Below are 56,751 nucleotides of genomic sequence, written 5' to 3' on the forward strand. Positions count from 1 at the left end.
CGAAGTGGTGATTGAGTAAAGATGAGAAAAAAAGTAATGAAACTTGTTGTAACTTTCCATACGACGTCTGATGCGATGGCGATGGAGAAGGTATGCAAGGAAAGAAATGTACCAGGCAGACTGATTCCTGTACCGAGAGCGATTTCGGCAGGATGCGGACTTTCCTGGTGTGCGGATCTGACAGACCGAGAACAGATCCTTGATGTGATGAAAGAGGTAGGGATTGAACAGGAAGATGTTCATGAATGCCTTGTATAAGAGGTCATAACAAGGGTATGGAAAATCTGGACTGAAAGAGAACAGGCGTTGACTGCAGAGAAATCTCTGCGGTCAACGCCTGTTAATTTTTTTATATAAGGGAAACTGGCAGCTTCTTTCGAATACATGGCGATTAAAGTCCATCCACAAATGTCTGTAATACATGTGGAAGTAACTTGTCTGTACGTTCGGTCAGTGAGAATTTGCCTTTGAAAAGGGCCCAGTCATAGAGAAGAGCACGCTCATACATGGCATATATTTCCATTAGTTCGGAAGCGGTGCTGGTGTTTTTGAATTCTCCGTTTTTTAAACCTTCCTCCATAATCTCTGTCAGCCATTTGAAATAAATACGTTTTTTGTCAGACAAAGATTTCTTATCTTTGGTAACCAGCTGCGAAGAGTAGAGGTAGGCCAGCAGATGTATATCGACGCTGGTTTCTATCATATAAAATAATTCATGGTTTAAAAATAAAAGTTTATCATAACAAGAAAGATTCGGATCAATCACCGCAGCAAGGTCTTCGTATTTCTGGTCAAAAAGATAAGAAAGTGAATTTAAAAGTGCTTCTTTTCCCTTGAAATAATGATAAAAAGTACCTTTTGAAGTTTTTGAAGCGTTGATGATGTCTTCTACGGTAGTCTGTTCGTAGCCATTTTTGTAAAAGAGGTTCCAGGCTGCTTTAACAATTCGGCTTTTTGTAGATCTGCGTTTACGTGGCATTCGGATCATTCCCTTCTTTGCTGTATAAAAAATAGAAGCGGATCACACGAATCCGCTTCTATTATCATATATGATAATGCAATCTAATTCAACCCCGAATATGCATTAGCCTACAAGGAAACCATATTTTAATGGATCTGTAGAGTCAATTAAGTAAGTAGCAACACCTGTAAGATATGCACTTCCTGTGATCATTGGGATTACTGCATCGTAATCACCGATCTTAGTTTCTTCTTTGATCACACCTTTGAAGCGTGTTCCCATGAAACTTTCATAAATAAATTCTTCGCCGATTCCGAGTTCGCCCCATCCGTGAAGAGTAGCGAGTTTGGCACTTGTACCTGTTCCGCAAGGTGAACGGTCAGCCTGAGCATCTCCGAATACAACAACGTTTCTCATTGTAGCCTGATCCGGATTCGGTGTTGGTCCGTAGAATTCAACCAGGTCAACTTCTGTGATGTCCAGAGTTGGATGCTGGATCTTAACTTCTGCGTTGACTTTATCACGAATCTTCATTCCGAGTTCTGTATAAGCAGGAACTGTCTTAGCGTTGATTTCGCCAATGTCAAGCTTTGTAGTATCAACCAGTGCGAAGAAACTTCCACCGAAAGAAATAGTATAAGGAATGTCTACTCCGTCGATATTAACTGTTAAGTTGTCTTTGTAAATGAATGCAGGTACGTTTGTAAGAGTTACATCTGTTACCTTTCCGTCTTTTACATGAGCTTTTGTTCTGATGATTCCTGCAGGAGCATCCAGAACAACTTCGTTCTCACCTTCGTGGCATTCAACAAGACCAGCTTCGAGGGCTACTGTAACAGCTCCGATTGTACAGTGTCCACACATGTTCAGGTAGCCGCCTGTATCCATGAAGATTACCCCAAGATCTGCTTCTTCGTGGATTGGCTCGCAAAGGAAAGCACCGAACATATCATGATGTCCTCTAGGCTCCAGCATTAATGCTGTACGAACGTGGTCGTATTTTTCCTCCATCCATTTTTTCTTTTCGATCATTGTGCTGCCTTCTGGCTCAGGAAATCCTCCGATGACCATACGGCAGAACTCACCGGCTGTATGAGCATCTACAACCTGAAGAGCTTCTTCAAACCGGTCGAAGTTAACTTTTGCTTCTAACTTCATAATCCTTACCTCCTTATAATATCCTATAGAATTCATCTATAAGTTTTTATAAAAACACATTGAAAATCTCTATATTTTCGTAGTGCCTTTTTCTATGAGTGAAAAATAAAAATAATAAAATTAACAGATATTGCGATATAAAATTAACAAATAGACTGTATTCTAGTATTTTGTTCAATCTGTTGATTTCATTATGTACGAAATACATTGAAAAGTCAATGCTTTTTTGGTATTATAAAAATAAATAAAAGTGTTGAAAATTAAGGGCAAATATGATATGGTATATAAGCACATGGGGGTAGTTGGGTAACTGGTGTGCCTCCTAGTCTTCAAAACTAGTGTAGGGCGTTAAGAGCGTCCTGGGTGGGTTCGATTCCCACATGCCTCCGCCAAAAAACAGACAGTTTCTGTTAAAAAAATGGCGAAAAATAATTCATAGAAAATTTCTATATTAATCAAATCAGAATAAGTAAACGAGCTTGCATAGTTTCGTTTTGACTTAGATAAAATAAAAATTAAAAAGGAGAAGTGTGTCATGGGAAATGTACAGATGTTATTACGCCAGCATGTTGGCGCTCCTTGTGCACCATGTGTAGAAGTTGGTGCTGAGGTGAAAAAGGGTACTCTCATTGCTACACCAACAGGCCTGGGAGCTAACATCTTTTCAAGCGTGTATGGAAAAGTAACAGAGATTACAGAAGACCGCATCATCATCGAGCCGGCCGCTGAACAGCCGGATGAATTCATTCCGGTTACCGAATCAGTAGAAGGTATCACAGATGAATCATCAAAACTTGATCTGGTGAAAGCAGCCGGAATCGTAGGAATGGGAGGAGCCGGATTCCCGACAGGAGTAAAACTTAATATTAATTTAGAAGAAACTCCGATGGGTGAGCTTGATCCTGAGATCAACCCAGAGCTTCCGAAAGACTTCAAACTGGATTGTGGATACATTCTTGTAAATGCAGCTGAATGCGAACCGGGACTGGAACACAACACAAGACAGATCGAAGAGCAGAGTGATAAATTAATCCGTGGTATTAAATATAGTATGGAAATCACTCACGCAAAGAAAGCAATCATTGCTATTAAGAAGAAACATCATAAAGCAATCAAGGTATTACAGAAAGCTCTTGAGAATGAGCCTGATATCAAGATGCATCTGATGGCTGATATCTACCCGATGGGTGAGGAACGTGCAGTAGTAAGAGAGTGTCTTGGGGTATTACTCACAACTACACAGCTTCCATCAGCAGCTAGATCTGTTGTTATCAATGTAGAAACTGTCTGTAAGATCGCTGAAGCGGTTGATGAAAAGAAACCTTGTATCAGCAAGAATATGACAGTCCGTGGTAAATTAAACGGTGGAAATGAAGCACACGTATTCTTCGACGTACCAGTTGGTGTAAGCGTTGGAGAGATGATCGAAAAAGCCGGCGGAATCGACGGAAAATATGGAGAGATCATCATGGGTGGAGCTTTCACAGGAAAGTCTACTACATTAGATGCACCTACAACAAAAACAACAGGAGCAATCCTCGTTACAATCGAGTTCCCGGATCTCCACGGAGCAACAATGGGAATTCTTGTATGTGCCTGCGGCGGAAGCGAAGAGCGTATGCGTGAGATCGCTTCTAAGATGAATGCCAAAGTAGTATCTATGTGCAAATGTAAACAGGCAATTGAAAACAAACCGGGAGCACCACTGAAGTGCTTAAGACCTGGTAACTGTCCTGGACAGGTTAAGAACAATATACAGTTCAAGAAAGACAAATGTGAATACATTCTGATCGGTAACTGCTCAGACTGTTCAAACACTGTAATGGCATCCGGACCGAAGATGGGACTGAAGGTATTCCATCAGACAGACCATGTTATGAGAACAGTTGGACATCCACTGTACAGAAGCCTGAAGGTTTCTAAAGAAGTAAGTCAGGAAATTGATTTTTAATTATAACCTGAATGAAACATAATATTATCGGTATTACCGTTGCGTGCAATGAGGTAGGAGACCCCCGATTCTTTTGCCTGACAGAAGTAATTGAGAGGTTCTTCTGGAAGTTGGACGCAGCTGTATATATATTTTTTAACTACAATATTCCGCAAGGAAAATGTATGAAACAAAAACAAGGAGGGAAACAATATGTCAATCACAGCTGAAACAGCAAAAGCACATGCTCATGATCCTGCAGTACTGTGCTGTAGAGCAGAAGCTGGTATCACAATTGAGCCGGCTAATCTCGAAGATCCAGCAATTTTTGATGATCTGGTAGATTCAGGATTATTAAACCTGGACGGATGCCTTACAATCGAAGAAGTACTGGGTGCAAAACTTACAAAAACTTGTGATTCTCTTTGCCCGTTAACAAATGATGTTCTGGATGGTGTAAAAGCACCTACAACTCCAGTAGAAGAGGCAGAGGAAGAAGCTCCGGCAGAGGAAGCTGCACCAGCAGCACCAGTTGCAACAGCAGCAACAGTAGCTGGAGGAACACTTAAGATCCACATCGGAGAAGGAAAAGATATCAATCTTGAAATTCCGGTTGGAGCTCTTGGAGCAACAGGAGAAGCAGTAGCGGAAGTACCTGCAGCAGCAGTAGCAGCTACAGCAACAGCAGAAGCACCTGTTGAAGAAGCAAAAGTAGTAGGAACATTAACAAGAAGACACATTAAGATCACAGAGGTTAAGAGAGGACCAGAGACAAAGATCGAAGGAACAACTCTTTACATCCGTGAAGGAATTGAAGCAGAAGTAATTGCTGATCAGGAACTGGTTAAAGATTTCCATCTTGAAATCATCACTCCTGACCAATACCACACATACTCAGAGACAATCATGGATGTTCAGCCAATCGCTACAAAAGAAGGCGATGCAATCCTTGGTGAAGGCGCAACAAGAGTACTTGACGGCGTTGTTATGATGCTGACAGGAACAGATGAAGGCGGAGTTCAGATTGGTGAGTTCGGTTCTTCAGAAGGATACCTTGACGAGAACATCATGTGGGGACGTCCTGGATGCCCGGATAAGGGAGAAATCTTTATCAAAGGTAACATCGTAGTTCAGGAAAAGACTAACATGGAACGTCGTGGACCTATGGCTGCACATACAGCATTTGACATCATTACTCAGGAAATCCGTGAAGTAATGAAAGAATTAGATGACAGCTTCATCGTTGAAGACGAAGAACTGAAATCAATCCGTCGTCCAGGTAAGAAGAAAGTCGTAATCGTAAAAGAGATCATGGGACAGGGAGCTATGCATGATAACTTCATCCTTCCTGTAGAACCAGTTGGTATCCTTGGCGCAAGAGCTAACGTAGACTTAGGAAACGTACCTGTATGCGTATCTCCACTTGAGGTACTTGATGGATGTATCCATGCATTAACATGTATCGGACCTGCATCTAAAGAGATGTCAAGACATTACTGGAGAGAGCCACTTGTACTTGAAGCTTTACATGATGAAGAAGTTGACCTTTGCGGAGTTGTATTCGTAGGATCACCTCAGATCAATGCAGAGAAGTACTATGTATCTCGTCGTGTAGGACATACAGTAGAAATGATGGATGTTGACGGAGCTTTCGTTACAACAGAAGGATTCGGAAATAACCACATCGACTTCGCAAGCCACATCGAGCAGATCGGTATGAGAGGAATTCCTGTAGTAGGACTTTCATTCTGCGCTGTTCAGGGTGCACTTGTTGTTGGTAACAAGTACATGCAGTACATGGTTGACAATAACAAATCAGAGTCTGGTATCGAGAATGAGGTACTTGGATGTAATACACTTTGCCAGGAAGAGGGTATCCGTGCCCTTGCTATGCTGAAAGCAGCTATGGCTGGTGAAGAAGTAAAAGCCGCTGAGAAGAAGTGGAATCCAAACGTTAAAGCTACTAACGTTGAGCTGATCGAAGCAGCTTGCGGTAAGAAGATTGAACTCGTAGACAACGAGCAGTCTCTGCCAATGAGCCAGAAACGTAAAGAAAAATACGACTAAGATCAGGTGTTATCATAATGGATAATGAACGTTTACACTATGGCGATAAGATCATTTATATGGAAGGTGTCATCGTAGCGGTCGACGACTGTAGTATCAGCGTTGACTTAAAAGGACGTCTGGGGTTCTTTAAAGCTCCGAAGAGAATGTTCATCTGCGATACAGAGCCGAAAGTAGGTCAGGAAGTTGGCTGGAACATGAGTTTCCCGGAACAGCTCGGACCGGAAGTAAATGAGAAATACGTCAGCAATATTGAAAAAGAACGTCGCAAACAACAAGAAATGCAAGCACGTTTGGATGCTAATAAGGAGGATTAAAAATGAGTTTAACGGTTGTTAAAGGCTTACAGTCTGAAATATTCGTTCCTATTACTCCACCGTCAGTATGGGCTCCTGTAACAAAAGAGCTGAAAGATATGTCTATCGCTCTTGCAACAGCAGCAGGTGTTCACAAGAAGAGCCAGGAGAGATTTAACCTTGCTGGTGACTGGACATGGAGAAAGATCGAAAACACTACACCATCTAGTGATCTGATGGTATCACACGGTGGATATGATAACAGTGATGTTAACAAGGACATCAACTGTATGTTCCCAATTGACAGAATTCATGAATTAGCAAAAGAAGGATTTATCAGAGCTTGTGCTCCTGTACATGCTGGATTCATGGGTGGTGGTGGAAACCAGGAGAAATTCAAACATGAAACTGGTCCTGCTATCGCTGAAATGTTCAAAAATGAGGATGTTGACGCAGTAATCCTCACCGCTGGCTGAGGTACCTGCCACCGCTCTGCAGTATTGGTGCAGAGAGCGATTGAAGAAGCTGGAATTCCTACAATTATTATTGCAGCTCTTCCACCAGTTGTTCGTCAGACTGGTACTCCTCGTGCGGTAGCTCCGTTGGTACCTATGGGTGCTAATGCGGGTGGTCCTCACAATGTAGAACAGCAGACACAGATCGTAAAGGCAACTCTGGAGCAGTTAGAGAAAATCGAAACTCCAGGAAAGATTGTTCCGTTGCCATTCGAGTATGTTGCTAAGATCTAATTCGATTTTATGAATTTTATTTGATCTTAAGAAGGGCAGATGTATTTTGCATCTGCCCTTTTTTGAAAAAAGAATCAGACAGTATATTGGAATTTCTTACAGTATATTGTATACTAGAGATATGGAAAGGACATAGGAAAAATAAGAAAACAATATAAAAAGGATGAATGGATACGTTGTTTTTGCTATCAAAGTGTACGGGGAAACCGCAAAAAGCGGACTTTGATTGATATATGTCCGTAATTTTTTTAGGAGGTGACATGATGGCTGAGAAAGAGATAGACTTAAGACGCCTTGTGATCAAAGCATTTCATATGACAGATGTGGAATGGGGTGAGTACAATAATATCACAACGGATGGCCATATGACGGTCAGCAAAGAGATGATCGATCAGCTTGTTGCACAGGATGATTGTATTGAGAAGATTGATATTCAGATTATTAAACCGGGAGACCATGACAGATGGACGAACACGATTATGGATATCATTCCAATCTCAACAAAAGTGCTTGGTAAATTGGGAGAAGGAATAACTCACACTATAACGGGTGTATATGTTATGTTGACGGGCGTTGATGTGAACGGAAAGCAGTGTCACGAATTTGGTTCATCAGAAGGCAATCTGAAGGAACAGTTGTGCTTAAACCGTGCAGGTACACCGGGAGATGATGATTATATTATTTCGTTTGATGTAACATTTGCTGCTGGTATGGGGCAGGAGAGACATGGGCCATTTACTGCACACAAACTCTGTGATGAATTCATTCAGACATACAGAGAGAAACTGAAAAAGTTCAAAGGTGATAAGTGCACAGAACGTCATGAATATCATGATAAAGTAAGACCTGGAAAGAAGAAGGTTGTAATTATCCGTCAGGTGGCTGGACAGGGAGCTATGTATGATACATGGATGTTCCCGGATGAACCGTCAGGGGTTGAAGGCGGACGTTCGATTATCGATATGGGCAATATGCCGGTTATGATTACTCCGAATGAGTACAGAGACGGCATGATCCGCTCGATGCAGTAACTACAGGAGGTGCAGAAGTTATGGGAATTGGACCATCGACAAAAGAAACATCATTACATCATTTCAGAGATCCGCTGTTGGAAGTAGTGGCAGAGGATACAGATCTGGATCTTCTCGGACTGATCATAGTCGGAACGCCGGATGATAACAAAGATAAAATGCTGGTAGGAACCAGAGCGGCAGCAATGGCAGAATGTATGCGTGCAGATGGAGTAATCATATCATCGGATGGATGGGGAAACAGCGATGTGGATTATACAAATACATGTGAACAGCTTGGAATCAGAGGAATTCCGGTGACGGGACTTAATTTTAGTGGTACTGTTGCAAAATTTGTTGTAGAAAATGATTATCTGGACGGAATTGTGGATATTAATAAAAGCGCAGATGGTACAGAGACAGATGTTGTCGGAGAGAACAACATGGTGAGGGTTGACTGTCTGAAGGCAAAAGCTCTTCTGAAGCTTAAGATGCGTCATAAGGATGAACAGGAAGGACGATAGAACCGGGAAGATATCTACGACAGAAAGTGTCGGAAATAGAACAAACAATAAGAAAAAGAGAAGATTACCTCATTCTTGCGAATGGAAATCTTCTCTTTTTTTATTTATCGAATGCAGGATCGATAGGTCCGTATTCGATTTCGGGATGTTGTTCTAACATCCATTGTTTGAAACTTTCGGAGTCGCCTTTGGTGAAAGACTCTTTGTCAAGCATAACGCCTTCAATCTGGTCTTTGGAAGTGAGCTTGTAATAAGTTTTCGCCTCTTCGAATTTGGTAAGATCTTCCCAGTTTACATGGTTATTTATCTTATTGTTAATGTAAAGGGCAATGTCCTTTTCGCGGATCATGACTTTACAGGTCCAGTCTTTATCGTTGAAATATTGAGTACGCATTACACGGAAAGTTTTATCAGCGTGCATCCATTTGAAAAATACTCCACGGTAGATGGCTATAAATGAAAGTGTGGCACCAACAGACTGCCATCTGAGTGAAGCTCCTACATGATGAAAATAAATCCAGCCGAAAGTTCCGGATGCAAAGATTACACAATATACGTAGAAGATAGGAAGTCTCCAGAACTTTGGAGCTGCCCATTTGTCGTAGCGTTTACGTGTCATTACATATTCGTTAACAAACATATGATATTCTCCATAATAAAATTGTAATGCAGGGAAACTGCCAGAAGCAGGATCTCTTACATACAATGATATAAAGATGGCAGTCTGTTAAGACTGCCATCCGTGTGTTGTTTTGTTTAAATGAGTATTTTGCTTATATATATGTTTCACAGATATTAAGCAATACCTTTTGCTTTGTCTTTCTTTGCTGCACTAAGTAAAGTGTAAGAAGTCCATACAAGCACGAGGCAGATAAGATTAATGAGCCAGAACATTGGAAGACCTGTAACTAATTTCCATGCGATAAATACACCGATACATCCACCTATCGCATTACCAATTGTATGTGCAACATCGTATCTATGTGACTTGATAAATTCGATAGAGCAAGCTGGCATTAAGCATGCGCAAGATCCCATGAAGACAGGGAAACATGTCTGAGCATCAACACCAAGCAGAAGACATGTTGCCATACAAGGTGCATAAAGTCCAAAACCAATATCCATAAGAGCGCCCCATAAAACATTAAGTGCTGCGGCTACGATCAGTTTCCAACCTGTTAATCCAACTGCAGTACCAACTAAACCGAAAGGTCCGACACCAAGATTTTTGCATAACATTACTACTGCCAACGGAAGCATCGCACATCCAAGAGCAATTCTGATTTTGTTACGTGGCCATTTTGTAACGATAGATGCAAATCCAAATGAACCAACAGCTGCACAAATGAACATTACCCAAAGGAAAAGAGGATCACATTCTACAGAAGTTGTGAAGATAAATGCCTCAAAAATAACTGGGAATGTATCACCGATATTCAGTGTACCAGGAATATCGATGTCATCAATCTGATTGAAAAGTTTGTACATAAATGTAGATGGTGCGTAAGAGCCACATCCTAAAGTGTCAAGAAAGTTAGCAATGATACCAACAGTAAAAGCAGATGCCCATTGTTTCCCGGTAGAACCTTTTAGTTCATCCATTCGGTTCTTGCCTAAATCGACAATAAGACCAATACCTGTTCCAGCAAACAAAACACCTAATAAAATTTGGATTGCTAATAACATAAATTCATCCCTCCAGATTTTCATATTAAATTGTTAACAAGCTATACATGTGAATAAATAAGTACCAGGCAAGGAAATGCCTTTTTAGCACTATGAAAGAAATCATATACACCCCGATTTGTAAAGAATTTCTATAAATTCACGCATTGCTTTACATTAATATTTTATCAACTAATACGTTAAAAGTCAATCGAACTATAGTCTTATAGAGAGAATTAATAAGAAAAAGCACGACATCTGAACATGTCGTGCTCTTTCTTATTGGTATGTCATTGAGAGGTTTTTCCTCGTTGCATTGCAGTTTTGTTTTTATATACAAAGCTGGGGAATGCTCCTCCTTGTGGAGGATGTATATATCAATTGGAGTTCACCTTTGCAAGGTTATTCTTGGGGGAAACAACCGGCTCAGGCATAACTGCAATAACAACCATAATAATGGTGCCTTAAAAACAGACGATTATACTGTCTGATTCTAAAAGAGCAGTTCCTGTATTATATCATCGATGAGGAACCGCCATTGGTGTCTGTGTCTGTCTTTAAGTTACTATTAATATATCACGTTAATTCGATGATGTCAATAAGGATGGAAAAAACTGGCATTGCAACAAGAAAAACGTGATAAAGCGGGAGGTGTTTCGTGCAATTTTAATGAATAAATGAGAAAGAATGTCATTTACTCTGCATGAATATTGACTTAATCATCTAACAGAAAGTCTTTTGCATATTCCAGAAAAGTCTTTGAAGCAGGTGACAGATTTTTGAGAGAAGAATATGCAAGTCCTAACTGTCTTGTAATTGTTGGCTTCAATGGACGTTTTACAAATTTTCCCTGCTGGCCGCGAAGTAAAAGACCCGGGAGGATAGAATATCCTAGTTCGTGTTCGACCATGGAAAGGGAAGAAAATTCATTTCTGGTTACATAGCGGATATCCGGATGGATTTTATGCTTTTTTAAAATACGGTGTACGTCGCTTCCTGGTGTGTATTCTGTGATGATAAAAGGTGCATCTTCAAATGCTTCGATTGGAATTTCTTCTTCTTTTGCAAGAGGATCGTTTTCTGGAACAACTGCGTACATCAAGTCGTTCATGACCGGAAGAAACTGATATTTATGATTTTTCTGCAGACTGATAAATCCGATATCTACACGTCGTTCCTGAATCCAGTCGGCAAGTTCTCCTTCAACCCCTTCGATAACCTGGATGATGATATCCGGATGTTTCTGCTGGAATTCTCGGATGATCTTTGGAATCCAGTGAATTGAACAGCTTAGATAAGTGCCGATGCGGATGGTTCCTCTCTGCGCACCATTTAATGCAGCAATTTCCTGATGAATTACTTCATCGGCATTCAATAATGTGCGGATTGCCGGAATAAGTGACTTTGCTTCATTTGTAAGTGTAATACCGTGGTGGTCTTTGATGTAGAGCGGGAACCCGACTTTCTTTTCCAGATTTTTCATCATTTGCGTAATACCGGATTGTGTGTATCCAAGTTCCGCGCCTACGCGGGTAAAGCTGCCGTAATCATCAACGGCTAACATGATTTTCCAACTTTTGATGTCCATTCTTTTATTCTCCAATGTATGAAAATACAAAAAATTATAAAAATTTTATTTGCTTATTAATAGTAGCTAAAAAATATCAAAATTACAAGCTTATCGGATGACTTTTTTTAAATCATCGTATGAATCCGAATACATTTAAAATGATGATTGTCATAAATATCGGAACAACAATGCAGGTAAGGATTTTGTCGTATAAAGTTACTCTGCCGAACTTATCGTCATTGGTGAGTTCTTTTTCGTATTCTTTAAATCCCAAGGTGTGATATTCCGGAAGCATCCAGCCACGGAAGTTTAATATTACTTAAGAGTCCGAATCTGAGGGAAACGATAATGTTACCGATTCCAACAGAGAATAAAACCTGGGTTGCTGCCTGGGAAAATACAGTGAAATTGAATTTGCTAAAATCAGGCAGGAGATAGTATTTTAAACCATCGATTGCATTGCTGGTTACGAACATTGCTCAGATACCACATATAATAAGGAAGAGAAAGAGTACAGGCATAATGATTTTGGTTACTTTCTCTACAAGGCGAGATATGCGAATTTCCAAATGTTTCCGAGGCTGATCGCAGCTCCTGCGGCAACCATAATGTAACCAAAACGAGAGTTCCATTCACGAGATTGATTTCCATTTTCACTCATATGTAACACACTCCATTCATTATAATATTGTGCAAAAAAGGGAAGCAACACATCCATGATGTCTGACTCCCCTGATTGCTTTGGCTTATAGTAATAGTATAGTCTGGAAAATTTGAAATATCAATAAAATATTAGAAAGTATAATGCTAAAATAAGAGAAAATAATACTATTTGTTGGCAAAAACTTAACATGTTTGAGTGGAAAGTACAAAATAAATTGTATGAATAAAAAAACAAAAAAGTACTTGCAAAATGTATGGGAATCGGATATACTAAGAGAGCTGTGACATGATAGCGTTGAAGCGTGAGGTTGCTGCTAGGAATTAGCAGGTTTTCCGTGGAGCGAATGTCAAGTTAGGAAACTGGCGACAAGTCACTGTACGAAACTACTATAACGGCCACTGCGATGTGGTAACAACGTGTGGGTTCTCACGACACACACGGGAGAGTGTACAGTCACCGCTTGTCGTACTCGATTATAAGTACGAAAAGGAGGCGACTTTTTTTATGGCAAGTCAAGTAATGAGAATCACTTTGAAAGCGTATGATCATCAGTTAGTAGATGCATCCGCTAAGAAAATCATCGAAACTGTAAAGAAAAACGGATCTAAGGTGAGTGGACCTGTACCACTTCCGACAAAGAAGGAAGTAGTTACAATCTTAAGAGCTGTTCACAAATACAAAGATTCCAGAGAACAGTTCGAACAGAGAACTCATAAGAGACTGATCGATATCATTGCACCAACACAGAAGACTGTAGATGCATTATCTAGATTAGAGATGCCAGCTGGTGTAGCTATTGATATCAAAATGAAATAAGAAGCAGTAATTCCTATAATTTAGGATGAGCGTCCAATCGGGCGTTCCGCTGTAAATCACAGGAGGTAAAATAAAATGAAGAAAGCTATTTTAGCAACAAAAGTCGGAATGACTCAGATCTTCAACGAAGACGGAACACTTACTCCGGTAACAGTTCTTCAGGCTGGACCTTGTGCTGTAACACAGATCAAGACTGTTGAGAATGACGGATACGAAGCTGTTCAGGTTGGATTCGTTGACAAGAAAGACAAGATCATCAACAAAGACAAAGGCGGAAAGAAAGAAATTGTTCACCGTCACGGTGTAACAAAGGCAGAGCAGGGACACTTTGCTAAAGCCGGTGTTACAGGTAAGAGATATGTAAGAGAATTTAAGTTTGAAAATGCTAGCGAATATGAGTTAGGCCAGGAAATCAAGGCTGATATCTTCGCTGCTGGAGATAAGATTGACGCAACTGCAATCTCTAAAGGAAAAGGATTCCAGGGCGCAATCAAACGTCACAATCAGTCAAGAGGACCTATGGCTCATGGTTCTAAGTATCATCGCCATGCTGGTTCAAACGGTGCTTGTTCAGATCCAAGTAAAGTATTTAAAGGAAAACACATGCCGGGACACATGGGAAGTAAGAAGATTACAGTCCAGAATCTCGTAGTTGTACGTGTTGACGCTGAGAACAACTTACTTCTGGTTAAAGGTTCAGTACCGGGACCTAAGAAATCTTTAGTAACTATCAAAGAAGCAGTAAAAGCTAACTAAGATTTGGCGAAGGAAGGAGGACACTTAAGATGGCTAACGTATCTGTTTATAATATCGAAGGTAAAGAAGTTGGTAAGATCGACTTAAGCGATGCTGTATTCGGTGTTGAAGTTAATGAACATCTTGTACACATGGCAGTTGTAAGCCAGCTTGCAAATAACCGTCAGGGAACACAGAAAGCAAAAACACGTTCTGAAGTTTCTGGTGGTGGAAGAAAACCATGGAGACAGAAAGGAACCGGTCATGCAAGACAGGGATCTACAAGAGCTCCACAGTGGACAGGCGGCGGAGTTGTATTCGCACCAGTTCCGAGAGATTATTCTTTCAAAATGAATAAGAGAGAGAAGAGAGCAGCTCTGAAATCTGCACTCACATCAAGAGTTGAAGAAAACAAATTCATCGTAATCGATGAGATCAACTTCGAAGAAGCAAAGACAAAGAACTTTGCAAACATTCTTAAGAATTTAGATGTATCTAAAGCATTAGTAGTATTAGAGGATGACAACAAGAACGCAGAGCTTTCAGCAAGAAACATCGCTGATGTTAAGACTGCAAAGACTAATACAATCAATGTGTACGATATCTTAAAATACAACACAGTAATCACAACAAAAGCTGTTGTTGCTAAAATCGAGGAGGTGTACGCATAATGGCAAACGTTCAGTATTATGATGTAATCCTTAAACCTGTAGTAACAGAAAAGAGTATGGAACTTATGGGAGAAAAGAAATACACTTTCTTAGTACACCCAGAAGCAACAAAATCTCAGATTAAAGAAGCTGTTGAAAAGATGTTTACAGGAACTAAAGTAGAGAAAGTAAACACAATGAACAACGATGGAAAGAAGAAAAGAGTTCGTGGAACTTACAACTTCGGAAAAACAGCTAAAACTAAAAAAGCAATCGTAAAACTTACAGAAGATAGCGCAGATATCGAGATCTTCCAGGGATTATAAGATTGCAAAGCATACGGACAGAAACCGTGACAATAAACAATTGAAAGGAGATTAATCATGGGAATTAAAACATACCGCCCATATACGCCTTCCAGAAGACAGATGACTGGTTCTGATTTCTCTGAAATCACAAAGACAACACCAGAAAAATCTCTGTTAGCTCCAAAGAGTAGACAGGCTGGACGTAATAATCAAGGAAAAATCACAGTTAGACACCGCGGAGGCGGAGCTAAGAAAAAATATAGAATTATCGACTTCAAGAGAAGAAAAGACAATATCCACGCTACTGTACTTGGTATCGAATATGATCCAAACAGAACAGCTAACATTGCTCTGATCTGCTATGAAGATGGTGAAAAAGCATATATCATCGCACCTGAAGGACTGACAGACGGAATGACAGTTATGAATGGACCAGAAGCTGAAGTTAAGATCGGTAACTGCCTCCCATTAGCACAGATTCCAGTTGGTACTCAGATCCACAACATCGAGCTTCATCCTGGAAAAGGCGGACAGATGGTTCGTTCCGCAGGTAACAGTGCTCAGTTAATGGCTAAAGAAGGAAAATATGCAACTCTCAGACTTCCATCAGGAGAAATGAGAATGGTACCGCTTGAGTGCAGAGCTTCTATCGGAGTTGTAGGAAATGGTGATCACAACCTGGTCAACATTGGTAAAGCAGGACGTAAACGTCATATGGGAATCAGACCTACAGTTCGTGGTTCTGTTATGAACCCGAATGACCATCCGCATGGTGGTGGTGAAGGTAAGACAGGAATCGGTCGTCCGGGTCCGTGTACACCTTGGGGTAAACCAGCACTTGGTCTTAAGACAAGAAAGAAAAATAAAGCTTCTAACAAGATGATCGTAAGAAGAAGAGATGGTAAAGCAATTAAATAGTTTTCATAAGGAGGTTAGAACCTATGGCACGTTCTATTAAAAAAGGACCATTCGCAGACGCAAGCCTGCTTAAAAAGGTTGATGCTATGAACGAGGCTGGAGACAAGTCTGTAATCAAGACATGGTCCCGTCGTTCTACAATCTTCCCAAGCATGATCGGACACACAATTGCTGTTCATGACGGAAGAAAGCACGTACCTGTATATGTTACTGAAGATATGGTTGGACACAAACTCGGAGAGTTCGTAGCAACCAGAACTTACAGAGGACACGGAAAAGACGAAAAGAAATCCAAAGTTAGATAATTAGATTGTGAAAGGAGGGTTCATCCATGGCTAAAGGACATAGATCCCAAATTAAAAGAGAAAGAAATGCTAACAAAGATACAAGACCTTCTGCTAAGTTATCTTACGCAAGAGTTTCTGTTCAGAAAGCATGCTTCGTATTAGATGCCATCAGAGGTAAGGATGTAACAACAGCACTTGGTATTTTGACATACAATCCAAGATATGCTTCTAGTTTAATAAAGAAATTATTAGAGTCTGCAATTGCAAATGCTGAGAACAACAACGGCATGAATGCTGAGAATCTGTACATTGCAGAGGCTTATGCAAACAAAGGACCAACAATGAAGAGAATCAGACCTAGAGCACAGGGTAGAGCTTACAGAATCGAAAAGAGAATGAGCCACATTACACTCGTGCTTGATGAAAGATAAGGAGGGCAAACATGGGACAGAAAGTTAATCCTCATGGTTTGAGAGTCGGAGTTATCAAAGACTGGGACTCAAGATGGTATGCAGAGAAAGATTTCGCAGACTGCTTAGTGGAAGACCATGAAATCAGAACATATCTTAAGAAGAGATTATACAGTGCTGGTATTTCTAAAATTGAAATCGAGAGAGCATCTGACCGCGTAAAGATTATCGTTTACACAGCAAAACCTGGTGTTGTAATCGGTAAAGGCGGAGCAGAGATCGAGAAAGTAAAAGGTGAATTAGCACAGTTTACAGATAAAAAGTTAATCGTTGACATCAAAGAAATCAAGAGACCGGATAAAGATGCTCAGTTAGTAGCTGAGAACATCGCATTACAGCTTGAGAACCGTATTTCTTTCAGACGTGCAATGAAATCATGCATGTCAAGAACTATGAAATCTGGAGCACTTGGTGTTAAGACTTCTGTATCAGGACGTCTTGGTGGAGCTGATATGGCTCGTACAGAGTTCTACAGCGAGGGAACAATTCCTCTTCAGACACTGAGAGCAGACATTGACTACGGATTCGCTGAAGCAAACACAACTTACGGAAAAGTTGGTGTTAAAGTTTGGATCTACAAAGGCGAAGTTCTTCCGGAGAAAACAGTTAAGGAAGGAGATAGATAATCATGTTAATGCCAAAAAGAGTAAAACGTCGTAAACAATTCCGTGGTACCATGAAGGGTAAAGCTCTTCGCGGTAACCAGATTACAAACGGTGAATATGGTATCGTTGCAACGGAACCTTGCTGGATCCGTTCTAACCAGATCGAAGCAGCCCGTATCGCTATGACACGTTACATCAAACGTGGTGGTAAAGTTTGGATCAAGATATTCCCAGATAAACCTGTAACTACGAAACCAGCTGAGACACGTATGGGTTCTGGTAAAGGAACCTTAGAATACTGGGTAGCTGTTGTTAAACCGGGACGCGTTCTTTTCGAGATCGCAGGTGTACCGGAAGAAGTTGCTAAAGAGGCTCTTCGTCTTGCAACTCACAAGCTGCCATGTAAATGTAAAGTAGTTTCTCGCGCAGACTTAGAAGGCGGTGATAACAGTGAAAATTAATGCATTTGTTGAAGATTTAAAAACAAAATCAGCTGCAGAGCTGAATGAAGAATTAGTAGCTGCTAAAAAGGAACTTTTCAATTTAAGATTCCAGAACGCAACAAACCAGTTGGACAATACAAGCAGAATTAAAGAAGTAAGAAGAAATATTGCCAGAATTCAGACAGTAATCACTGAAAAGGCAGCTCAGTAGAAACTGAAAACTCACAAAATGAAAGGAGTTACAGACTGTGGAAAGAAATCTTAGAAAAACCAGAGTTGGTAAGGTTGTCAGCAACAAGATGGATAAAACTATCGTTGTAGCAATCGAAGATCATGTAAAACATCCACTTTACAAGAAAATTGTAAAGAAGACATATAAATTAAAAGCACATGATGAAAACAATGAGTGCAATATCGGCGACAAAGTAAAAGTTATGGAAACAAGACCTCTGTCAAAAGACAAGAGATGGAGACTTGTTGAAGTTATGGAAAAAGTGAAATAGTATAAGGAGGGAAACCTGCATGATACAGCAAGAAAGCAGACTTAAAGTAGCAGACAACACAGGTGCGAAAGAGTTACTGTGTATCCGTGTACTTGGCGGCTCAACAAGAAGATATGCAAGTATCGGTGATGTAATCGTTGCGACTGTTAAAGATGCAACACCAGGCGGCGTTGTTAAAAAAGGTGACGTAGTTAAAGCTGTAGTTGTTCGTACTGTAAACAGTACTCGTCGTAAAGATGGATCTTACATCCGTTTCGATGAAAATGCTGCTGTAATTATAAAAGATGATAAGACACCAAGAGGAACCCGTATCTTCGGGCCAGTAGCAAGAGAGCTTCGTGACAAACAGTTCATGAGAATTGTTTCTCTGGCTCCGGAAGTACTTTAAGGAGGTGCGCGTAAGATGTCAATGTTAAAGATCAAAAAAGGTGATACAGTTAAAGTAATCGCCGGTAAAGATAAAGACAAAGAAGGCAAAGTTATCGCTGTTAACCAGAAGACTGGAAAGGTTATCGTTGAAGGCGTAAATATGCTGACAAAGCACACAAAACCAAGTGCTCAGAACCAGGAAGGCGGAATCGTTCGTCAGGAAGGACCTATCGATATCTCTAACGTAATGTATGTTCACAAAGGAACAGCTACAAGAGTTGGTATCAAGATGGACGGAGACAAAAAAGTACGTTACGCTAAATCAACAGGCGAAGTGATTGATTAATTTGAGGAAGGAGGTCCAAAGCTTTGAGTAGACTGAAAGAACAGTACCAGAACGAGATCATTGATGCAATGATCAAAAAGTTCGGTTATAAAAATATTATGGAAGTACCAAAACTCGATAAAGTTGTTATCAACATGGGTGTTGGTGAAGCAAAAGATAACGCAAAACTTTTAGATGCTGCAATCGCTGACATGGAGAAAATCACAGGTCAGAAGGCTGTAGTTTGTAAAGCTAAGAAGTCCGTTGCTAACTTTAAGATCAGAGAGGGTATGCCGATTGGATGTAAAGTTACATTAAGAGGAGAAAAGATGTATGAATTCGTTGACCGTCTGGTTAACCTTGCACTCCCACGTGTACGTGACTTCAGAGGTGTAAATCCTAACGCATTCGACGGAAGAGGTAACTACGCTCTCGGAATTAAAGAGCAGCTGATCTTCCCAGAAATCGAATACGATAAAGTAGATAAGGTAAGAGGTATGGATATCATCTTCGTTACTACTGCTAAAACAGATGAAGAGGCACGCGAACTGCTTACTCAGTTCAACATGCCATTTACAAAATAAGGAGGTAAATTATGGCTAAGACAGCAATGAAAGTAAAACAGCAGCGCAAGCAGAAATTCTCCACAAGAGAATACAATCGTTGCAGAATCTGTGGACGTCCACATGCATATTTGAGAAAATATGGTATCTGCCGTGTTTGCTTCCGTGAGTTAGCATACAAAGGACAGATTCCAGGTGTTAAGAAAGCAAGTTGGTAGGAGGAAAGAACAATGACAATGAGTGATCCAATCGCAGATATGCTTACAAGAATCCGTAATGCAAATACTGCTAAACATGATACTGTAGATGTTCCGGCATCCAAGATGAAGCTTGCTATCGCTAATATCTTGTTAGATGAAGGATATATCGAAAAATACGACGTTATCGAGGACGGAGTATTCAAAACAATTCACATCACACTGAAATACGGTGCTGATAAGAACGAAAAAGTTATCACAGGCCTTAAGAGAATTTCTAAACCAGGTCTTCGTGTATACGCTTCAAGCGAGAATGTACCTAAGGTATTTGGTGGACTTGGAACAGCAATCATTTCCACAAACCAGGGTGTAATCACTGATAAAGCTGCCAGAAAGCTTGGTGTCGGTGGAGAAGTTCTCTGCTATATTTGGTAAGAAACCCGCGAGCAACTTAGTGAAGGTGTGCCGTAAGGCACAGCCTGAACTGATTGCCATATAGAAACTGAAAACAGAGAAGCCATAAGAGCTTTTCCGAGAATCTAAGTTAAGGAGGAACAAGGTATGTCACGTATCGGAAGACATCCAATCGCTATCCCGGCAGGCGTAACTGTTGAGATCGCTGAGAACAATGTAGTGACTGTTAAAGGTCCAAAGGGAACACTTGAAAAAGCACTTCCAACAGAGATGGAAATCAAACAGGAAGGCGAAGAAATCGTTGTAACAAGACCAAATGACTTAAAGAAGATGAAATCTTTACATGGTCTTACAAGAACACTGATCAATAACATGGTTATTGGTGTAACAGAAGGATACCAGAAGGTTCTGGAAGTTAATGGTGTTGGATACAGAGCAGCAAAATCAGGTAACAAATTAACACTGAACCTTGGTTATTCTCATCCAGTTGAGATGGAAGATCCTGAAGGCGTTGAGACAGTAGTTGAAGGTCAGAACAAGATCATCGTTAAAGGACTCAGTAAAGAAAAAGTTGGCCAGTACGCAGCTGAAATCAGAGACAAGAGAAGACCGGAGCCTTACAAAGGTAAAGGTATTAAGTATGCTGATGAAGTTATCAGACGTAAAGTTGGTAAGACTGGTAAAAAATAAGTAAGGAGAGTGTGAAAATGGTTAGCAAAAAATCAAGAAGTGAAGTTCGCGTAAACAAGCACAGAAAATTACGTAACCGTTTATCTGGTACAGCTGAGTGCCCACGTTTAGCAGTATTCAGAAGTAATAATCATATGTATGCTCAAATTATTGACGATACAGTTGGAAATACACTGGTTTCCGCTTCCACTCTTCAGAAAGATGTGAAAGCAAACCTGGAGAAAACTAACAACGTTGATGCAGCAGCATATTTAGGAAAAGTAATCGCAGAAAAGGCCCTTGAAAAAGGTATTAAAGACGTTGTCTTCGATAGAGGCGGATTTATTTACCAGGGTAAAGTACAGGCATTAGCAGACGCAGCTAGAGAAGCTGGGTTGAATTTCTAGAAGGAGGAGCACACATGAGACAGGAACGTATTGATGCTAATTCATTAGAATTAAACGAAAAAGTAGTATCAATTAAACGTGTAACCAAAGTTGTTAAGGGTGGCCGTAATATGAGATTCACAGCTTTAGTAGTTGTTGGTGACGGAAATGGCCATGTTGGTGCAGGTTTAGGAAAAGCTACAGAAATTCCGGAAGCAATCCGCAAAGGAAAAGAAGATGCAGCTAAGAATCTCATCTCTGTAGCATTAGATGAAAATGACAGTGTAACACATGATTATATCGGTAAATTCGGAGGCGCTTCTGTATTACTTAAGAAGGCTCCAGAAGGTACTGGAGTTATCGCCGGTGGTCCGGCGCGTGCCGTAATCGAGATGGCAGGAATCAAGAACATTCGTACAAAATCTCTTGGTTCTAACAACAAACAGAATGTAGTACTTGCTACAATCGAAGGATTACGCCAGATTAAAACTCCAGAAGAAGTAGCTAAGCTTCGCGGTAAATCTGTTGAAGAGATCTTTGGCTAAGGAGGTAGAACAAAATGGCAGATTTAAAAATCACATTAGTAAAATCTACAATTGGTGCTGTACCTAAGCATAAGAAAACTGTTGAAGCATTAGGACTTAAGAAGCTGAACAAAACTGTTGTACTTCCAGATAATGCAGCAACAAGAGGTATGGTTAAACAGGTTTCTCACCTGGTAAAAGTAGAAGAAGTATAATTAATTTATTCGGATAAGGAGGTGTCACAATGGATTTATCTAACTTAAGACCTGCTGACGGATCAAAGCAGAGTGATAATTTCAGAAGAGGACGTGGACACGGTTCTGGAAATGGTAAGACAGCTGGTAAGGGACATAAAGGTCAGAAAGCTCGTTCAGGAGGTACAAGACCTGGTTTCGAAGGTGGTCAGATGCCATTATATAGAAGAATACCAAAGAGAGGTTTCACTAACAGAAACACTAAGACAATCGTTGGTATCAACGTAAGTGCTCTTGAAGTATTTGAGAATGATACAGTTGTAACTGTAGATACATTAATCGAGCAGGGTATCGTTACAAATCCAAAGGATGGAGTTAAGATCCTTGGAAATGGCGAACTTACTAAGAAACTTACAGTTCAGGCTGATGCATTCAGCGCAGGTGCTGTAGCTAAGATCGAGGCATTAGGTGGAAAAGCAGAGGTGATCTAATGTTAGAAGCATTTCGAAAGGCATTCAAGATAAAAGATATTCGAAAAAAGATCGGATATACATTTTTGATGTTAATCGTAATACGAATTGGATCGCAGTTGCCAACACCAGGCGTAAATGGTGAATATATTAAGAATTTCTTTGCTCAAAACACTGGAGAGGCGTTCAATTTATTTAACGCCTTCACCGGTGGCTCTTTTGAGCAAATGTCTGTATTTGCCTTAAGCATTACACCTTATATTACTTCATCAATCATAGTTCAGCTGCTTACAATTGCAATTCCGCAGTTGGAAGAAATGCAGCGTGACGGCGAGACCGGAAGAAAGAAAATTGTTGCTATTACAAGATATCTTACCGTTGGTCTTGCTTTAATTGAATCTGGAGCTATGGCGGTCGGATTTGGACGTCAGGGACTTCTGGTGAAGTATAATTTTGTTAATGCAGCAATTGTCGTATTAACACTCACGGCTGGATCAGCTTTTCTGATGTGGATTGGTGAGAGAATTACAGAAAAAGGTGTGGGCAATGGTATTTCTATTGTCCTGGTGATCAACATTATCTCTCGTATTCCGAGTGATATGAAGACGTTATTTGACCAGTTCGTGAAAGGAAAAGCGATTGCTTCCGCTTGTCTTGCAGTATGTGTAATCATTGCAATCATTCTTGCATTGGTCGTATTTACCGTAATCCTGCAGGATGGAGAAAGAAGAATTGCTGTACAGTATTCCCAGAAAATAGTTGGAAGAAGATCTTATGGTGGTCAGTCTACAAACATTCCGTTGAAGGTTAACACTGCAGGTGTTATCCCGATTATCTTTTCATCATCTTTGATGCAATTTCCAATTGTAATTGCATCATTCCTTGGAAAAGATAACGGAAGTGGAATCGGAAGTGAGATACTTCGAGGATTGAATCAGAGTAACTGGTGCAATCCGGAACAGATTAAATACTCTTGGGGACTGGTATTATATATTGTCCTGACTGTATTCTTCGCATATTTTTACACTTCAATTACATTTAATCCATTGGAGATTGCAAATAATATGAAGAAGAGCGGTGGATTCATACCGGGAATTCGTCCGGGAAGACCAACAGTAGAATATTTGACAAAAATCTTGAATTATATTATTTTTGTTGGTGCATGCGGATTGATTCTGGTACAGATTGTTCCGATATTATTTAATGGATGGCTTGGAGCAAAAGTATCCTTTGGCGGTACTTCTCTGATCATTATTGTCAGTGTAATATTGGAAACACTTAAACAAATTGATTCAATGACGCTTGTAAGAACATACAAGGGATTTTTAAATAGCTAATATTTTGACTCGCGGGAAGATTTTTTTCGCGGGTTAAAATGCTATAAGGAGGAACTGCCAATGAAAATTATTATGTTAGGTGCCCCTGGAGCGGGCAAAGGAACCCAGGCAAAAAAGATTGCAGCGAAATATGATATTCCACACATTTCCACAGGAGATATCTTCAGAGCGAATATTAAAAACGGAACAGAACTGGGAAATAAGGCAAAAACATACATGGATCAGGGACTGTTAGTTCCGGATGAACTGGTAGTAGATCTGGTAGTAGATCGTGTACAGCAGGATGATTGTAAGAATGGTTATGTTCTGGATGGTTTCCCGAGAACAATTCCACAGGCAGAGGCTCTGGATAAGGCTCTGGCAGAATTCGGAGACAAGATTGATTATGCAATTGATGTGAATGTTCCGGATGAGAATATTGTAAAGCGCATGGGTGGACGCCGTGCATGCGTAGGATGTGGAGCAACTTATCATCTGGTATATGCACCGACCAAGACAGAAGGAATCTGTGATGTATGCGGAAAAGAGCTTATTTTAAGAGACGATGACAAACCGGAGACAGTACAGAAGAGACTGAATGTATATCATGAGCAGACACAGCCTTTGATCGATTATTATACTAAAGCAGGTATTTTAAAGACAGTAGACGGAACGGTTGACATCAATGATGTATTTGCAGCAATTGTAGAGATACTTGGAGCATAAGACTATGGCAATCACGATTAAATCTGAAAGAGAAATCGAATTGATGGCGGAAGCCGGAAAGATACTCGAACGTGTACATAATGAACTGGAAAAAGCACTTCACCCGGGAATGAGTACCAAGGATATTGATACACTGGGGGAGAAAATCATCAGAAGCTATGGATGTATTCCTTCTTTCCTGAATTACAATGGATACCCTGCATCGATCTGTGTATCGGTGAACCAGGAAGTTGTTCATGGAATTCCGGATAAACACAGAATCATTCATGAAGGTGATATTGTCAGTCTGGATGCCGGGGTAATCTATAAGGGGTATCATTCGGATGCAGCAAGAACACATGCGGTCGGTGAAGTCAGTGAAGAAGCGAAAAAACTGATCCAGGTTACAAAAGAATGCTTTTTTGAGGGTATAAAATATGCCAAAGCAGGGAATCATCTATTTGATATATCCGGTGCGATCGGCAGATATGCCGAAGAAAGAGGTTATGGTGTTGTAAGAGATCTTTGTGGACATGGAATCGGAACAGCGCTTCATGAGGCACCGGAAATCCCGAATTATGAAGTGGGACGCAAGGGTGTAAAATTAAGACCCGGTATGACACTTGCCATCGAGCCGATGATCAATATAGGAACTTACGAAGTTGACTGGCTGGATGATGACTGGACAGTTGTAACAAGAGACGGTTCTTTATCGGCACATTATGAGAACACGATACTGATCACCGAAGGCGAACCTAGAATTCTGTCCTTAACCTGTGACAATGAATAGACGGATATAATAAGAGGAAACAGATATGGTGATGTATGAAGCAGGAATGCTTGCAAGATCAAAAGCCGGACATGATAAAGCACAGATGTATATCATAAAAGAAGTGGATGATACATATGTATATCTGGTGGATGGCCGCATCAGAACACTCGGCCATCCGAAGAAAAAGAAGAAAAAGCATGTACAGATTGTTCACGGAATATATAATATGAAAGAACTTGATGATGCAGGCATAAGAAAGTTAATTAAGGATTGGATGAAAGAAGAGAAGTAGGAGGAAGATAGAATGTCAAAGGCTGACGTTATTGAAATTGAAGGAACTGTAGTAGAAAAACTGCCAAACGCAATGTTTCAGGTAGAACTTGAGAATGGACATCAGGTATTAGCTCACATCAGCGGAAAGCTGAGAATGAACTTTATCAAGATCCTGCCGGGAGATAAAGTAACATTAGAGCTGTCACCATACGATCTTTCAAAAGGAAGAATCATCTGGAGAGATAAATAAGAATTCTAACAAAAATGTGTAAAAATAAGTCAAAAAACTATTGACTTATCTTGCAAATAAATGCTATACTATATAAGCACGTTTTCTAGGTGTATTTATGCGCTGGAATCTCTGAGTTGCGATTTCAACAGAAAGCAGTGTAGCAACAAAGGCATAGCAATGGATGAAAGGAGGATCCCCGTGAAGGTTAGATCATCAGTAAAACCAATTTGCGAAAAATGCAAAGTAATTAAAAGAAAAGGAAGCGTTCGCATTATCTGCGAAAATCCAAAGCACAAACAGCGTCAGGGTTAATTCTGAGCAATGTTTGATGTATTTAGGCGGCTGATAGTGGACACGCCAGGCGGTGTGGATACTATTTCAAATATACAAGGCGCACCCGAAAGACCGGTGACGATCCTCGTATATTGCTTCTAATGCCGGCTCGTCATTACCGCATAGTTTCCATAACATGAGCGGTGGCCGGAAAGGGCATGATACCGAACATGCCTGGGACAAAATCATGTCCCCTATTAAAGACAATTAACAATGAAAGAAAATGGAGGAAATTCACATGGCTCGTATAGCAGGTGTAGACTTACCAAGAGACAAACGTGTTGAGATCGGATTAACTTATATCTACGGAATCGGTAGAACAAGTGCAACTCGTATCTTAACAGAAGCAGGAGTTAATCCTGATATTCGTTGTAGAGATCTTACAGACGACGATGTAAAGAAAATCAGTGCTGTAATCGATGAGACTCAGACAGTAGAAGGTGATCTTCGTAGAGAAATCGCCCTCAACATTAAGAGATTACAGGAAATCGGATGTTATAGAGGAATCCGTCACAGAAAAGGACTTCCAGTTCGTGGTCAGAAGACTAAGACAAATGCTAGAACTAGAAAAGGTCCTAAGAGAACAGTAGCAAACAAGAAGAAATAATTTATTTAAGGAAAGAGTAGGTTAGTTTTATTATGGCAAAGAAAGTTACAAAAAAAGTGACAAAGAAACGTGTCAAGAAAAACGTTGAACACGGACAGGCTCACATCCAGTCATCTTTTAATAACACAATCGTAACATTAACAGATGCACAGGGAAATGCTCTGTCATGGGCAAGTGCAGGCGGTCTCGGATTCAGAGGTTCAAGAAAATCTACCCCTTATGCAGCTCAGATGGCAGCTGAAACAGCAGCTAAAGCAGCATTAGTACATGGTTTAAAATCAGTTGACGTAATGGTTAAAGGACCAGGTTCAGGTAGAGAAGCAGCAATTCGTGCCCTGCAGGCATGCGGAATCGATGTAACAAGCATCAGAGACGTTACACCAGTACCACACAATGGTTGCCGTCCACCAAAACGCAGAAGAGTCTAGTACTATTATTATTCACTACGTTAACGGATTGTATGTGTCCGAATTATATAGGAGGAAAACAAAAACATGGCAGTAAATAGAGTTCCGGTTCTTAAAAGATGTAGATCCCTCGGAATGGATCCAGTTTATTTAGGAATTGATAAAAAGTCTAACAGACAGTTAAAAAGAGCGAATAGAAAAATGAGCGAGTATGGTCTCCAGTTACGTGAGAAACAGAAAGCTAAATTCATCTATGGTGTATTAGAGAAACCTTTCCTGAACTACTTCAAGAAAGCATCTAAGATGAATGGTATGACAGGTGAAAACCTGATGGTACTCTTAGAGTCAAGACTTGACAACGTTGTATTCCGTCTTGGACTTGCTAGAACAAGACGTGAAGCAAGACAGATCGTTGACCACAAGCACGTACTTGTAAACGGAAAACAGATCAACATCCCTTCATACCTTGTAAAGGCTGGAGATGTTGTAGAAATCAAAGAAGCTAAGAAGAGCTCACCAAGATACAAAGAGATCGTTGAGGTTACAGGCGGACGTCTTGTTCCAGAATGGTTAGAAGCTGATCTGGAAAACCTGAAAGGAACAGTAAAAGAACTTCCAAAACGTGAAGCAATCGATGTTCCTGTAGATGAGATGTTAATCGTCGAGTTATATTCTAAATAATAAACCGTAACCCACAGGAGGTGGACTTAGTGTTTGATTTTAATAAACCCAATATTGAAATAACTGATATTTCAGATGATAAGAAATATGGTAGATTCGTTGTAGAACCTCTTGAAAGAGGTTATGGTACAACATTAGGTAATTCTCTTAGAAGAATTATGCTTTCATCTTTACCTGGTTCAGCAATCAGCCAGGTTAAGATTGACGGTGTTCTTCATGAGTTCAGTTCTATTCCGGGTGTTAAGGAAGATGTCACTGAGATTATCATGAACTTGAAATCTCTGGCAATCAAAAACACATCTGAATCTGATGAGCCTAAGACAGCTTATATCGAGTTTGAAGGCGAAGGCGTTGTAACAGCAGCTGATATTCAGGTGGATCAGGATATTGAAATCATGAATCCGGAAACTGTAATCGCTACATTAAACGGTGGTGCAGACAGCAAATTGTATATGGAACTTACCATTACAAATGGAAGAGGCTACGTGAGTGCCGATAAGAATAAAAATGACGAACTGCCAATCGCAGTGATTCCAATTGATTCTATCTACACTCCAGTGGAACGAGTGAACCTTACAGTAGAGAATACCCGTGTCGGACAGATTACAGACTTTGATAAGCTTACATTGGATGTATACACAAACGGCACACTGCTTCCGGACGAAGCTGTAAGTTTGGCTGCAAAGGTACTTAGCGAACATCTGAAACTCTTTATCGACCTGTCAGAAGTGGCTCAGGCTGCAGAAGTTATGATCGAGAAAGAAGACGATGAAAAAGAAAAAGTTCTTGAGATGAGCATTGATGAACTTGAACTTTCTGTTCGTTCATACAACTGTCTGAAGAGAGCTGGCATCAATACAGTTGAAGAACTGACAAACAGAACACCGGAAGACATGATGAAAGTACGTAACCTTGGACGTAAGTCTCTGGAAGAAGTACTTGCAAAATTAGATGAGTTAGGCTTAAGCCTGAGTAAAGGTGAAGAATAATCTGTCAGTAAGCCCGAAAGTGCATGGCAGAGCATTTGGCTAGTAAGCCCGAAGAAGCATAACCAAGTGTTATAATGGAGGATATTTAAAATGGCAAAATATAGAAAACTTGGCAGAACATCAAGCCAGAGAAAAGCATTATTAAGAAACCAGGTAACAGCACTTCTGAATAACGGAAAGATCGTTACAACAGAAGCTAAGGCTAAAGAGATCCGCAAGATCGCTGAAGGTCTTATCGCATTAGCTGTTAAAGAAAAAGATAACTTCGAAGAAGTTACTGTAAAAGCTAAAGTTGCCCGCAAAGACAAAGATGGCAAGAGAGTAAAAGAAGTTGTAGATGGTAAGAAAGTTACTGTATATGACGAAGTTGATAAAACAATCAAAAAGGATATGCCAAGCAGACTGCATGCTCGTCGTCAGATGCTGAAGGTTCTTTATCCTGTAAAGGAAGTTCCAACTGCACAGGCTGGAAAGAAGAAAAATACAAAAGAAGTTGATCTCGTAGCTAAATTATTCGATGAGATTGCTCCTAAGTATGCAGATCGTAACGGTGGATACACAAGAATCGTAAAGATCGGTCAGCGTAAAGGTGATGCAGCTATGGAAGTTCTGATCGAACTTGTATAGTTAGAAGTCAATTTTATAAAGAGGGGGGAACTACCAAAAGGGGTTCCTCTTTTTTTTATAAAATTCGATATTGAAACCAGAAAAAAATATATTATATATGCAAACAGTGGCTTTGAACGAAGTGAACGGAACAGTTTGCATATATAATATATTTTTTTTGTACGGAATAATATTCAAGATTTGTTAAAAATCTGACTATAGCGTTAAATTTACTACTATTAACAAATATGATTACAAATTATCAAATAAATGATATAATATCGTCAACGCAGTTAATATTACATTGTTCAAAAGACTGATAATTACAATTTATTTGGACTATAAATTGATAAATGAAATGGAAGGTAGGGATAAAGAATGAGCAGACTGGAAATTGCCTCTCCAAAAAGAGCAAAGATCGTAATGGAAGGCCTCTATAAAGATCTGGAAAGAAGAATTGAATCGAGTCCACCGGGGTTATGTCCAGTAGATATGGCAAGAGCATTTCTTGAGTTATGTCATGCACAGACATGCGGAAAATGTGTGCCTTGCCGTATAGGATTAGGACAGCTTAATAATTTCATCCGTGAAGTACTGGATGGAAAAGCGACAATGAAGACATTAGATATCATGGAACAGACAGCACTTTCTATTATGGAATCTGCAGACTGCGCGATTGGTTATGAAGCAGCGAACATGGTATATAAAGGATTGATCGGTTATCGTGATGATTATATTGAACATATTCAGAACGGAAGATGTACCTGTACATATAATCAGCCTGTACCATGTGTATCTTTATGCCCGGCACATGTAGATATTCCTGGATATATCGCACTGGTAGGGGAAGGACGATATGCGGATGCAATCCGACTGTTAAGAAAGGATAATCCATTCCCGACCACATGTGGATTCATCTGTGAACATCCATGTGAAGCAAGATGTAGAAGAAACATGGTAGATGATTCTATTAATATCCGTGGATTGAAGCGTGTAGCAGCAGATTTTGCAGGAGAAGTAGATCCTCCGCAGTGCGCACCAAGTACAGGTAAGAAGATCGCAATCCTTGGCGGCGGACCTGGAGGATTAAGTGCAGCATATTATCTGCAGTTAATGGGACATCAGACAACCGTATATGAGATGCTGCCGGAATTGGGCGGAATGCTTCGTTATGGTATCCCGAACTACAGACTTCCAAAAGAAAGACTGGACGATGATATCCGAGCAATCCTGAAGACAGGTGTACAGGTGAAGAATGGTCTGAAGATCGGACAGGATATTACGATCCAGGAATTAAGACAACAGTATGATGTTGTTCTGATTACGATCGGAGCAAGTACAGATAAAAAATTAGGATTAGAGAATGAAGATGCAGACGGAATCATTTCCGCAGTGCAGTTCTTACGTAATGTAGGAAAAAACCAGATTATAGATCTGACAGGAAAAGAAGTGGTTGTTATTGGTGGAGGTAACGTATCAATGGATGCGGTCCGTACAGCAAAACGTCTGGGTGCAAAGAAGGTAAGTATTGTCTATAGACGAAGAGTAGCAGACATGACGGCACTTCCTGGAGAAATCGAAGGAGCAGTTGCGGAAGGCATAGAATTACAGACGCTGAAAGCACCGGCATCTATAGATGTAGACGAGAATCATCATGTAAAAGGTATCTATGTGACACCTCAGATGGTAAGCTCGATCAGAGATGGAAGAGCAAGTATCAAACCTACAGGTGAAGAAGATATTTACATACCATGCGATGTATTAATCGTAGCAATTGGACAGAATATTGAGACACATCACTTCGAACAGGCGGGTATCCCGGTTGAACGTGGTAAGATCATTACTAAAAGTACGGGAGCATTTGAGAATCTTCCTGGAGTATTTGCAGGAGGGGATTGTGCAAGCGGACCGGCTTCGGTTATCAAAGCAATCGCGGCCGCAAAGGTTGTTGCAGCCAACATTGATGAGTATCTTGGATATCATCATGAAATTTCCTGCGATGTTGAAATCCCGGAGGCACATCTGGATGACCGTACACCTTGCGGAAGAGTGAATCTTACAGAAAGAGAAGCATGTGAAAGAGTCTGTGATTTCGAAGCAGTTGAAAACTGCATGACAGAAAAAGAAGCAAAACAGGAGGCAAGCAGATGTCTTCGCTGTGATCATTTCGGATACGGTATATTTAAGGGAGGCAGAGAGACATTATGGTAAATCTTACAATTGACGGAAGAAAGATAACAGTAAAAGAAAATACCACGATCATGGAAGCTGCAGCCCAGAATGGGATTCCTATTCCGAAACTTTGTTATTTAAAAGGAATCAATGAAATTGCGGCCTGTCGTGTCTGTGTAGTAGAACTGGAGGGAAAAGAGAAGCTGATCACCTCCTGCAATAATGTTGCAAAAGAGGGAATGGTCATTCATACGAACAGTCCAAAGGTAAGAAGGCACAGAAGAACGACAGTAGAACTGATCCTTTCACAGCATGACTGTGAATGTGTAACTTGTTCGAGAAGTGGCAACTGCAGTCTTCAGACAGTTGCCAATGATCTGAATATTATAGAGATTCCATTTAAGATGGAAATTGAAAGACAACCGTGGAACAAGGAATTTCCTCTGATCAGGGATTCTTCAAAATGTATTAAATGTATGCGGTGCGTACAGGTTTGTGAAAAAGTACAGAGCCTTGGTGTATGGGATGTAGAAGGAACAGGATCAAGAACAACGATTAATGTAGCCGGACACAGAACGATAGAGGAAGCTTCATGCGCATTATGCGGGCAGTGTATTACGCATTGTCCGGTGGGAGCATTACGGGCAAGAGATGATACAGAAGATGTATGGGATGCAATTGCAGATCCGGATAAGATCGTAGTTGCACAGGTGGCTCCAGCTGTAAGAACAGCATGGGGCGAGGAATTTGGACTTTCTGATAAGGAAGCAACTGTCGGAAAGATCCTTGATGCTTTGAAGAGAATGGGAGTCGATTATGCATTCGACACAACATTTTCAGCTGACTTGACAATCATGGAAGAAGGAACGGAATTTTTGCACAGATTTACTGCAGGGGAATTAAAAGAGCGTCCGATGTTTACTTCATGCTGTCCGGGATGGCTTAGATTTATCAAATCACAGTATCCTCATCTGGTGAGACAGCTTTCAACGGCAAAATCACCACAGCAGATGTTCGGAGCCGTGATGAAAACTTACTTTGCAGAGAAGCTTGGGGTATCACCTGAGAAGATCTACACAGTATCTGTAATGCCATGTGTGGCAAAAAAAGGGGAAAAGGAGATGGAACTGTTCTATCAGGAATATGCGGGACATGATATCGATGCAGTTATTACGACAAGAGAACTGACAAAGATGATCAAATCAGCGCATATCAGTCCGGATACACTTGCAGATATTGACAGTGACCGGCCAATGCAGGATGGAACAGGAGCAGGTGTAATTTTCGGAGCAACAGGAGGTGTAATGGAGGCAGCTCTTCGAACTGCATACTATCTGCTTAAAGGTGAGAATCCACCGGAAGATGCATTTAAAGCTGTAAGAAGTACCGGATTTAATCAAAATCAGGGAATACAGGAAGCAAATTTCCAGATCGATAATGTAACAGTTAGAACTGCAGCAGTCAGCGGACTTGGGAATGCAAGAGCTCTTCTGGATCGCATCAATAAAGGAGAAGTTCATTATGACTTCGTAGAGGTAATGGCTTGTCCGGGAGGATGCGTAGGCGGTGGAGGACAGCCAATTCATGACGGAAGAGAACTTGCTTATGAAAGAGGACAGAAGCTTTACAGTCTGGATAAAAATGCAAAACGTCGGTTCTCACATGAAAATCAGGACGTTCAGAAAATGTATGAGGAATACTTTGTAAAACCTAATTCACCAAAATCACACATGTTACTGCATACAGAGCATAAACTGGAAGGTTTTTAAGGTGAAAAAGCTACATGTTAAAAAAATATCAAATATGTGAAAAAAATATCAAAATGTTATTGACAAAGAATTAACAAACGGTTATACTAAGACCATCGAAACAAACAAAAACTCACAGGAGGATAATCAACATGGCGACAAAGAAAAAAGAAAACGCAGTACCAGAGATTATTGATAATGTAGAAGCTCTCGAAGCTAAGATGAAAGCAATGAGAGAAGCTCAGAAAAAATTTGCTACTTACACACAGGAACAGGTAGACAAAATCTTTTTCGAAGCAGCGATGGCAGCAAATAAGATGCGTATCCCGCTTGCTAAGATGGCAGTAGAAGAGACAGGACGTGGTCTTGTAGAAGATAAAATCATCAAAAACCATTACGCAGCAGAGTACATTTACAATAAGTACAAAAACGATAAGACATGCGGCGTGATCGAAGAAGACAAAGCGTACGGAATTAAAAAGATTGCAGAACCAGTTGGTCTGGTAGCAGCGGTTATCCCAACTACAAACCCGACATCAACAGCAATCTTCAAAACATTAATCTGTTTGAAAACAAGAAATGCAATCATCATCAGCCCACATCCGGCAGCAAAGGCATGTACAATTGCAGCAGCAAAAGTTGTTCTTGATGCAGCAGTAAAAGCCGGAGCACCGGAAGGAATCATCGGATGGATCGATGTTCCGTCATTAGAGCTGACAACAACAGTTATGAGAGATTCAGATGAGATCCTTGCAACAGGTGGTCCTGGAATGGTTAAATCTGCATACTCTTCAGGAAAACCGGCACTTGGTGTTGGACCTGGTAACACACCTGTTATCATCGATGATTCAGCAGATATCAAGATGGCAGTTAACTCCATCATCCATTCTAAGACATTTGATAATGGTATGATCTGTGCTTCTGAACAGTCAGTAACTGTACTGGACAGCATTTATGATGAAGTTAAGAAAGAATTTGCATACCGTGGATGCTACTTCCTCAAGAAGGGAGAAGAACTTGATAAAGTTCGTAAGACAATCATCATCAACGGAGCATTAAATAATAAGATTCCTGGAAAATCAGCATATGAGATCGCTAAGTTAGCAGGTGTTGAAGTACCGAAGGCTACAAAGATCCTGATCGGTGAAGTAGAATCTGTTGATATTTCGGAAGAATTCGCACATGAGAAATTATCTCCTGTACTTGCAATGTACAGAGCTAAGACATTTGATGAGGCTCTTGCAAAAGCTGAGCAGCTTGTTGCAGATGGTGGATACGGACATACATCATCACTTTACATCCACCCATCACAGACAGAAAAGATTGAGAAACATCAGCAGGCTATGAAGACTTGCCGTATCCTGATCAATACACCTTCATCACAGGGTGGTATCGGAGACCTTTACAACTTCGGACTTGCTCCATCTCTTACACTTGGATGTGGTTCTTGGGGAGGAAACTCTGTATCTGAGAACGTAGGTGTGAAACACCTGATCAATATCAAGACAGTTGCAGAGAGGAGAGAAAACATGCTGTGGTTTAGAACACCTGAGAAAGTATACTTTAAGAAAGGCTGCATGCCTGTAGCATTAGATGAACTCGGAACTGTAATGCATAAGAAGAAAGCGTTCATCGTAACAGACAGTTTCCTGTACAAGAATGGTTATGTAAAACCGATCGAAGATAAATTAGATCAGATGGGAATCCAGCATACATGCTTCTTTGAAGTTGCTCCAGACCCAACTCTGCAGTGCGCTAGAAGAGGTGTAGAACAGATCAGAGCATTTGAGCCAGATACGATCATCGCTCTTGGTGGTGGATCCGCAATGGATGCCGGAAAGATTATGTGGTTAATGTATGAGCATCCGGAAGCAAAATTCGAAGATATGGCTATGGACTTCATGGATATCCGTAAGAGAGTATACACATTCCCTAAGATGGGAGAGAAAGCTTACTTTATAGCTATCCCAACATCTTCAGGAACAGGTTCAGAAGTAACTCCATTCGCAATCATCACAGATGCTGATACAGGAGTAAAATGGCCTATCACAGACTACGAATTAATGCCAAACATGGCTATCGTAGATGTTGACAATGCAATGACAGCACCTAAGGGACTGACAAGTGCATCTGGTATCGACGTAATGACACATGCAATCGAAGCATATGTATCTATCATGGCTACAGACTTTACAGATGGTCTTGCTATGAAGGCAGTAAAAGCAGTATTTGATTACTTACCATCTGCATATGAGAATGGTGCTAATGATCCAATCGCAAGAGAGAAGATGGCTAACGCTTCATGCATGGCTGGTATGGCATTCGCAAATGCATTCCTTGGACTGAACCACTCTATGGCTCACAAACTTGGTGCATTCCATCACCTGCCACACGGTATTGCTAACGCTGTAATCCTGACAGATGTAATGCGTTACAATGCTGCAGAAGTACCTACAAGAATGGGAACATTCTCTCAGTATCAGTATCCACATGCACTTGCAAGATACGCAGAATTAGGACGTTTTGCAGGATGCAAAGGTAAGACAGATGAAGAAGTATTTGAGAACTTCATCGCTAAACTGGAAGAACTCAAAGAGAAGATTGGCATTAAGAAGACAATCAAAGATTACGGTGTAGATGAGAAATACTTCCTGGATACATTGGATGATATGACAGAGCAGGCATTCAACGACCAGTGTACAGGAGCTAACCCAAGATATCCACTTATGAGTGAGATGAAAGAAATCTACCTGAAATGCTATTATGGAAAATAAAACAGGCAAAAATATAATATCCAAGAGTTTTTGTTTGCAAATCGGATAATGTATTTAGCATAGAAAAAGTGCAGCGTTCAACGTTGCACTTTTTCTTATGCAAAGAAAGATGGAAAATGTAAAGGGATGTTTCGAGTAGAATGATTTTCAGAATCGGATCTGTTACTTGGGAGAATAGACGGATAATAATGTTAAAAAAATAACAATAAATATATACGATAAAAAATAGTGAAAAAAATATCAAAAAACTATTTAAAAATCTGATAATAAGGTATATAATACAGATAACAAGAAGGAAGGGGCCAAAGATTCAATAAAAAGGAGGAATCTGTATGAAGCTTGAGAAGAAAAATTTAATCGTAGAGAGACCTTATAAATCAGTTTATAAGACAGAGGAAGGTATTGTTAAAATATTTGCAACAGATCATCCGAAGTCAGCGGTATTTAATGAAGCATTGAATACAGTGAAAGTTGAAGAAACAGGATTGGATATTCCAAAATTAAAAGAGGTAACTCAGATTAATGGAGAATGGGCACTGCTCATTGAGAACAGAGAAGGAAAAACTTTGGAAGAGATGATGAAAGTTGACCGTGCCAATCTTGAAAAATACATGTCAGATTTTGTAGATCTTCAGCTTAAAGTACAGAGCAAAACGGCCACAACATTACCGAAATTAAAAGACAAACTGGCAGATGAGATAAGAAGTCTGAAAGATTTGGATGCAACAGAACGTTATGAGCTTTTGACCAGATTGGAAGGAATGCCGAAGCATACGAAATTGTGTCACGGTGATTTTAACCCGAGTAATGTGATTGTTGAAAAGAACGGAAAGATGACAGTGATCGACTGGGCACATGCTTCACAGGGAAATGCAAGTGCAGATGCTGCAATGACATATCTGTTATTTGCATTACATGATCAGGAAAGTGCAGATCTTTATCTTAAGTTATTCTGCAAGAAGAGTGACACAGCAAGACAGTATGTAGAACAATGGCTGCCAATCGTAGCTGCTGCAGAGCTTGGGAAAGATATCCGTCTGGAAAAAGACTTCTTGATGAAATGGATCGATGTTATGGAGTATGAATAGATGATATTAATACAGGAAAGGTGTTGCCGCTAATTTCTACCGTGTACTATGGTATAAAAAATAAGCCTCAAAATGAGGCTTATTTTTTATACCATAGTATGCAGGAGACAATGTCAGCTACTAAATAAAATTAGAAAAATACATTTCCACCAATGTTGATTCCGGATACACCGGTTGACGCGGATCTGAACTGCAGACAATTGATAACTGCAGAATGTCTTGCACCACCAAGTGCAGCCCGAGCTACAGAATAAGCGGTGGATGAAGCACCTTTACTCAGTACTTTATTCAATGAACCGTTCCAGGTTGGAGCGAATTGTCCTGACTGGTATATAACAGCACGCAGAGTATTCGGATAAGCCGGGCTTGCTACGCGGTTCATGATAACAGTTGCAACAGCAAGCATTCCATCATAACTACCTGCCTCACATTGAAGGATTGCCGCTAATAATGCGACATCCGTTGTAGATACATTGGTGTTGTTACCTGTGTTGGTAGTATTGTTGCCGGTATTATTAGTGGTGTTATTTTTATTTTGATTAGTCGAACCGTTTGTTGTTGAATTTGTTTTATTCGCGTTATTCGTAGTATTGGTTGAGTTACTTGGTTTTGAGGCTTCTGATTTTACAGAGCCAGATATTTTATCATTCTGTGCAAGCTTTAATGCTTCCTCGGCAGCTTTGGCACGATCCAACTGTGCCTGATAATTTGCCAGTTCTCCGGAAGTGGATGAAATCTTTGAATTCAGTTCATCACGTTTGCTTGTCAATGTTTCCTGAAGTCCGGAAAGTTTGCTTTGCTGTTCTTCCAGATCTTTCTGTTTCTTTTCTACATTAGCACGAACCTGCTGTAATTCTTCCAGCATAGAGCGGTCATACTTACTGATAGTTGCAACATATTCAGCTTTATTCAGAAAATCTCCCATATTTTCGGAAGTGAGCAGAATCTGAACCAGAGATGCTCCGCCGCCTTCATACATGAATTTGATACGATCTTTCATGGAATCATACTGAGCTTCCTCATCAAGCTGGGCAGAAGCTAGATCCAGTTTTGATTTTTCTACTTTGGCAGCCAGATCCTCTACCTGACTGGAAGCAGTGTCCAGCTCTTTACTTAAAGAAGATAACTGGCCGTTTAAATCGTTTAACTCACCTTTGAGATCAGAGGTGGTATTTTCCAATTCATCTGTCGAAGGTGCTGAATATACCGGAGTACTAACAGAAGCAATTGTTACGGTACAGATGGTAATTGCCAAAGCCGATCGTAATGCTCGTTTCTTTTTCATACTTATCATAAACATATCCTTTCCCTTTTCGCGAATGCTTATTTATTATACAACAAAATTCATTATAAAGCAAATTTTAGGTTTCTTTTGGCAGGTTAAAGATATATTAAACTTTATGTAAACTAATTCGGAAAAGGTTTACAGAGGAAAGAATTATGTATAAAATAAATAGGTAGAATGTCTGAATAAGAGAGGAATATATATAATATGAAAAAATACGAAGAAGAAAATTATAAATTGGAAAATATCAGTGAGCAGATCTATCCGTGGATAAAAGCAGAGCTTACGGATTCCCAGGCTTTGAATGGAAAGCATTTTTCGGAAGAAGATGCACCTGTAATTGGGTTCCTTGGGGATCTGAACGTAGTGTTTGCAATTAAAAGAGGGGAAGATATATATGAGATCTTAAAGGATAACATGCTTCCGCCTGAATGTGATATCATAAAACTGTATCATAAAGCTTGTGAAAATCTGAATAGAGATGTAGAATTTGTAATTGCGAATACCTGGTATGGGGGATATGGGATCGTAGCAGACGGACATCATGAGGCAAGTTCCGTGTGCTTTAAGCATATCTGGCAGGTCTGCGCAGACAAGTTGAAGGATGATCTGATCATCATGATTCCGAGAAAAGATACAGTGTTGTTTGCTCCGGCCGGAAATAAAGATATCGTTGAAAAAATGATCGATCACGGAGAAAAGGCATATGAACAGGGAGAGAATAAGATCAGTAAGAAACTTCTTATGTTTTTAAGAGAAGGAAAGGAATTAATTACATATGAAAATTAAAACCAGAATGATTGGAATGGATCTGGATGGAACACTTTTAAAATCTGACAAAGAGTTGCCACAATATACGAAAGATGTGTTGAAAAGAGCGATTGAACAGGGAATTATTGTGATGCCGGCGACGGGAAGACCTATTACGGGAGTGCCAAAGGAACTGCTGGAATTCCCGGGCATACGTTATGCGGTTACTGCGAACGGCGGAAGAGTTATAGATCTTGAGAAGAATGAAGCAATTGTAGAGGAACTGCTTCCACATGATATTGCAGAAGTAATGATGGACGTATTCGAACATTATGATACATTTCGGGAGATTTATTTTGATGGCGTAGGCTATGCCTCGCGGGAAGCACTGGAACATATTGGTAAATATCTGAGTGTTCCGGCAATGGCGAATTATATTATGTCTACACGTGTGGCAGTGGATGATGTGAGAGTCAAATTTGATGAGACGAAACTTCCTGTAGATAAGATCCAGGCGTTATTTACTTCTGTGGAAGATCGTGATGCGGCCAGAAAAGAGATCGAAGATGTTCCGGGAATTGAGATCACGGGAGCGCTTCCGATGAATCTGGAGATTAATGCAGCAGGAGTGAACAAGGGAAAAGCAATGATCGAACTTGGAAAGCTTCTTGGAATTCCAAGAGAAGAAATCATGGCGTTCGGAGATGGCAACAATGATCTGAAGATGCTGAAAGAAGTAGGAATGGGTGTGGCAATGGAAAATGCCATTCCTTCCGTAAAAGAAGCAGCAGATTATGTGGCATTATCCAATGACGAAGAGGGCGTTGCGAAATTTATAGAAAAATATGTGCTGGATTAAGGAAAGGAGCGCAACATGTTAGATATTATCAAGGTTATAATTTTAGGAATTGTAGAGGGAATCACAGAGTGGCTTCCTGTCAGCAGTACCGGACATCTGATTCTGGTTGGAAATGTGCTGAAACCAAGTATGAGTGATGCATTTATGGAGATGTTTGATGTGGTTATCCAGTTAGGTGCGATCATGGCAGTTGTAGTACTGTATTTTCATAAGTTGAACCCGTTTTCACCAAGAAAGAGCCACAAGCAGAAGATGCTGACCTGGCAGATGTGGATCAAGGTACTGATCGCATCGGTACCTGCAGGAATCGTAGGAGTTCTGTTCAATGATATTCTGGATGAGATCTTCTATAAACCGATTCCGGTAGCAGTGATGCTGATCGTATATGGTATCTTATTTATCGTTGTAGAAAATCATAATGCAGGCAAAAAACCTTCTGTGACAAGGATCTCCCAGTTAAGTGTACAGATGTTATTATGGATCGGTTTCTTCCAGATGCTTGCGCTGATACCGGGAACATCAAGATCAGGAGCTACGATTGTCGGAGCACTGCTGATCGGAGTATCAAGAGAAGTGGCTGCAGAATTTACATTTTTCCTGGCAATTCCGGCAATGTTTGGTGCCAGTCTTTTGAAACTGATCAAATTCGGTTTCCATTTTACAGGCGCAGAATTTGGTCTTCTGATGCTTGGATGTATCGTGTCTTTTGGATTATCGGTTATTGCGATCAAGTTCCTTATGGGATATATCAAACAGCATGATTTTAAAGTATTTGGATATTATCGTATCGTTTTGGGCGGTCTGATCATTGTATGGACTATTATTCAGACTGTAATTGCATAGAAATGTATAAAGAAAATGGGTGGATGTTTTGCGAATATGTGGAATTATCCACTTGTTTTTTGATTAAAACATGATAATATATTAAGTATATATGTATTTTTATACAGTTTGTCAAAAGAATGGAGGAAAAGATTATGAAATTAAAGAAACTTATCAGTGTAATGCTGATTGGTGCGTGTGTATGTTCTATGGCAGCATGCGGATCTAAAAAAGAAGAAAAGAAAATTGAAAGTGCAGATGATCTTAAGGATGCAAAGATTGGTGTTCAGACAGGTACAACAGGCGATATCTACTGTTCTGATGATTTCGGTGATGATCATGTAGAGCGTTTTAATAAAGGTGCAGATGCAGTACAGGCACTGGTAAAAGGAAAGATCGATGCAGTTGTTATTGATAACGAGCCTGCAAAAGCATTTGTAGATGCAAATGACGGACTGAAGATTCTTGAGACACCTTATGTAGAAGAAGATTATGCAATGTGCTTTAAAAAGGGCAATACAGAGCTGGAAGACAAATTCAACGCAGCAATCAAGGAACTGAAAGAAGACGGAACATTTGACAAGATCGTTGGATATTATATCGACGGAACAGAAGAAAAAGGATATGAGTCTCCGGCAGATGTCGATCATTCTAATGGTAAACTTGTGATGGCAACAAATGCAGCATTTGAGCCATATGAATATTATGAAGATAACAAGATTGTTGGTGTTGATGTAGACTTTGCACAGGCAATCGCAGATAAGCTCGGTATGGAACTTACTGTAAATGATATGGAATTTGACTCAATTATTGCAGCAGTTGACAGTGGAAAAGCAGATTTTGGTGCGGCTGGTATGACTGTTACAAAGGGAAGAGAGAAACAGGTAGATTTTTCTGATTCCTATTACACAGGAAAACAGATGATCATCGTTAAGAAATAATCCAGAAGAGTAGGATGAGAATATGCAGGAATTGAAAAGTAGTTTTATTTCGAATTTTATAGATGATAACCGCTGGAGATATATTACAGATGGTCTGAAGATCACTTTGCTGGTTACTGTATTTGCAGTATTGATTGGTGTAGTACTTGGATTCTTGATCGCAATTGTCCGTACAACACATGATAAGACCGGCAAATTGAAGATTCTGAATGCAATCTGTAAAGTTTATCTGACGGTGATCCGTGGAACACCAGTAGTTGTACAGCTGATGATCATTTACTTTATTATATTTGGAAGTGTTGATATCAGTAAGGTTGTCGTTGCGATCGTAGCATTTGGTATTAACTCGGGTGCATATGTTGCTGAGATATTCCGTTCTGGTATTATGTCTATCGATAACGGACAGTTTGAAGCAGGGCGAAGCCTTGGATTTAACTATGCACAGACGATGATGTATATTGTTATGCCACAGGCATTTAAGAATGTACTCCCGACACTTTGTAATGAATTTATCTCTCTGTTAAAGGAAACTTCTGTATCCGGTTATATCGCATTACAGGACCTGACTAAAGGCGGGGATATCATTCGAAGCCGTACATATGATGCATTTATGCCGTTGATCGCCGTTGCACTGATCTATCTGGCAATGGTAATGATATTTACCAAGCTTGTCAGCTTACTGGAGAGGAGGTTGAGAAACAGTGACCACTAAGAAAGATGATGTACTGATCAAAGTAGAAGGTCTGCATAAAATATACGGGGATTTCCATGCGCTGAATGGGATTGACGAGGAGATTCACAGAGGAGAAGTGGTCGTTATTGTAGGACCATCCGGTTCCGGTAAGTCAACATTCCTGCGTTCTCTGAATCTTCTTGAGGTTCCGGATCAGGGACATATCTATTTTGAAGGTGTGGATATTACAGACAAACATGTGGATATTAACAAGCACCGTCAGAAGATGGGAATGGTGTTCCAGCACTTTAATTTATTCCCACATAAGACGATCAAGGAAAATATCACACTTGCTCCGATCAAGCTTCTTGGAAAGAGTAAGGAAGAGGCAGATAAAAGAGCAATGGAACTTCTGGAACGAGTAGGACTTGCCGAAAAGGCAGATTCGTATCCATCGCAGTTATCCGGCGGTCAGAAGCAGAGAATTGCAATTGTCCGTTCGCTGGCAATGGATCCGGATGTGATCCTGTTTGACGAGCCGACATCGGCACTCGATCCGGAGATGGTAGGAGAAGTTCTGGAGCTGATGAAACAGCTTGCAAGAGAAGGCATGACGATGGTTGTGGTAACACACGAGATGGGATTTGCCAAGGAAGTTGGTTCCAGAGTTATCTTTATAGATGCGGGACAGATAAAAGAACAGGCAAAACCGGAGGAATTTTTTGAGAATCCAAAAGATCCTCGTCTTAAGGAATTTTTATCTAAGATTTTATAATGAAAAATGAAAAGGAAATATATAATGTAAATGTTTTCGTTTGCTATGCAGAAAACCTTATAACATTATATATTTCCTTTTTGTGTTTTATGATGTTATAACAAAATCTCTTACAGGTTATATTTTACAACAGCTGTCCCGTTCGATCAGGTGGTGAGGAACAATGATCTTGGTTGCAAGGAGATTTGGATTTTCTATGTGGTTGATGATCTGGGAGGCGGCTTCACTTCCGAGTTGGCCTGCTCCGATGTCGATTGATGTTAACTGTGGTGAGGTCAGTCTTGCGAACAAAGAGTTATTGAAGGAGATGATCGACAAATCTTCCGGGATTGCAAGATGGTTTTCCAGACAGACTCTTTCTAAAGAGACGGCGAGGATATCGTCGCTGACCAGGATTGCTGTCGGGCGGTCTTTCTGCATAAGGAGCCCGCGTATGGCTTCTTCGTTATTCTCTGATACATTCTTTACTTCCACGCAATATTCCGGACGAACCGGGAGCTGGTGGCTTGCAAGCGCAAGCTGGTAACCGGCTTTGCGATCGGCAGAGAACATCAGGGAGCTGTCGGAACCAAGGTAGGCAATCTGGCGGTGTCCAAGCTGATAAAGATATTCAGCCGCTTCTCTTCCGGCAAGCAGGTTATCATTATCAATATAGATAGTCTGGTTGGTATACTGTGTTGCTTTTCCAATCAGAATATATAAAAGACCTTCGTTAAAAAGGTAATCGATGACGGGATCATCTTTCTTGGAATACAGTATGATGAAACCGTCTACTTTGCCACTTCTGGACATAGAGCGAACGGCGTCAAGGATCTCTGCTTCATCCTGCCCGGTTACAATTGTTGTCATATACTGTCTGCCATTACAATAATGGCTGATTCCCTGGATTGCTTCCAGATAGAAGGAGTTCTCATAGACTTCTTTTGCGGAAGCGGGGAGAATGATGCCAATGGTACGCGAATTCTGAGAGGCAAGATTGCTTGCCTGGAAATTCGGCTCATACCCCAGTTCCGCCATAGCCTTTCTGACACGTTCTTTCGTTTCTTCGCTGATGGATGGATTATTTTTACAGGTTCTGGACACGGTGGAAGGAGAGACTCCTGCCAACGCAGCCACGTCCTTGATCGTTACTGCCATAAAGATAACCTCCGTTTGTTTTGTAGTTCTGATATTCTTGTTTTATACGTTCCGATATCATAGATTTTTCATATATTTTTATTTTACAGCAAAGAAAACAACATTGCAATGCATTTGCATGAAATATTGCGCAAACGCACGCATGAGAAAACATAGGGAAAGTGCACAAAAACAATAATGCAAAATTGTAAAAAAAGTAGAAATCAGAGCAAAAAGTAAAATACTAATTGAAAACAATGCAAAAACTGAATATAATTAATGCAAACGGTTGCACAAAACAAATGCAAAAGAAGTGCAGATGAGAAAAACATGAGGAGGTTTCGTTATGAACGAGAATGAGAGTAAAAAGGTTCCAGAAGTAGTTCTTGCGCCGTTAACCGGAAAGGCAGTGCCTTTAAGTGAAGTACCGGATCCGGTGTTTTCAGATAAGGTATTAGGAGACGGAGTGGCAATTATTCCGGCAGATGTCCGCTCATCAAATGTTATCTGTAACGGAAAGAATGCACCGGTTGTATCGGATCATTATGGAGTTATGATAACGGTATAATGGATCATTTTATAATAAGACATCTGCAAAAATATAAAGCAAAAAGGAAATCAAAATAAATAGAAAAAAGAAGAGGGAAAGAAAGATGAGCGAAAGAGCAGCAGGCATACTCATGCCGATCAGCAGCCTTCCATCTGAATATGGAATCGGCTGTTTCTCAAAAAGTGCATATGAATTTGTAGACTGGCTGAAGAAAGCAGGTCAGAGTTACTGGCAGATCCTGCCACTTGGTCCTACAAGTTACGGGGATTCCCCGTATCAGTCATTTTCTACATTCGCGGGAAACCCATATTTCATCAGTCTGGAGGCACTGGTGGAAGAAGGGGTTCTGACAAAGGCGGAATGTGAGGCCGTAGACTGGGGAAAAGTAAAAGGGAGTATTGATTATAAAAAGATTTACGAAGGGCGTTACCCGCTTCTTCGAAAAGCTTACGAAAGAAGTAAGGTACATGAGAATGCAGAATATCAGAAGTTCGTAGAAGAGAACAGCTGGTGGCTGTCAGATTATGCATTATTTATGGCAGTTAAAGACAGATTTGACGGTGTGGAATGGAAGTTGTGGGCAGATGATATCAAGCTGCGCTGGGGACCTGCCATGGATTATTACCGTGAAGAGTTGTATTTTGATATTGAATTCCAGCAGTATATGCAATTCAAGTTCTATGAACAGTGGATGCAGTTGAAAGCATATGCCAATAAAAAAGGAATTCAGATCATCGGCGATATCCCAATCTATGTGGCAATGGACAGCGCAGATACCTGGGCACATCCGGAATTATTCCAGCTGGATGAGGAAAATGTACCGGTTGCCGTAGCCGGATGCCCGCCGGACGGATTCTCTGCAACCGGACAGTTATGGGGAAATCCACTGTACCGCTGGGGATATCATAAGGAAACCGGCTATCAGTGGTGGATATCTCGTCTGGCTTATGTATTCCGCCTGTATGATGTGGTAAGAATCGATCATTTCCGTGGATTCGATGAGTATTTCTCTATTCCATACGGGGCAGAGACGGCAGTAGACGGACACTGGGAAAAGGGGCCTGGCATGGATCTGTTCTGGAAAGTACGAGAAGCACTGGGTGAAAAACCAGTTATCGCAGAAGACCTTGGATATGTTACGGACAGCGTACGTGATCTGGTAAGAGACAGCGGATTCCCAGGCATGAAGGTGCTGGAATTTGCATTTGATTCGAGAGATTCCGGATCTGCGAACGACTATCTACCGCACAATTATCCGGTGAACAGTGTTGCTTACACAGGAACTCACGACAATGAGACACTTGCCGGCTGGTGGGGAAGCATCAGTAAGGATGAGCAGAAGCTGACCCGCGAATATCTCTGTGATACCTATACACCGGAGGCGGAACTGAATAAGCCTCTGATCAGTCTGATCATGAGAAGCGCAGCAAAATGGTGCGTGATCCCGATGCAAGATTATCTGGGCCTTGATAATAAGTGCCGTATGAATACACCGTCAACTGTCGGAACAAACTGGAAGTGGAGAATCCGCAAGAACCAGTTATCTGTGAAATTACAGAAAGAGATCCATGCGGTGACATTGCGTTATGGAAGAATGAACTGGACGGAAGATGTTGAAGAAGCAGCTGAAGCAGAAAAATAGAATATGTAGTATTAAGCAGAAAAATAGAATATGTAGTATTAAGAATAAAAATGGCAGATATCATTTGGGGGATATCTGCCATTTTGTTCTTATAAGAAAATTTTGTATGTTCTCTTCAAACTAGATAGGAAGTTCCAGATAAATATCTTTTCCTTCTTTGATAGAGATGACTACTTTACCATGCTTAATTGTAGTAACAGCACCCTGAACGCTTGCAGTAGGTGCAGCTTCAGCAGGAGCTTCCTCTTTGGCAGGAGCCTCTTCTGCTGCTAATTCATCATCAGTCTTGAATCCGTCTACATTGTCTGCTGTCAGTGGACAGAGAGAATCACTGGTCTTTGTTAATTTTGCTCCCAGAACCTGTCCGATCTTCAGACATCCATCAAGATTTAAAAGACCTGAATCTACTAATTCATCGAAGATTGCCGGATCCTCTAAGTTTGCTGGTTCAATTGTAATTCCGCCTTCTGCTCTACAACATAATACGGCAGGATCGTTAACATGAGCTTTCGCTGTTTCCGCTGTAATTGACATACCGAATACCTCCTAAATATTCATATTTATTTTCTATGAATAGTATAGGCTTTTCTAAATGAATTTTCCAATTGGTTTTTTCTATAATGATAAAATGAAATAGAAAATACCTATAATAATAGAAAAAATGAAAAGATTCAATAGAATATGACATATAGAAAATGCCTATAAGTACATGAGAATAACCAATTGGTAATTTAAAGAAAACGGGGATATAATAAATTCAAACGATAATATTGTTAGTGGCAAGGATCAGCCACATTCCCTTCTAAGAGCCCTTTTCCTGAAAGTGTCTTCCCCAAGACGACATTTCCAGGAAAAGGGCTTTGACGTTGTATAGAGAGATAAGTTATAATAAACCATATGTTCGAAAATAAAATAAGTGAGGAAACAACAGCAAAGGCACTTGTTTCCCAAATGGACAATGGAGAAACAGATGGAACATAAAGTAGTGAAAAAAACAGAAGTGAAAGTCGAAGAAGCAAAATCAAAAAAAGACAGAGAACTGCAGGAACCGAAGATGTCCTCAGAGGCAGAGCTTAGAAATATTGTAAAGCCGTTGGTGAACTGGTATCGGGAGAATAAACGGGATCTGCCGTGGCGCCATAATCCGGATGCATACAGGGTATGGGTATCCGAGATCATGCTGCAGCAGACACGGGTAGAAGCAGTAAAAGGATATTATGACCGGTTCTTAAAAGCACTTCCGACAGTGAAAGATCTTGCAGAAGCAGAAGAAGACAAACTGCTGAAACTGTGGGAAGGATTAGGATATTATAATCGTGTACGAAATATGCAGAAAGCGGCACAGCAGATCATGGTTGATCATGCGGGAAGGTTTCCGGATACTTATGAAGAAATATTGCAATTGAAGGGAATTGGCAATTACACGGCGGGGGCGATCAGTGCATTTGCCTATGGAATCCCGAAACCGGCAGTGGATGGCAATGTGCTCAGGGTGATTTCCAGAATTACGGGTAGCTATGAAGATATCATGAAACAAAGCGTCCGCAAAAAGATAGAAAGTGCACTGGAACAGGTGATACCTACAGATGCCGCCAGCGATTTTAACCAAGGACTGATTGAACTGGGGGCAATTGTGTGTGTTCCGAACGGGGGACCGAAATGTGAACAATGTCCGGTAAAAGAGTATTGTATTGCACATGCAGAGAATCTGACAGCGGAGATACCGGTAAAGAAGAAAGCAAAGGCCAGAAAGATCGAAGAAAGAACTGTACTGATCTTCAAAGACGGTAAACAGATTGCAATCCGAAAACGTCCGGCAAAAGGATTGCTGGCCGGATTATATGAATTCCCGAATCTGGAAGGAAAATTTTCAATGGCTGAAGTTACGGAATACAGCAAGAAGATTGGTCTGATGCCGGTCCGCATACAGGAACTTCCGGAGGCGAAACATATCTTCAGTCATATTGAATGGCATATGACAGGTTATGAAGTGACCGTAGATGAACTGGAGAAGACGAATGAGGAAGGTTTTCTGTTCATTCATCCGGAGCAGATAAAAAAAGAATATTCGATACCGTCGGCATTTGAGAAGTATACGGAGTATGCAGGAATTCGGAGTAAATAGATAAGGAGGTGTATGTTTTGGATGTACACCTCCTTAATTTATATCGTCATGTGTTCGAAAGAAATTGCCAGTGCTAGGTTTTGTAGATCAGAGAGAAAATAAAAAAACCACAAGAAGAAATAAAAAAATTCTAGGGAGTAATACCAAATGTCAGTTGTTTCAATTGCCGGATGTATTTCTGAATAAGTGTGCGTGTCTGGTTCTCTGGAGTTATGTATTCCGAATCGGCCAATAATTGGAAAAATTCAGAAAATGCATTGCAGATACTACTTTCCTGAATGATGATAAAAGAAATATTCGCTTTATCTGCAAGGTTGATAAGGAACAATGAATGATTATTGCGTAATTCAATATATAAAGAATCCGGATAACTGAAAGTAGAATTCAGCATGTGATGATTCTCGTTTGAAAAGTGTTCCAGAAAATATTTAAGAGAGGTGATTCTCTCTTCAGGTGAAAATTTGGGAATGACAATACTACTGGTACCTGACGAGATCCCGTATTCACAATACTTCTGAAAACCATTGATGGTAAAAAAGTCATTCCGATTGGCTTGATTTATAACATTTAAAAAAGATTTGTATGCGTTCATAAATGGAGCATATTCCGGAGAATGTTCTTTTACCCGATCAAAAAAATATTCATTATCCATGAAATCACTGTCACAAGGAGTGGCGTCCAGACTGGTTATGTCTTGAATTGTATCAAATGAAGTCATATAAAGTTGGAGCGCTTCATCAAGATTTTTACTTTGCTGTAATAGTGGGGACGAATGCTCCAGACAATTCTGAAATTCTTTTGTATATTCCTGTAAAATCGCGGGATCCGAATGAAGGATTCCTTTTGAAAGATCGGATGCCAATTGCAGTACATATTTTTCCGTAATAATATAGAACGGATATAGAAGATTTGGCCGATCGTTTCGGGAAAGCTTACTATAATAATAAAAAGGTATGTAATTAATGCCGGCTGAAAAACATAGCGGAATAATCTGGTGCAGTGTCTCCAGATTCTCATAAGCATAGGATGCATTCGTCTGGAAATGGATCAGATGCTTTATCAGAATAGCTTTACCGTATTGCGGAATCATAAGATTCAGATAATGTGGAAGCAATGTATCTGTACCTGGAAGATTAGTGTAAAGTTCAGGAGACTCTTGTTCCTGTATAGTCTTCCTGAGAACATATTGCAATAATAGTTCGGTCTCGTATTTATCATTTGAGATAGGTGAAATCAGTTTCATTTCACCATAATCAACGATTGATCTTTTGTTAAATCCTTCATTTTTTTCCAAAGCAGATAGTTTTTCAAAAAGGTGAAGGATTGTGGTTTGGTTTCGGTAAGCAGTTTCACCGATGGCTTCCATTTTATATAATTCCATTATTTCTTTCTTTTCAGGCAGTGAAATCCGAAGCGCCTGACAGAAATGTTCGACAAATTCAGGTCCGGGCAATCTTTTACCAGTAACCATTCTCTGAAGTGTGGTACGTTCCAGAGATGCTGCCTGAGAAAGGCGGTATACGTTGTAACCGTTTTCTATAAGCAACTCTTTACATTTCTCACTGAATTTTGACATGATTTATCCCCTCTTGTATTAGTAAAAGTAAATAATGTGCGCACATATGTGCAGGTCACTTGTTCAGTTTAGTACATTTATCAATCGAAGGTCAAGAAAACGGAACAAAAGGCAGTGAAAGTGCACGAGCACAATCAAGAGCACATATTGAAAGGGGAAGATAGAGTATGACATTATATTACATAAAAGGTATATTGTCGATATTATTGTGTAGAAATATATTATTTATATAAAAAATATTGTTACATATGAAATTTTATTATGCAGTAGAGAGGAGAAATATATGAGCGAGTTTATAAAAGACATTGATAAAGATTTAGGTACTATAATCAGCAAAAAAATGCATATGCAACCCGTTCTAGCTGAAAAATGGAGCTGGAAAATTTTAAATGAATATCCGGAAGATTTAAAAAATGTGATTCGTAAGTGGGCAAAAGATGAACAAATACCAGAAATTGAATATAGCAGAATTTCTTTAGAGATGGCTATGCAAGGAATAGGATTGGATATTTTAGAAGCAGTGGATTTACTGTATATAACTTCTAAAGATCCGCTACATGGGTATGAAATATTTACAAGATTTGCGCGTCGATAAAGAAGGAAGTGATATGAATGTTGGGATTTACCAAATTTAAGATAAATCGATTGGTAAACCGGCGCGAACTGTATAGTAATTTTTCATATAATAAGAGGAATCAGTTAGATACAGGTAGTAAATGGAAATGTTTACAACAACTAGAAAATCATTTTGCAGCCGAACAGGGGCGTCCAGCAGTTAAGGTTTTACCGATTTCTTCGAAAGAAGTGAGAGGAGACTATGGTGGATATGACCCAGACAAGAATGTTATATATATTAATCGTGATTTGGTAGAGTATGGAACACTCGTAGGACCGGTAGATATAAATCATCCTACACAGCTTGACGCTAATATGCAGCTATTTGATACCATTGCACATGAAGGATATCATGCATATCAGGGTTATGCAATAAAGCATCCGGGATTTCATAAAGATATGAAACAAGTAAAAGAGTGGGCCATAAATGATAGAAATGTGAAATATTTTAGAAGAGGTGATGAGTATCTGGTGCAACCTCGAGAGCGTGATGCATGGAAATATGGGAGTGAAAAGACCAGAGAAGCTTTTGATGAAATTGAAAAATATTATGGGACAGAGCCTGGACGTGCAATGTATGAAAAGTCAGTTGAGGATAATTCGTATGAGAATGCGTTGGAGCGACTATGGAATAATAATCCAGATGCTTTGAACCAGATGTATAAAGAAATGATGGATGCATATGAAGAACGGTATTGGGAGAATAATTCTACAGTTAATCTGGATCCGATAACTGTAGATGAGTATGATGCAATATCAAGAGAAGCAGTAAATCGATATTATGAGCATCTAAAAAATAATCCATCTTTATCTAATGAAGATGTTATGCGAATGACCGGAGATATGAGTGAAAAATATTTTTCTGCGGTAGAAGAATACAAAAATGCTGTTCAACAGAAAGAAAAGAGCGAAGACAGGGGAGAAAAAGAAAATAGAACAGAAAAATATGAAGCACAAAATCCGGAGAATCGTTCAATATTTAATCCAGATCGAGTAAGTGTGGAAGAGTACGATAAAACATTACGGGATCAGGTGAATAAATATTATGAGCATTTAAAAAATGATCCATCTTTATCCAATGAAGACGTTATGCGAATGACCGAAGAAATGAGTGAGAAATATCTTACGGCAGTAGAGGAGTACAGGAATGCTCAGAAACAGGAAGATGAAGGATTCCAGGAAAAGTCAGGGGACAAGGAGAGTACGGAAAAGCGGTATAAAAAAGAAGAAATAGAGAAAGAAAATCCAGAGCATAAAAGAGACGTAGAAAATCAAAGGAAAGAAGAAGTTGAAGAAGAAAATAAATCAGAGAAAAAGGATAAATTAGAGAATCGGGAAGATGAAAAAGACTACGAAGAAGAAGGGGCAGAAAACAAAGATAAAACAGAAACTCTGAGTGAGGATGAGTTAGAAGAGGAGAGGTGGAACGAGTCAGAAAGTGAAGATGAAGCAGAGTTGTTGAGTGATAAAGCGGAAGCGGGAGAAGAACAGAATGCAGAAGATAAAGCAGTAATAGAAACCGAATCAGAATTGCAGGATAATGCGGCAGATTTATCAAGTGAAGAAAGTTCTGGAGAAACCGAAGACAACTCAGAGACAGAGGACAATGTAGAAGATTTATCAAGTGAAGAAAGTTCTGAAGAAACCGAGGATGAATCAGAGAAAGAAGATAAAGATGAAGATCTGTCAAGTGAAGAAGGCACTGAAGAAACCGAGGATGAATCAGAGAAAGAAGATAAAGCCGAAAATCTGTCAGGTGAAGAAAGTTCTGAAGAAACCGAGGATGAATCAGAGGAAGAAGATGAAGCCGAAGATTTGTCAAGTGGAGAAGGCACTGAAGAAACCGAGGATGAATCAGAGAAAGAGGATAAAGCTGAAGATCTGTCGGGTGAAGAAAGTTCTGAAGAAACCGAGGATGAATCAGAGGAAGAAGATAAAGCTGAAGATTTGTCAAGTGAAAAAAGTTCTGGAGGAATCGAAGACAATTCAGAGGAAGAAGATAAAGCCGAAGATTTGTCAGGTGAAGAAAGTTCTGGAAAAATCGAGGATGAATCAGAGGAAGAAGATGAAGCCAAAGATTTGTCAAGTGAAGAAAATTCTGGAGAAACCGAAGACAACTCAGAGGAAGAAGATAAAGCTGAAGATTTGTCAAGTGGGGAAGATGATAGTACATCCTATGAAAGTGGGGGTAATGAAGAAGACGAAAATTATTCATATTAACAGAATAGGAGAAAATACAGATGGCAATAAATACAAATGCACAAAATGTAATTATAGGTGACAGCTTAGTGGATTATTGTACATATCAGGAAAGTGCATCCCGGTATGCAATACCGGGAAAAAATCATATGGGACAACCTATGATGATTCCGATTGGAGAACATATTTTGTCACGACATATGTTGTTATTAGGAGGAATCGGTACAGGAAAATCAAATGCATTTAATCACATTATTCGGAATACCAGGTCGAATCTGACGAATGAGGATGTCATGATTATTTTTGATACAAAAGGTGACTTTTATAAAGAATTTTACAGACCAGGTGATGTAGTAATAAGTAACGATGCGAGAGCAACCGGAGGCAGTGAAGCGGATTACTGGAATATTTTTGAAGAAGTAACAATTGATGATCGTGTAGAGGAAAATATACTGGAGATTGCCAAAGGATTTTTTGCTGAGAAACTGGAACATACAACACAACCATTTTTCCCGAATGCAGCCAAAGATTTGTTCGCAGCATTGATGCTACATCTGGTGCGGAATGATAAATTTGCAGATAAAAGAAATAATAAATCATTACGTTCGTATCTGAATAGTATTACACCACATATTATGGTTGATATATTAAATCAACATTCAGATTTAAAGGCTATGCAGTCGTATATTTATGATGAAAAATCAGGACAAACACTGGGAGTTATGGCTGAGTTACAGCAGATGATGCGCGAGATTTTTATCGGTAATTTCCAGAAAAAAGGCGGATTGTCGATGAGAAAACTGGTGAGAAGAAAAGGTGGACGAGTTATATTTGTTGAATATGACCTTGGAATCGGTGGAATGTTGATGCCTATTTATCGGCTGTTAATTGATCTGGCGATTAAAGAGGCGTTGTGTCGAACCTCAAATGAGGGAAATGTTTACTTTTTTATTGATGAGTTTAGACTGGTGCCGCATCTGGAGCATATAGATGATGGTGTAAATTTTGGACGTAGTCTAGGAGCAAAATTTTTTGTGGGTATTCAGAATATTGATCAGGTAATGGCAGCTTATGGTGAATATACAGGACGAAGTATTCTGTCAGGATTTGGAACAACTTTTGCATTTCGGGTAAATGATGTTGGTTCAAGGGAATATATAAAAAATTTATTTGGACGGAATATCAAGCAACAGTCTTATATGTCAAAAGTTCAAAACCGAGGAATTGCTGAGCAGTTGAGAGAAGGGTACGTCGTAGAAGATGATGATATTAATAATCTTCCGGTCGGAGAAGCAATTGTAAGTGCACCAAGCGGAGAACCTTTCCGCTTTAAATTTAATTTATATCAATAATACGAAGGAGGAATAAAAGTTATGTATTGTAATGAGTGTGGTAATTCATTACCGGATGGTGTGGAAAGATGTCCGGTCTGTGGAAGTAAGGTAAAAGTACAGTATGCCAATAATGGAATGAATGATTTTAATAATGGTCAGAAGAATGATCCGGTACAGAATCAATATCAAAATGACAGAATGGGATACGTAAACAATAATTATGGAGAGGATTCTTCATTGTCAGGGATTGTTTTATCAGAAAATGAGCAGTTGGTAAGGCAGTATCATTGTAGTAGTGTAAAACAGCCAAGATGTGAGGGATATTTAAGCGTGACAACGAGGCGTATGATTTTTCAGGCAGAAGGAGGTACCTTTTTCAGAAGCCGTATTTCAAAAGAAATTTCGTTGGATAAAGTCACCGGTGTTGACTGTTATTATGGAGTAAATATGAAAATTACACAGATTATTGTGGGTGTAATTCTGACTATTTTAGGCTTTTATGCATGGGGAATTAGCTCGTCCTATATTGGCAGTGGAAGATTTTATTCTTTTTTGATAATGATACTAGGAATTGTTCTTATTGTTAGTGGAATTAGAAAAAGTTTTAAATTAACTATTTATGCGTCTGAATGTAGTCCATCTCCGATTAACATTGGTGAGGGTGCTCTTTCATTGCAAGGAAACGCAGTTTTTTACGCTATTGTCAGCGAGCCGACAAGTGATACTGACCGTATGATGAATGAAGTGGGCGCACTGGTACATGATTTGCAGACAATGGGAGATATGGCAGTATCCAAGTGGAAAAATTAAACGAAAGAAAAATCAATATTTATTTTTAAAGAAAGTTGGTTACAGAGGAATGGACTATGAGATGTAGAGTGTGTGGATCTAATAATGAAGATGGTTCAAAATTTTGCTGGAATTGTGGAAATAAATTAACGGAGCAATCAGAAACGAGAAGCAGTAGTGTTAACCAGCCTGGAATACAGCAGAATTCAGGAGACGTACAGCATAATCAAGTAGGAACACCACCAAAACAGGTAAGGATGCCACAGAGACAAGTCCCGCCAGGTGGATTTGACTGGGAAAACGGGAAGAAAATGGCAGAAGAGCGGTTGCAAAAAGGCAAAAATATAGCTGATGGCTGTGTAGGACAATTAAAAAGAGTAGCAGAAAATCAGACTATAACAGATAAACTTAAGAAAATTTCAAAAAAGACATGGGGAATCATTGGAGCATGTGTGGCGCTAGTTTTAGTATTGTTAATTGTAATTGCTCTGCATAAACCAACGGTTAATTTGAATGATTATCTGAAAGTTACATATGGAGGATATGATGGAGGCGGTGTGGCTTATACTGAAATTGATTGGAATAGTATGAAAGAGGACTTTGAAAATAAAATTTCTTATAAAAGGGGAATGGCGCAAACAGGAGGTATGACACCGATAGATATCATCATGGAATATACAAATGCTAATATTGAAGGTAAGAATGAAAAATTATCAAATGGAGATAAAGTGTCTTATACTTGGAAGGTAGATAAAGATGCGATTGCAAAGCTTATCAAATGCAAAATAAAGTATAGCGATGGATCAAAGAAAGTATCTGGACTAAAAGAAATGGAATTGTTTGATCCGTTTAAAAATTTGAAAGTAACGTTTTCGGGTGTAGAGCCAAATGGAGAGGCAGATATTGAATATAATGGAGATATGTTGTCTGAGTATGATTTTACCTGTGATAAAACTTCTGGTTTGAAAAATGGTGATAAAATTAAGATTTCTCTTACTGAGGATGCGGGGTATTATGTTGACCAATATAATAAAGCACCGTCTGTGTTAGAAAAGGAATACAAAGTAAAGAATTTAGGAAAGTATCTTTCAAAAATCAAAGAAGTTGATACTGATGGTATGAATTCTGCTCGTGCAAAGGCTCAGAAAAGTATTAGCGATATGGTAGATTACTGGTCTGAGGATGTTACGTTGGATAAAGTGTCATATGCAGGAGATTATCTGCAGGTTGCAAAAGACAGCGACGATTATACTAAAAACTACTATGGTGTGATTTATCAGATTAATGCGCATATTCAGCCAGATGGTGGACAGAGAAAAGATGTAGTTAGTTATTATAGTATGAAATTTGAAAATGTTATTGTAGGTGGGGATGGAAAGTGCGAAATTGATCTGGATGAATATGATGTACCATATGATGATTTTAGTGTAGAAGTAACCAGTGGAGATTTATCTTCTGGTTCATATAGCTTTGATGGATATCAGACACTTGAGGAGTTAAAAAAGAATTATGTAGATGAAGTGGCTGATGAATTTGACTGTGAATGGGATGTTTCGG

Annotated in this window: 67 protein-coding genes, 1 tRNA gene and 2 pseudogenes (2 of these 70 cut by a window edge); 60 read left to right on the forward strand and 10 right to left on the reverse strand. The window is 39.9% G+C overall.

Annotated elements, in window-relative coordinates; all coding sequences use genetic code 11:
- On the forward strand, positions 1-19 hold the 3' end of the coding sequence (locus NQ508_RS02250) for a sulfurtransferase TusA family protein (protein WP_006427360.1). It extends 185 nt beyond the left edge of the window; 19 of the gene's 204 nt are visible here — the last part of the coding sequence; its start codon lies beyond the left edge, outside the window; its stop codon occupies positions 17-19.
- A gap of 2 nt (positions 20-21) precedes the next feature.
- Complete coding sequence (locus NQ508_RS02255) at positions 22-258, forward strand: putative Se/S carrier protein (protein WP_006427361.1); 237 nt, start codon at positions 22-24, stop codon at positions 256-258.
- A 133-nt stretch (positions 259-391) separates the two neighbouring features.
- Here NQ508_RS02255 and NQ508_RS02260 read toward each other — a convergent pair whose 3' ends face one another.
- Positions 392-979 (reverse strand): TetR/AcrR family transcriptional regulator, encoded by a 588-nt coding sequence (locus tag NQ508_RS02260; RefSeq protein ID WP_006427362.1) that lies wholly within the window; start codon positions 977-979, stop codon positions 392-394.
- 105 nt (positions 980-1,084) lie between these two features.
- The gene (locus NQ508_RS02265; protein WP_044919936.1) at positions 1,085-2,119 is read right to left on the reverse strand and encodes a proline racemase family protein; all 1,035 of its coding nucleotides are present in this window, start codon (positions 2,117-2,119) and stop codon (positions 1,085-1,087) included.
- A 294-nt stretch (positions 2,120-2,413) separates the two neighbouring features.
- Here NQ508_RS02265 and NQ508_RS02270 point away from each other — a divergent pair.
- The 8 genes from NQ508_RS02270 to NQ508_RS02300 all read left to right on the forward strand — a co-directional run bounded on the left by NQ508_RS02270 (position 2,414) and on the right by NQ508_RS02300 (position 8,695).
- A tRNA-Sec gene (locus NQ508_RS02270) sits at positions 2,414-2,511 on the forward strand.
- A gap of 143 nt (positions 2,512-2,654) precedes the next feature.
- Entirely contained in the window at positions 2,655-4,070 is a 1,416-nt protein-coding gene (gene prdC, locus NQ508_RS02275; protein WP_006427364.1) for a proline reductase-associated electron transfer protein PrdC, read from the forward strand.
- Positions 4,071-4,262: 192 nt separating this feature from the next.
- Positions 4,263-6,116: a D-proline reductase (dithiol) proprotein PrdA gene (gene prdA, locus NQ508_RS02280; protein WP_006427366.1), complete on the forward strand. Its 1,854-nt coding sequence runs from the start codon at positions 4,263-4,265 to the stop codon at positions 6,114-6,116.
- Positions 6,117-6,133: 17 nt separating this feature from the next.
- Positions 6,134-6,433 carry a CBO2463/CBO2479 domain-containing protein gene (locus tag NQ508_RS02285; RefSeq protein WP_006427367.1) on the forward strand — a complete coding sequence of 100 codons (300 nt, stop codon included), beginning with the start codon at positions 6,134-6,136 and terminating at the stop codon, positions 6,431-6,433.
- Between the two features lie 2 nt (positions 6,434-6,435).
- Positions 6,436-6,888, forward strand: coding sequence for a glycine/sarcosine/betaine reductase selenoprotein B family protein (locus NQ508_RS14420; protein WP_006427368.1), 453 nt, complete (start codon positions 6,436-6,438; stop codon positions 6,886-6,888).
- Between the two features lie 27 nt (positions 6,889-6,915).
- Complete coding sequence (locus NQ508_RS14425; RefSeq protein WP_028088467.1) at positions 6,916-7,161, forward strand: proline reductase; 246 nt, start codon at positions 6,916-6,918, stop codon at positions 7,159-7,161.
- Between the two features lie 263 nt (positions 7,162-7,424).
- Positions 7,425-8,192, forward strand: a complete 768-nt coding sequence (gene prdD, locus NQ508_RS02295) for a proline reductase cluster protein PrdD (RefSeq protein ID WP_022416479.1) — start codon at positions 7,425-7,427, stop codon at positions 8,190-8,192.
- 20 nt (positions 8,193-8,212) lie between these two features.
- The gene (locus NQ508_RS02300) at positions 8,213-8,695 is read left to right on the forward strand and encodes a glycine/sarcosine/betaine reductase component B subunit (protein WP_006427371.1); all 483 of its coding nucleotides are present in this window, start codon (positions 8,213-8,215) and stop codon (positions 8,693-8,695) included.
- A gap of 100 nt (positions 8,696-8,795) precedes the next feature.
- Here NQ508_RS02300 and NQ508_RS02305 read toward each other — a convergent pair whose 3' ends face one another.
- From NQ508_RS02305 to NQ508_RS02320, 4 genes are all read right to left on the reverse strand, one after another.
- A complete protein-coding gene (locus tag NQ508_RS02305; RefSeq protein ID WP_006427372.1) occupies positions 8,796-9,335 on the reverse strand; it encodes a YcxB family protein in 540 nt (179 codons plus the stop codon).
- 155 nt (positions 9,336-9,490) lie between these two features.
- A complete protein-coding gene (locus NQ508_RS02310; RefSeq protein ID WP_044919938.1) occupies positions 9,491-10,381 on the reverse strand; it encodes a hypothetical protein in 891 nt (296 codons plus the stop codon).
- 694 nt (positions 10,382-11,075) lie between these two features.
- Positions 11,076-11,948 carry a LysR family transcriptional regulator gene (locus NQ508_RS02315; protein WP_006427374.1) on the reverse strand — a complete coding sequence of 291 codons (873 nt, stop codon included), beginning with the start codon at positions 11,946-11,948 and terminating at the stop codon, positions 11,076-11,078.
- Between the two features lie 245 nt (positions 11,949-12,193).
- Positions 12,194-12,406 carry a hypothetical protein gene (locus tag NQ508_RS02320; protein WP_006427376.1) on the reverse strand — a complete coding sequence of 71 codons (213 nt, stop codon included), beginning with the start codon at positions 12,404-12,406 and terminating at the stop codon, positions 12,194-12,196.
- A gap of 692 nt (positions 12,407-13,098) precedes the next feature.
- Here NQ508_RS02320 and rpsJ point away from each other — a divergent pair.
- The 36 genes from rpsJ to NQ508_RS02505 all read left to right on the forward strand — a co-directional run bounded on the left by rpsJ (position 13,099) and on the right by NQ508_RS02505 (position 37,143).
- Positions 13,099-13,410 (forward strand): 30S ribosomal protein S10, encoded by a 312-nt coding sequence (rpsJ, locus tag NQ508_RS02330; RefSeq protein WP_006427379.1) that lies wholly within the window; start codon positions 13,099-13,101, stop codon positions 13,408-13,410.
- Between the two features lie 75 nt (positions 13,411-13,485).
- Positions 13,486-14,166 carry a 50S ribosomal protein L3 gene (rplC, locus tag NQ508_RS02335; protein WP_006427382.1) on the forward strand — a complete coding sequence of 227 codons (681 nt, stop codon included), beginning with the start codon at positions 13,486-13,488 and terminating at the stop codon, positions 14,164-14,166.
- A gap of 29 nt (positions 14,167-14,195) precedes the next feature.
- Positions 14,196-14,816, forward strand: a complete 621-nt coding sequence (gene rplD, locus NQ508_RS02340; RefSeq protein ID WP_006427384.1) for a 50S ribosomal protein L4 — start codon at positions 14,196-14,198, stop codon at positions 14,814-14,816.
- Positions 14,816-15,121 carry a 50S ribosomal protein L23 gene (gene rplW / locus NQ508_RS02345; protein ID WP_006427386.1) on the forward strand — a complete coding sequence of 102 codons (306 nt, stop codon included), beginning with the start codon at positions 14,816-14,818 and terminating at the stop codon, positions 15,119-15,121. The genes rplD and rplW overlap by 1 nt, the downstream gene beginning before the upstream one ends.
- Before the next feature lie 57 nt (positions 15,122-15,178).
- Positions 15,179-16,021, forward strand: coding sequence for a 50S ribosomal protein L2 (gene rplB / locus NQ508_RS02350; RefSeq protein WP_022416482.1), 843 nt, complete (start codon positions 15,179-15,181; stop codon positions 16,019-16,021).
- A 23-nt stretch (positions 16,022-16,044) separates the two neighbouring features.
- Entirely contained in the window at positions 16,045-16,326 is a 282-nt protein-coding gene (gene rpsS / locus NQ508_RS02355; RefSeq protein ID WP_006427388.1) for a 30S ribosomal protein S19, read from the forward strand.
- Positions 16,327-16,352: 26 nt separating this feature from the next.
- Complete coding sequence (gene rplV / locus NQ508_RS02360) at positions 16,353-16,739, forward strand: 50S ribosomal protein L22 (RefSeq protein ID WP_004607294.1); 387 nt, start codon at positions 16,353-16,355, stop codon at positions 16,737-16,739.
- 11 nt (positions 16,740-16,750) lie between these two features.
- Positions 16,751-17,404 (forward strand): 30S ribosomal protein S3, encoded by a 654-nt coding sequence (gene rpsC, locus NQ508_RS02365; RefSeq protein WP_006427389.1) that lies wholly within the window; start codon positions 16,751-16,753, stop codon positions 17,402-17,404.
- Positions 17,405-17,406: 2 nt separating this feature from the next.
- Positions 17,407-17,844, forward strand: a complete 438-nt coding sequence (rplP, locus tag NQ508_RS02370; RefSeq protein WP_006427390.1) for a 50S ribosomal protein L16 — start codon at positions 17,407-17,409, stop codon at positions 17,842-17,844.
- On the forward strand, positions 17,834-18,037 hold the full coding sequence (rpmC, locus tag NQ508_RS02375) for a 50S ribosomal protein L29 (RefSeq protein WP_021860015.1): 204 nt from the start codon (positions 17,834-17,836) through the stop codon (positions 18,035-18,037). The genes rplP and rpmC overlap by 11 nt, the downstream gene beginning before the upstream one ends.
- Before the next feature lie 37 nt (positions 18,038-18,074).
- Complete coding sequence (gene rpsQ / locus NQ508_RS02380; RefSeq protein WP_022416483.1) at positions 18,075-18,329, forward strand: 30S ribosomal protein S17; 255 nt, start codon at positions 18,075-18,077, stop codon at positions 18,327-18,329.
- Between the two features lie 19 nt (positions 18,330-18,348).
- The gene (rplN, locus tag NQ508_RS02385; protein WP_006427393.1) at positions 18,349-18,717 is read left to right on the forward strand and encodes a 50S ribosomal protein L14; all 369 of its coding nucleotides are present in this window, start codon (positions 18,349-18,351) and stop codon (positions 18,715-18,717) included.
- 15 nt (positions 18,718-18,732) lie between these two features.
- The gene (gene rplX, locus NQ508_RS02390; protein WP_022416484.1) at positions 18,733-19,044 is read left to right on the forward strand and encodes a 50S ribosomal protein L24; all 312 of its coding nucleotides are present in this window, start codon (positions 18,733-18,735) and stop codon (positions 19,042-19,044) included.
- Between the two features lie 23 nt (positions 19,045-19,067).
- On the forward strand, positions 19,068-19,607 hold the full coding sequence (gene rplE, locus NQ508_RS02395; protein ID WP_022416485.1) for a 50S ribosomal protein L5: 540 nt from the start codon (positions 19,068-19,070) through the stop codon (positions 19,605-19,607).
- Positions 19,608-19,618: 11 nt separating this feature from the next.
- Positions 19,619-19,804: a type Z 30S ribosomal protein S14 gene (locus tag NQ508_RS02400; RefSeq protein WP_006427396.1), complete on the forward strand. Its 186-nt coding sequence runs from the start codon at positions 19,619-19,621 to the stop codon at positions 19,802-19,804.
- A 12-nt stretch (positions 19,805-19,816) separates the two neighbouring features.
- Positions 19,817-20,218, forward strand: a complete 402-nt coding sequence (gene rpsH, locus NQ508_RS02405) for a 30S ribosomal protein S8 (RefSeq protein WP_006427397.1) — start codon at positions 19,817-19,819, stop codon at positions 20,216-20,218.
- Between the two features lie 126 nt (positions 20,219-20,344).
- Positions 20,345-20,887, forward strand: a complete 543-nt coding sequence (gene rplF / locus NQ508_RS02410; protein ID WP_006427398.1) for a 50S ribosomal protein L6 — start codon at positions 20,345-20,347, stop codon at positions 20,885-20,887.
- Between the two features lie 17 nt (positions 20,888-20,904).
- Positions 20,905-21,273: a 50S ribosomal protein L18 gene (gene rplR / locus NQ508_RS02415; protein WP_022415193.1), complete on the forward strand. Its 369-nt coding sequence runs from the start codon at positions 20,905-20,907 to the stop codon at positions 21,271-21,273.
- Positions 21,274-21,287: 14 nt separating this feature from the next.
- Complete coding sequence (gene rpsE / locus NQ508_RS02420) at positions 21,288-21,797, forward strand: 30S ribosomal protein S5 (RefSeq protein WP_006427400.1); 510 nt, start codon at positions 21,288-21,290, stop codon at positions 21,795-21,797.
- Between the two features lie 14 nt (positions 21,798-21,811).
- Entirely contained in the window at positions 21,812-21,991 is a 180-nt protein-coding gene (gene rpmD / locus NQ508_RS02425) for a 50S ribosomal protein L30 (protein ID WP_006427401.1), read from the forward strand.
- Between the two features lie 29 nt (positions 21,992-22,020).
- Positions 22,021-22,461, forward strand: coding sequence for a 50S ribosomal protein L15 (gene rplO, locus NQ508_RS02430; protein WP_006427402.1), 441 nt, complete (start codon positions 22,021-22,023; stop codon positions 22,459-22,461).
- Complete coding sequence (secY, locus tag NQ508_RS02435; protein WP_006427403.1) at positions 22,461-23,777, forward strand: preprotein translocase subunit SecY; 1,317 nt, start codon at positions 22,461-22,463, stop codon at positions 23,775-23,777. The genes rplO and secY overlap by 1 nt, the downstream gene beginning before the upstream one ends.
- A gap of 60 nt (positions 23,778-23,837) precedes the next feature.
- Positions 23,838-24,482, forward strand: coding sequence for an adenylate kinase (locus tag NQ508_RS02440; RefSeq protein WP_022415192.1), 645 nt, complete (start codon positions 23,838-23,840; stop codon positions 24,480-24,482).
- A gap of 4 nt (positions 24,483-24,486) precedes the next feature.
- A complete protein-coding gene (gene map, locus NQ508_RS02445; RefSeq protein ID WP_006427405.1) occupies positions 24,487-25,251 on the forward strand; it encodes a type I methionyl aminopeptidase in 765 nt (254 codons plus the stop codon).
- Between the two features lie 25 nt (positions 25,252-25,276).
- Entirely contained in the window at positions 25,277-25,525 is a 249-nt protein-coding gene (locus tag NQ508_RS02450; RefSeq protein WP_006427406.1) for a KOW domain-containing RNA-binding protein, read from the forward strand.
- 12 nt (positions 25,526-25,537) lie between these two features.
- Entirely contained in the window at positions 25,538-25,756 is a 219-nt protein-coding gene (infA, locus tag NQ508_RS02455) for a translation initiation factor IF-1 (RefSeq protein WP_004607275.1), read from the forward strand.
- A gap of 180 nt (positions 25,757-25,936) precedes the next feature.
- Positions 25,937-26,050: a 50S ribosomal protein L36 gene (gene rpmJ / locus NQ508_RS02460; protein WP_005339020.1), complete on the forward strand. Its 114-nt coding sequence runs from the start codon at positions 25,937-25,939 to the stop codon at positions 26,048-26,050.
- A 259-nt stretch (positions 26,051-26,309) separates the two neighbouring features.
- Positions 26,310-26,678, forward strand: a complete 369-nt coding sequence (gene rpsM / locus NQ508_RS02465; RefSeq protein ID WP_022415191.1) for a 30S ribosomal protein S13 — start codon at positions 26,310-26,312, stop codon at positions 26,676-26,678.
- A 32-nt stretch (positions 26,679-26,710) separates the two neighbouring features.
- Entirely contained in the window at positions 26,711-27,106 is a 396-nt protein-coding gene (rpsK, locus tag NQ508_RS02470) for a 30S ribosomal protein S11 (protein ID WP_005332330.1), read from the forward strand.
- 66 nt (positions 27,107-27,172) lie between these two features.
- Complete coding sequence (gene rpsD, locus NQ508_RS02475; RefSeq protein WP_006427408.1) at positions 27,173-27,766, forward strand: 30S ribosomal protein S4; 594 nt, start codon at positions 27,173-27,175, stop codon at positions 27,764-27,766.
- A gap of 29 nt (positions 27,767-27,795) precedes the next feature.
- Entirely contained in the window at positions 27,796-28,755 is a 960-nt protein-coding gene (locus tag NQ508_RS02480) for a DNA-directed RNA polymerase subunit alpha (protein ID WP_022415190.1), read from the forward strand.
- A 90-nt stretch (positions 28,756-28,845) separates the two neighbouring features.
- Positions 28,846-29,382 (forward strand): bL17 family ribosomal protein, encoded by a 537-nt coding sequence (locus tag NQ508_RS02485; RefSeq protein WP_006427410.1) that lies wholly within the window; start codon positions 28,846-28,848, stop codon positions 29,380-29,382.
- Positions 29,383-29,739: 357 nt separating this feature from the next.
- Positions 29,740-31,572: an NAD(P)-binding protein gene (locus tag NQ508_RS02490; RefSeq protein WP_006427411.1), complete on the forward strand. Its 1,833-nt coding sequence runs from the start codon at positions 29,740-29,742 to the stop codon at positions 31,570-31,572.
- Entirely contained in the window at positions 31,566-33,302 is a 1,737-nt protein-coding gene (locus NQ508_RS02495; RefSeq protein ID WP_006427412.1) for a [FeFe] hydrogenase, group A, read from the forward strand. Before NQ508_RS02490 ends, NQ508_RS02495 begins: the two co-directional genes overlap by 7 nt.
- A gap of 125 nt (positions 33,303-33,427) precedes the next feature.
- The gene (gene adhE, locus NQ508_RS02500) at positions 33,428-36,055 is read left to right on the forward strand and encodes a bifunctional acetaldehyde-CoA/alcohol dehydrogenase (RefSeq protein WP_256171881.1); all 2,628 of its coding nucleotides are present in this window, start codon (positions 33,428-33,430) and stop codon (positions 36,053-36,055) included.
- A 332-nt stretch (positions 36,056-36,387) separates the two neighbouring features.
- Entirely contained in the window at positions 36,388-37,143 is a 756-nt protein-coding gene (locus NQ508_RS02505) for a phosphotransferase family protein (RefSeq protein ID WP_006427414.1), read from the forward strand.
- 130 nt (positions 37,144-37,273) lie between these two features.
- Here the strand turns inward: NQ508_RS02505 and NQ508_RS02510 are convergent, their stop codons facing one another.
- Positions 37,274-38,428, reverse strand: coding sequence for a cell wall hydrolase (locus NQ508_RS02510; RefSeq protein WP_259828930.1), 1,155 nt, complete (start codon positions 38,426-38,428; stop codon positions 37,274-37,276).
- 207 nt (positions 38,429-38,635) lie between these two features.
- On the opposite strand from NQ508_RS02510, the gene NQ508_RS02515 reads away from it, so the two are divergent.
- The 6 genes from NQ508_RS02515 (at position 38,636) to NQ508_RS02540 (ending at position 43,248) form a co-directional block, all read left to right on the forward strand.
- On the forward strand, positions 38,636-39,217 hold the full coding sequence (locus NQ508_RS02515; protein WP_006427416.1) for a hypothetical protein: 582 nt from the start codon (positions 38,636-38,638) through the stop codon (positions 39,215-39,217).
- Positions 39,207-40,037 (forward strand): Cof-type HAD-IIB family hydrolase, encoded by an 831-nt coding sequence (locus NQ508_RS02520; protein ID WP_006427417.1) that lies wholly within the window; start codon positions 39,207-39,209, stop codon positions 40,035-40,037. The genes NQ508_RS02515 and NQ508_RS02520 overlap by 11 nt, the downstream gene beginning before the upstream one ends.
- 15 nt (positions 40,038-40,052) lie before the next feature.
- A complete protein-coding gene (locus NQ508_RS02525) occupies positions 40,053-40,880 on the forward strand; it encodes an undecaprenyl-diphosphate phosphatase (protein WP_006427418.1) in 828 nt (275 codons plus the stop codon).
- A 134-nt stretch (positions 40,881-41,014) separates the two neighbouring features.
- Complete coding sequence (locus NQ508_RS02530) at positions 41,015-41,800, forward strand: transporter substrate-binding domain-containing protein (RefSeq protein ID WP_022415186.1); 786 nt, start codon at positions 41,015-41,017, stop codon at positions 41,798-41,800.
- 22 nt (positions 41,801-41,822) lie between these two features.
- Complete coding sequence (locus NQ508_RS02535) at positions 41,823-42,512, forward strand: amino acid ABC transporter permease (protein ID WP_006427420.1); 690 nt, start codon at positions 41,823-41,825, stop codon at positions 42,510-42,512.
- Positions 42,502-43,248 (forward strand): amino acid ABC transporter ATP-binding protein, encoded by a 747-nt coding sequence (locus NQ508_RS02540; RefSeq protein WP_022415185.1) that lies wholly within the window; start codon positions 42,502-42,504, stop codon positions 43,246-43,248. Before NQ508_RS02535 ends, NQ508_RS02540 begins: the two co-directional genes overlap by 11 nt.
- A gap of 117 nt (positions 43,249-43,365) precedes the next feature.
- Here NQ508_RS02540 and NQ508_RS02545 read toward each other — a convergent pair whose 3' ends face one another.
- Positions 43,366-44,385: a LacI family DNA-binding transcriptional regulator gene (locus NQ508_RS02545; protein WP_006427422.1), complete on the reverse strand. Its 1,020-nt coding sequence runs from the start codon at positions 44,383-44,385 to the stop codon at positions 43,366-43,368.
- Positions 44,386-44,710: 325 nt separating this feature from the next.
- On the opposite strand from NQ508_RS02545, the gene NQ508_RS14080 reads away from it, so the two are divergent.
- Together NQ508_RS14080 and malQ are read left to right on the forward strand one after the other, a co-directional pair.
- Positions 44,711-44,932 (forward strand): PTS glucose transporter subunit IIA, encoded by a 222-nt coding sequence (locus NQ508_RS14080; protein WP_006427423.1) that lies wholly within the window; start codon positions 44,711-44,713, stop codon positions 44,930-44,932.
- A gap of 85 nt (positions 44,933-45,017) precedes the next feature.
- Entirely contained in the window at positions 45,018-46,556 is a 1,539-nt protein-coding gene (gene malQ, locus NQ508_RS02555) for a 4-alpha-glucanotransferase (protein ID WP_006427424.1), read from the forward strand.
- A 123-nt stretch (positions 46,557-46,679) separates the two neighbouring features.
- Here malQ and NQ508_RS02560 read toward each other — a convergent pair.
- A pseudogene (locus tag NQ508_RS02560) lies at positions 46,680-47,090 on the reverse strand (D-proline reductase (dithiol) proprotein PrdA); the annotation flags it as partial.
- Between the two features lie 556 nt (positions 47,091-47,646).
- On the opposite strand from NQ508_RS02560, the pseudogene mutY reads away from it, so the two are divergent.
- Positions 47,647-48,681, forward strand: a pseudogene (gene mutY, locus NQ508_RS02565) (A/G-specific adenine glycosylase); the annotation flags it as partial.
- A gap of 130 nt (positions 48,682-48,811) precedes the next feature.
- Here mutY and NQ508_RS02570 read toward each other — a convergent pair.
- The gene (locus tag NQ508_RS02570; RefSeq protein WP_006427427.1) at positions 48,812-50,257 is read right to left on the reverse strand and encodes a helix-turn-helix domain-containing protein; all 1,446 of its coding nucleotides are present in this window, start codon (positions 50,255-50,257) and stop codon (positions 48,812-48,814) included.
- 283 nt (positions 50,258-50,540) lie between these two features.
- Between NQ508_RS02570 and NQ508_RS02575 the strand changes: the two genes are divergently transcribed.
- The 5 genes in view from NQ508_RS02575 to NQ508_RS02595 are tightly spaced (at most 56 nt apart) and all read left to right on the forward strand, a layout consistent with a single transcriptional unit that may run on beyond the window.
- The gene (locus NQ508_RS02575; RefSeq protein ID WP_006427428.1) at positions 50,541-50,852 is read left to right on the forward strand and encodes a hypothetical protein; all 312 of its coding nucleotides are present in this window, start codon (positions 50,541-50,543) and stop codon (positions 50,850-50,852) included.
- A gap of 17 nt (positions 50,853-50,869) precedes the next feature.
- Positions 50,870-53,092: a midas domain-containing protein gene (locus NQ508_RS02580; protein WP_006427429.1), complete on the forward strand. Its 2,223-nt coding sequence runs from the start codon at positions 50,870-50,872 to the stop codon at positions 53,090-53,092.
- Positions 53,093-53,112: 20 nt separating this feature from the next.
- On the forward strand, positions 53,113-54,423 hold the full coding sequence (locus NQ508_RS02585) for a type IV secretory system conjugative DNA transfer family protein (RefSeq protein ID WP_006427430.1): 1,311 nt from the start codon (positions 53,113-53,115) through the stop codon (positions 54,421-54,423).
- 21 nt (positions 54,424-54,444) lie between these two features.
- Positions 54,445-55,215: a zinc-ribbon domain-containing protein gene (locus tag NQ508_RS02590; RefSeq protein WP_006427431.1), complete on the forward strand. Its 771-nt coding sequence runs from the start codon at positions 54,445-54,447 to the stop codon at positions 55,213-55,215.
- A gap of 56 nt (positions 55,216-55,271) precedes the next feature.
- Positions 55,272-56,751, forward strand: the 5' portion of a protein-coding gene (locus tag NQ508_RS02595) for a YARHG domain-containing protein (RefSeq protein ID WP_006427432.1). Its footprint extends 335 nt past the window's final position; 1,480 of the gene's 1,815 nt are visible here — the first part of the coding sequence; its start codon is at positions 55,272-55,274; its stop codon lies off the right edge, out of view.

Source organism: Dorea longicatena (assembly GCF_025150085.1).
Classification (GTDB): domain Bacteria; phylum Bacillota; class Clostridia; order Lachnospirales; family Lachnospiraceae; genus Dorea_A; species Dorea_A longicatena.

Excerpts from the sequence above, each read along its gene's own strand:
- NQ508_RS02255 (WP_006427361.1), top strand. The coding sequence starts at position 22 with ATGAGAAAAAAAGTAATGAAACTTGTTGTAACTTTCCATACGACGTCT.
- NQ508_RS02260 (WP_006427362.1), bottom strand. The coding sequence starts at position 979 with ATGCCACGTAAACGCAGATCTACAAAAAGCCGAATTGTTAAAGCAGCC.
- NQ508_RS02265 (WP_044919936.1), bottom strand. The coding sequence starts at position 2,119 with ATGAAGTTAGAAGCAAAAGTTAACTTCGACCGGTTTGAAGAAGCTCTT.
- prdC (WP_006427364.1), top strand. The coding sequence starts at position 2,655 with ATGGGAAATGTACAGATGTTATTACGCCAGCATGTTGGCGCTCCTTGT.
- prdA (WP_006427366.1), top strand. The coding sequence starts at position 4,263 with ATGTCAATCACAGCTGAAACAGCAAAAGCACATGCTCATGATCCTGCA.
- NQ508_RS02285 (WP_006427367.1), top strand. The coding sequence starts at position 6,134 with ATGGATAATGAACGTTTACACTATGGCGATAAGATCATTTATATGGAA.
- NQ508_RS14420 (WP_006427368.1), top strand. The coding sequence starts at position 6,436 with ATGAGTTTAACGGTTGTTAAAGGCTTACAGTCTGAAATATTCGTTCCT.
- prdD (WP_022416479.1), top strand. The coding sequence starts at position 7,425 with ATGGCTGAGAAAGAGATAGACTTAAGACGCCTTGTGATCAAAGCATTT.
- NQ508_RS02300 (WP_006427371.1), top strand. The coding sequence starts at position 8,213 with ATGGGAATTGGACCATCGACAAAAGAAACATCATTACATCATTTCAGA.
- NQ508_RS02305 (WP_006427372.1), bottom strand. The coding sequence starts at position 9,335 with ATGTTTGTTAACGAATATGTAATGACACGTAAACGCTACGACAAATGG.
- NQ508_RS02310 (WP_044919938.1), bottom strand. The coding sequence starts at position 10,381 with ATGTTATTAGCAATCCAAATTTTATTAGGTGTTTTGTTTGCTGGAACA.
- NQ508_RS02315 (WP_006427374.1), bottom strand. The coding sequence starts at position 11,948 with ATGGACATCAAAAGTTGGAAAATCATGTTAGCCGTTGATGATTACGGC.
- NQ508_RS02320 (WP_006427376.1), bottom strand. The coding sequence starts at position 12,406 with ATGTTCGTAACCAGCAATGCAATCGATGGTTTAAAATACTATCTCCTG.
- rpsJ (WP_006427379.1), top strand. The coding sequence starts at position 13,099 with ATGGCAAGTCAAGTAATGAGAATCACTTTGAAAGCGTATGATCATCAG.
- rplC (WP_006427382.1), top strand. The coding sequence starts at position 13,486 with ATGAAGAAAGCTATTTTAGCAACAAAAGTCGGAATGACTCAGATCTTC.
- rplD (WP_006427384.1), top strand. The coding sequence starts at position 14,196 with ATGGCTAACGTATCTGTTTATAATATCGAAGGTAAAGAAGTTGGTAAG.
- rplW (WP_006427386.1), top strand. The coding sequence starts at position 14,816 with ATGGCAAACGTTCAGTATTATGATGTAATCCTTAAACCTGTAGTAACA.
- rplB (WP_022416482.1), top strand. The coding sequence starts at position 15,179 with ATGGGAATTAAAACATACCGCCCATATACGCCTTCCAGAAGACAGATG.
- rpsS (WP_006427388.1), top strand. The coding sequence starts at position 16,045 with ATGGCACGTTCTATTAAAAAAGGACCATTCGCAGACGCAAGCCTGCTT.
- rplV (WP_004607294.1), top strand. The coding sequence starts at position 16,353 with ATGGCTAAAGGACATAGATCCCAAATTAAAAGAGAAAGAAATGCTAAC.
- rpsC (WP_006427389.1), top strand. The coding sequence starts at position 16,751 with ATGGGACAGAAAGTTAATCCTCATGGTTTGAGAGTCGGAGTTATCAAA.
- rplP (WP_006427390.1), top strand. The coding sequence starts at position 17,407 with ATGTTAATGCCAAAAAGAGTAAAACGTCGTAAACAATTCCGTGGTACC.
- rplN (WP_006427393.1), top strand. The coding sequence starts at position 18,349 with ATGATACAGCAAGAAAGCAGACTTAAAGTAGCAGACAACACAGGTGCG.
- rplX (WP_022416484.1), top strand. The coding sequence starts at position 18,733 with ATGTCAATGTTAAAGATCAAAAAAGGTGATACAGTTAAAGTAATCGCC.
- NQ508_RS02400 (WP_006427396.1), top strand. The coding sequence starts at position 19,619 with ATGGCTAAGACAGCAATGAAAGTAAAACAGCAGCGCAAGCAGAAATTC.
- rpsH (WP_006427397.1), top strand. The coding sequence starts at position 19,817 with ATGACAATGAGTGATCCAATCGCAGATATGCTTACAAGAATCCGTAAT.
- rplF (WP_006427398.1), top strand. The coding sequence starts at position 20,345 with ATGTCACGTATCGGAAGACATCCAATCGCTATCCCGGCAGGCGTAACT.
- rplR (WP_022415193.1), top strand. The coding sequence starts at position 20,905 with ATGGTTAGCAAAAAATCAAGAAGTGAAGTTCGCGTAAACAAGCACAGA.
- rpsE (WP_006427400.1), top strand. The coding sequence starts at position 21,288 with ATGAGACAGGAACGTATTGATGCTAATTCATTAGAATTAAACGAAAAA.
- rpmD (WP_006427401.1), top strand. The coding sequence starts at position 21,812 with ATGGCAGATTTAAAAATCACATTAGTAAAATCTACAATTGGTGCTGTA.
- rplO (WP_006427402.1), top strand. The coding sequence starts at position 22,021 with ATGGATTTATCTAACTTAAGACCTGCTGACGGATCAAAGCAGAGTGAT.
- secY (WP_006427403.1), top strand. The coding sequence starts at position 22,461 with ATGTTAGAAGCATTTCGAAAGGCATTCAAGATAAAAGATATTCGAAAA.
- NQ508_RS02440 (WP_022415192.1), top strand. The coding sequence starts at position 23,838 with ATGAAAATTATTATGTTAGGTGCCCCTGGAGCGGGCAAAGGAACCCAG.
- map (WP_006427405.1), top strand. The coding sequence starts at position 24,487 with ATGGCAATCACGATTAAATCTGAAAGAGAAATCGAATTGATGGCGGAA.
- NQ508_RS02450 (WP_006427406.1), top strand. The coding sequence starts at position 25,277 with ATGGTGATGTATGAAGCAGGAATGCTTGCAAGATCAAAAGCCGGACAT.
- infA (WP_004607275.1), top strand. The coding sequence starts at position 25,538 with ATGTCAAAGGCTGACGTTATTGAAATTGAAGGAACTGTAGTAGAAAAA.
- rpsM (WP_022415191.1), top strand. The coding sequence starts at position 26,310 with ATGGCTCGTATAGCAGGTGTAGACTTACCAAGAGACAAACGTGTTGAG.
- rpsK (WP_005332330.1), top strand. The coding sequence starts at position 26,711 with ATGGCAAAGAAAGTTACAAAAAAAGTGACAAAGAAACGTGTCAAGAAA.
- rpsD (WP_006427408.1), top strand. The coding sequence starts at position 27,173 with ATGGCAGTAAATAGAGTTCCGGTTCTTAAAAGATGTAGATCCCTCGGA.
- NQ508_RS02485 (WP_006427410.1), top strand. The coding sequence starts at position 28,846 with ATGGCAAAATATAGAAAACTTGGCAGAACATCAAGCCAGAGAAAAGCA.
- NQ508_RS02490 (WP_006427411.1), top strand. The coding sequence starts at position 29,740 with ATGAGCAGACTGGAAATTGCCTCTCCAAAAAGAGCAAAGATCGTAATG.
- NQ508_RS02495 (WP_006427412.1), top strand. The coding sequence starts at position 31,566 with ATGGTAAATCTTACAATTGACGGAAGAAAGATAACAGTAAAAGAAAAT.
- NQ508_RS02505 (WP_006427414.1), top strand. The coding sequence starts at position 36,388 with ATGAAGCTTGAGAAGAAAAATTTAATCGTAGAGAGACCTTATAAATCA.
- NQ508_RS02510 (WP_259828930.1), bottom strand. The coding sequence starts at position 38,428 with ATGAAAAAGAAACGAGCATTACGATCGGCTTTGGCAATTACCATCTGT.
- NQ508_RS02515 (WP_006427416.1), top strand. The coding sequence starts at position 38,636 with ATGAAAAAATACGAAGAAGAAAATTATAAATTGGAAAATATCAGTGAG.
- NQ508_RS02520 (WP_006427417.1), top strand. The coding sequence starts at position 39,207 with ATGAAAATTAAAACCAGAATGATTGGAATGGATCTGGATGGAACACTT.
- NQ508_RS02525 (WP_006427418.1), top strand. The coding sequence starts at position 40,053 with ATGTTAGATATTATCAAGGTTATAATTTTAGGAATTGTAGAGGGAATC.
- NQ508_RS02530 (WP_022415186.1), top strand. The coding sequence starts at position 41,015 with ATGAAATTAAAGAAACTTATCAGTGTAATGCTGATTGGTGCGTGTGTA.
- NQ508_RS02535 (WP_006427420.1), top strand. The coding sequence starts at position 41,823 with ATGCAGGAATTGAAAAGTAGTTTTATTTCGAATTTTATAGATGATAAC.
- NQ508_RS02545 (WP_006427422.1), bottom strand. The coding sequence starts at position 44,385 with ATGGCAGTAACGATCAAGGACGTGGCTGCGTTGGCAGGAGTCTCTCCT.
- NQ508_RS14080 (WP_006427423.1), top strand. The coding sequence starts at position 44,711 with ATGAACGAGAATGAGAGTAAAAAGGTTCCAGAAGTAGTTCTTGCGCCG.
- malQ (WP_006427424.1), top strand. The coding sequence starts at position 45,018 with ATGAGCGAAAGAGCAGCAGGCATACTCATGCCGATCAGCAGCCTTCCA.
- NQ508_RS02570 (WP_006427427.1), bottom strand. The coding sequence starts at position 50,257 with ATGTCAAAATTCAGTGAGAAATGTAAAGAGTTGCTTATAGAAAACGGT.
- NQ508_RS02575 (WP_006427428.1), top strand. The coding sequence starts at position 50,541 with ATGAGCGAGTTTATAAAAGACATTGATAAAGATTTAGGTACTATAATC.
- NQ508_RS02580 (WP_006427429.1), top strand. The coding sequence starts at position 50,870 with ATGTTGGGATTTACCAAATTTAAGATAAATCGATTGGTAAACCGGCGC.
- NQ508_RS02585 (WP_006427430.1), top strand. The coding sequence starts at position 53,113 with ATGGCAATAAATACAAATGCACAAAATGTAATTATAGGTGACAGCTTA.
- NQ508_RS02590 (WP_006427431.1), top strand. The coding sequence starts at position 54,445 with ATGTATTGTAATGAGTGTGGTAATTCATTACCGGATGGTGTGGAAAGA.